Consider the following 53,937-nt stretch of genomic DNA (forward strand, 5'->3'; position numbering starts at 1 on the left):
CTCCTACCTGGCGCGCCACCTCGGCCTGAGCCGCAACACCCTGTACAAGCGCCTGCGTGAACAGGGCGTCAGGCCTTGATCACGCGCCGCACCCAGACAGCCGGCCGCCATCCGCGCTGCATGCCCGCCGCCGCCAGCAGGATGGCCGCGACACCGAACCACTGCAGCGGGCTCAGCCAGTGGTCGAAGGCCAGCCAGTCGACCAGAATCGCCGCCACCGGGTAGATGAATGACAGTGCGCCGGTCACCGCCGTCGGCAGTTTCTGGATCGCGCCATACAGCAGCAGGTACATCAACCCGGTATGCACCAGCCCCAAGGCCAGCAGGCTGGCCCAGGCGACCTCGCCCTGCGGCAGTTCACGCCCCATCAGCGGCGCCAGCAGGATCACCCCGGTCACCAGCTGGATCAGCGCGATCAGGTGCGGCGGCGTGTCGCTGAGGCGTTTGACGATCAATGCGGCGATCGCATAGAGCAGCGCCGCCCCCAGCGCCAACCCGATGCCCATCAGGTAGTTGGCGCCGGCCACGGCACCCCGGCCATGAGCACTGACGATGGCCAGCATGCCGACGAACGCCAGGGCCAGCCAGGCGAGCTTGAGCCAGGTCAGGCGCTCGCCGAGAAACAGCGCCGCCAGCCCCACCAGCATGAACGGCTGAACGTTGTACACCACCGTGCTGACGGCGATGGAGGCCTGCGCGTAGGAGGCGAACAACAGCAGCCAGTTGCCGACGATGGCCACGCCGCTGAGCACGCCCAGCAGCAGCACGCGTCGCCCGAGCAGCTCGGCACGCAACAGACCGAGCGCGGCGCAGACCAGCAGCAACGTGCCGCCACCGATCAGGCAGCGCCAGAACACCACGTCCACCACCGCCTGGCCGGAGAGCAGCACGAACCAGCCGATGGTGCCGGAAATCAGCATGGCGGCGATCATTTCCAGCGAGCCACGCTTGAGCTTGTCGTCCACGGGTCGATCCTCATTGAGATGAGCTGCCATTATGCGAAGGTGCAACTTCTCGCTCCATGGAGAATCTGAGGCAGAATCAAGCCCTCACCTTTTTTACAACGGCAGATTCCGGCTTTTACCTAACGAGGCCTGCAATGACCGATGAAATCGACCAGACCCTGATCGCCGCATTGATGGCCGACTCGCGGCGCTCGCTGAAAGCACTGGCGCAGCTCAGTGGCCTGTCCTCTCCCAGCGTGGCCGAACGCCTGCGCCGCCTGGAGGAGCGCGGCGTGCTGAGGGGCTACACCGTGGAGATCGACCCACGGCATTTCGGCTACCAGTTGCAGGCCATCGTTCGCGTCAGGCCGCTGCCCGGCAAACTGCACGAAGTCGAACGACTGATCCAGGCCACCCCCGAATTCACCGAATGCGACAAGGTCACCGGCGAGGACTGTTTCATCGCGCGCCTGCACGTGCGCTCCATGGAACAGCTGGACGAGGTGCTCGATCGCCTCAACGGCCATGCCGAAACCAACACCGCCATCGTCAAGAAGACCTCGGTCCCGCGCCGATTGCCACCGATGAACTGACAAGGAACGCTCATGCCCTCCTCCCTACGCCCCCTGCTCGCCGCACTCGGCCTCTGCCTGGCCAGCCAGAACGCGCTCGCCGAACTGCGCCCGGCCGTCGATGCCGCCGTGAAGCCCGTGATGCAGGCCTACGCCATCCCCGGCATGGCCATCGCCATCAGCCACAAGGGGCAGCAGCACTTCTTCGACTATGGCGTCGCCTCCCGCGAAAGCGGCCAGGCCGTGGATCGTCACACGCTGTTCGAGCTGGGCTCGATCAGCAAACTGTTCACCGCCACCCTCGGCGCCTACGCGGAGGCGCGTGGCACCCTGAACCTCAGCGACAACGCCAGCCAGTACCTGCCAGCCCTGCAAGGCAGCGCGTTCGACCATATCAGCCTGCTGGACCTGGCGACCTACAGCGCCGGCGGCCTGCCGCTGCAGTTCCCGGACGCGGTAGGCGACGAGCGGCAGATGCTCGACTACTATCGCAACTGGCAGGCCGTCTATCCGGCCGGCACCCGTCGCCTGTATTCCAACCCGAGCATCGGCCTGTTCGGCCACCTGGCGGCGGCCAGCCTGGCCGAACCCTTCCAGCAGGTGATGGAGCAGGACCTGCTGCCACGACTGGGCATGCAGGAAAGCTACGTGCAGATACCGGCCGGGCAGATGCAGCACTACGCCTGGGGCTACCGCGACGACAAGGCCATGCGCGTAGGCCCCGGCGCCCTGGATGGCGAAGCCTACGGGTTGAAATCCAGCGCCACCGACATGCTGCGCTTCATCGAGGTCAACCTGCACCCGGATCGCCTGCCCTCGCCGCTGCACCAGGCCGTCAGCGCCACTCATCGCGGCTACTACCAGGTCGGTGACATGACCCAGGCCCTCGGCTGGGAACGCTACGCCTACCCCATCAGCCTGGAACAGCTGCAGGCTGGCAACTCCGCCGACATGGCCCTGCAGCCGCATCCCGTCGAGCGCTTCGCCGTGGCCAAGCCTGCCGAAGGCGATCTGCTGCTGAACAAGACCGGCTCGACCAATGGCTTCGGCGCCTACATCCTGCTGCTGCCCGCACGGGACACCGGGCTGGTGATACTCGCCAACCGCAACTACCCCAACGCCGAGCGTGTGCGCCTGGCGCTGCAACTGCTCGAGGCCATTGCACCCTAGCCGGCGCAGCTCGTGAGCCAAACACGACGCTGAGGTCAGGCCGAGAAACCACCGTCGATCGTCAGATTGGCGCCGGTGATGTAGGCCGCTTCGGGGCCTGCCAGGTACGCCACGAAACTGGCGATTTCCTCTGCCTTGCCATAACGCGGCAGGGCCATGGTCTGCTTCAGCGACTCGGCGAAATCACCCTGATCGGGGTTCATGTCGGTATCCACCGGGCCAGGCTGAACGTTGTTGACCGTGATGCCGCGCGGCCCCAGGTCACGGGCCAGCCCCTTGGTGAAGCCGGCCACCGCCGCCTTGCTCAAGGCATAGACGGAGCCACCGGCGAACGGCATGCGCTCGGCGTTGGTGCTGCCGATGGTGATGATCCGCCCGCCCTCGCCCATCACCCGGGCAGCCTCCTGGCTGGCGATCACCACGCTGCGCACGTTCACGTCCAGCGTGCGGTCCAGATCCTCGATGCTGAAGGTTTCGATGGGGGCGACGGCCAGCACACCGGCATTGTTCACCAGAATATCGAGGCCACCGAGACTCTCCAGCGTATGGCGGATGGCGGCACGAATCGCCTGTTCGTCACGACTGTCGGCCTGAATCGCGATGGCGCGGCCACCGGCCGCTTCGATCCCGGCCACGACGTCGAGTGCACCCGCAGCAGAGGACACGTAGGTCAGGGCCACTGCAGCGCCTTCCTGCGCCAGGCGCTGGGCGATCGCGGCGCCAATGCCGCGCGAACCACCTTGGATGAATGCGACTTTGCCTTCGAGGGTTTTCTTGATGCTCATGGGAATCTCCTGGAACTGAGGTTTGATTGGGACACGGACTCAGTATTCACCCAGGACTCACAACCAATAAGCCGGCAATTGCTATATTCATTCGATACCAATGGTTTACAGGTGACCCATGGAAACCCTCAGCAGCATCGAATGTTTCGTCCGCACGGCAGAAGCCGGCAGTTTCGCCGAGGCCGCCAGGCGCCTGGGCCTGACCCCCGCCGCTGTCGGCAAGAACGTGGCGCGCCTGGAGTCCAGCCTCGGAGTGCGCCTGTTCCTGCGCAGCACCCGGCGCCTGACGCTGACCGAGGCCGGCGAGCGGTTTCTCGCGCAGGTGAGCGGCGGGCTGGCGAGCATCCAGAGCGCGGTGGCCAATCTCGCCAGCAGCCAGGGCCAGCCCGCTGGCCGGCTCAAGGTGAGCATGGGCGTCGCCTTCGGCCGTGATTACATCCTGCCGCACCTGAGCGACTTCCTCGCCCGCTATCCGGCGATCACCCCAGACTGGCACTTCGACAACCGCGCCGTGGACCTGATCGGAGAAGGCTTCGATGCGGCGATCGGCGGCGGCTTCGAGCTACCGCCCGGTGCGATCGCTCGCCAGTTGGCCCCCGCTCATCGGGTGCTGCTGGCCTCGCCAGGCTATCTCGCCAGGCATGCTGTCATTCGGACGCCGGAGGACCTGGCACGGCATGACGGTATCCTGATCCGCTCGCCGCAGACCGGGCGCGTACGCAGCTGGCCCCTGCGCACGGCGGATGAGCGCCAGGCCACCCTGGAGCTGAACCGGCGCATGACCATGAACGACCCCGAGGCCGCCTGTCATGCCGCCCTGCAGGACCTGGGCATCACCCTGGTCAGCACCGTGCACGCGCTGCCCTACCTGCAGCGCGGTGAGCTGCAACGGGTGCTGCCGGACTGGTACGTGGACACCGGCAGCCTGAGCCTCTACTTCAGTGCGCAGAAGCTGCTGCCGGCCAAGACGCGGGTGTTCATCGACTTCATCGTCGAGCGTTTCCGTGAACACCGCTGGGCGCAGCGTTTCGATGCGCGCAACCCCATGGCCGCCACCACGGAGCCCCCCCGAAAATGACGAAGGCCGCTTCACAGCGGCCTTCGTCGTTCAGCGTCGGGGCTTACTCGGCCAAGCGCCAGGTGGTACCGCCCTTGCCGTCTTCCAGTACCACGCCCATGGCGGTGATCTGGTCACGGATGCGGTCGCTTTCCGCCCAGTTCTTCTCGGCACGCGCCTGCAGGCGCGCGGCGATCAGTGCCTCGACCTCGGCCGCATCGACCTTGCCGGCAGCGCCCGCCTGAAGGAAGGCTTCCGGCTCCAGCTGCAGCACGCCCAGCACGGCGGCCAGCTGCTTGAGCTGGGCGGCCAGGCCGGCAGCGGCCTGCACGTCGGATTCGCGCAGGCGGTTGACCTCACGGATCATCTCGAACAGCACCGCACAGGCTTCCGGCGAGTTGAAGTCATCGTCCATCGCCGCGCCGAAGCGCTCGACGAAGGCTTCGCCACCGGCAGGCGCCAGCTCCGGCAGGCCCTTGAGGCCGTTGTAGAAGCGTTCCAGGGCGCCCTTGGCTTCCTTGAGGCTCTCTTCGGAGTAGTTGATCGGGCTGCGGTAATGGCTGGACACCAGCAGGTAACGCACCACCTCCGGGTGATACTTCTCCAGCACCTCGCGGATGGTGAAGAAATTGCCCAGGCTCTTGGACATCTTCTCGCCATCGACGCGCACCGCCCCGGCATGCATCCAGGCCTTGGCGTACTGCTTGCCGGTCGCCGCCTCGCTCTGCGCGATCTCGTTCTCGTGGTGCGGGAACACCAGGTCCGGGCCACCGCCGTGGATGTCGAAGGTCTCTCCCAGGCAGCAGGTGGACATCACCGAGCACTCGATGTGCCAGCCGGGACGGCCCTTGCCCCACGGCGAGTCCCAGCTCGGCTCACCCGGCTTGGCGCCTTTCCACAGAACGAAGTCCAGCGGATCTTCCTTGATTTCGTCGACTTCGATGCGCGCGCCGATCTTCAGCTCGTCGATCTTGCGCCGCGACAGCTTGCCGTAGGTCTCGAACTTGGTGACGCGGTAGTACACGTCGCCATTGCCCGGCGCATAGGCGAAGCCCTTGTCGATCAGGGTCTGGATCATCTGGTGCATGCCGGCGATATGGCCGGTGGCGCGCGGCTCGATGTCCGGGCGCAGCACGGACAGACGCGCTTCGTCCTCGTGCATCGCGGCGATCATGCGCTCGACCAGCGCCTCGAACGGCTCGCCGTTCTCGTTGGCGCGGCGGATGATCTTGTCGTCGATGTCGGTGATGTTGCGCACGTAGGTCACGTCATAGCCGCGCTGACGCAGCCAGCGGGTGACCACGTCGAAGGCGACCATCACGCGGGCGTGACCGATATGGCAGTAGTCGTACACGGTCATGCCGCACACGTACATGCGCACCTGGTTGCCGATCAGCGGCTGGAAGGCGTCCTTGGTCTTGCTCAGGGTGTTGTAAATGCTCAGCATCTTTCTCTAATTCCTCAAGCACGGCTTGCAAGGCAGCGCGCGATGATCAGGCAACGCGGGGCGAGGTGAGCAAACGCTTTGCCAACCTCGCATCGACGCTGCCCGATCGAGCGCAGCGATTTGCCAGCCGTTATTGCCCCCAGGAGTCGCGCAGGGTCACGGTACGGTTGAACACCAGGGCATCGGCGGTCGAGTCCTTGTCCAGGCAGAAGTAGCCTTCGCGCTCGAACTGGAAGCGATCATCGGCAGTAGCCTGGGCCAGCGACGGCTCGGCACGGCAACCGGTGAGCACCACCAGCGAATCCGGGTTGATGTTGTCGAGGAAGCTGCCGCCCTCTTCCGCTTTCTCCGGGTTGGCCGAACGGAACAGGCGATCGTACAGGCGCACTTCGCAGGCCACGCTCTCGGCCGCCGGCACCCAGTGGATCACGCCCTTGACCTTGCGCCCTTCCGGGTTCTTGCCGAGGGTGTTCTCGTCGTAGGAGCAACGCAGCTCGACGATGTTGCCGGCGGCGTCCTTGACGGCCTCGTCGGCGCGGATCACGTAGCTGCCGCGCAGGCGCACTTCGCCACCGGGGATCAGACGCTTGAAGCCGTCCGGCGGAGTTTCCTCGAAGTCGCTGGCATCGATGTAGATCTCGCGGGAGAACGGCAGCACGCGCACGCCCATGTCCTGCTTCGGGTGGCGCGGCAGCTCGAGGTTCTCGACCTGGCCTTCCGGGTAGTTGGTGATCACCACCTTGAGCGGCTTGAGCACGCACATGGCGCGCGCGGCGTTGGCGTCCAGGTCGTCACGAATGGCGAATTCCAGCATGCCGATATCCACCAGGCCGCCGGCACGGTTGACGCCGATCATGTCGCAGAAGGTGCGGATCGACGCCGGGGTGTAACCGCGACGGCGGTAACCGGACAGCGTCGACATGCGCGGGTCGTCCCAGCCATCGACGTGTTTCTCGTCGACGAGCTGCTTGAGCTTGCGCTTGCTGGTGATGGTGTAGTTCAGGTTCAGGCGGGCGAATTCGTACTGACGCGGCGCCGCCGGCACCGGCAGGTTGGCCAGGAACCATTCGTACAGCGGACGGTGATCCTCGAACTCCAGGGTGCAGATCGAGTGCGTCACGCCCTCGATCGCGTCGGACTGACCGTGGGTGAAGTCGTAGCTCGGGTAGATGCACCACTTGTCGCCCGTCTGGTGGTGATGGGCGTGGCGGATGCGATAGAGGATCGGGTCGCGCAGGTTGATGTTCGGCGAGGCCATGTCGATCTTGGCACGCAGCGAACGGGCGCCGTCCGCGAACTCGCCGGCCTTCATGCGGGCGAACAGGTCCAGGTTCTCCTCCACCGAACGCTCACGGAACGGGCTGTTCTTGCCCGGCTCGGTGAGGTTGCCACGGTATTCGCGCATTTCTTCGGCGTTCAGATCGCAGACGAAGGCCTTGCCCGCCTTGATCAGCTCGATGGCCCAGGCATGCAGCTGGTCGAAGTAGTTGGAGGCGTAGCGCTCCTCGCCCGCCCACTTGAAGCCCAGCCACTCGACGTCGGCCTTGATCGCGTCGATGTATTCCTGGTCTTCCTTGGCCGGGTTGGTGTCGTCGAAACGCAGGTTGCACTGGCCGCCGAACTCTTCGGCCAGGCCGAAGTTCAGACAGATGCTCTTGGCATGACCGATGTGCAGGTAGCCGTTGGGCTCCGGCGGAAAGCGGGTCACGATCTGGGCGTGCTTGCCGCTGTCCAGATCGGCCTGGACGATGGGGCGCAGGAAGTTGGCGGCTTTTTCGACGGTGGGCTTGCTCATGGTGTCCTTAACAATACTGGCGCGGCACAGGGTAGGCCGCCTCGGGCAAAGTCCGTATCATAACCAACCTGTCAAGCCCCTGACAGGGTGCATGCCACCCTGACAAGCGCTGTTCATCCACGAGCCGAGCGCTCGAACCTGCCTCATCACGGATACGATCATGATCAAACTGCACACCAACCACGGCGTCATCACCCTGAACCTGTTCGCCGACAAGGCCCCGGAAACCGTGGCCAACTTCGAGCAATACGTGAAGGAAGGCCACTACGACGGCACCATCTTCCACCGTGTGATCGGCAACTTCATGATCCAGGGCGGCGGTTTCGAGCCGGGCATGAAGCAGAAGCCGACCCGTGCACCGATCAAGAACGAAGCCAACAACGGCGTCGCCAACAAGGTCGGCACCGTCGCCATGGCCCGCACCATGGAGCCGCATTCGGCCAGCGCGCAGTTCTTCATCAACGTCGCCGACAACAGCTTCCTCAACCACAGCGCACCGACCGTTCAGGGCTGGGGCTACGCCGTGTTCGGTGAAGTGGTCGAAGGCATGGACGTGGTCGAGAAGATCAAGGGCGTCTCCACCACCATGAAAGCCGGCCACCAGGACGTACCGGTCGACGACGTGATCATCGAAAAGGCCGAAGTCGTCTGACAGACCGACGAAAAACTACTGCGCTAGGCCATGCGTCGTTGCGGCCGGCCTCGGACTGCTCATTTACAACTCGTAAACTGCGCATCCTCGGCCATCCGCGCCTAGCCTAGCCGTCGCTCGCTACCTTTTTCATCGGCCTGTTGAACGAAATGATCCTGCTGATCTCCGATCTGCACCTCGAAGAGAAACGCCCGGACATCACCCGGGCGTTTCTGCATTTTCTCGCCACGCGCGCGCGCCAGGCCGAGGCGCTGTACATCCTTGGCGACTTCTTCGAGGTCTGGATCGGCGACGACGGCATGTCGCCCTTCCAGCATGAGATCGCCCGCGCCCTGCGCGAGCTGAGCGATGCCGGCACGCGCATCCATCTGATGCACGGCAACCGCGACTTTCTCATCGGCAAGGCATTCTGCCGCGAGGCCGGCTGCACCCTGCTCAGCGATCCCTGCACGGTGCAACTGGGCGGTGAGCGCGTACTGCTGATGCACGGCGACAGCCTGTGCACCCTGGATGTCGGCTACATGAAGCTGCGGCGCTGGCTGCGCAACCCACTATCACTGCTGATCCTGCGCAACCTGCCGCTCGCCACCCGGCAGAAGCTGGCACGCAAGCTGCGCAACGAAAGCCGCGCGCAAACGCGGATGAAGGCCAGCGAGATCGTCGATGTCACGCCGCAGGAAGTGCTCAGGGTCATGGCCGCGCATGGCGTGCGCACGCTGATCCATGGCCACACCCATCGCCCGGCCGTGCATGAGCTGGAAGTGAACGGCCAGCCGGCACGGCGCATCGTGCTGGGCGACTGGGATCGCCAGGGCTGGGCGCTGCAGATCGATGACGAGGGCTTCAACCAGGCGCCGTTCGAGCTTGCTCCCGCAAACGCCTCCGAGCCGTAGCCATACAATCCTGTAGGAGCGGCTTCAGCCGCGAAAACGATGTAGGGCGGGTGAAACCCGCCATCCATCTCCCTCACGGCGGGTCTCACCCGCCCTACCCAGCCAAACGCCTCCAAACCGTAGCCCGTACAAATGCTCAATCTGAGGTCGCCACCGCCGCGGCGGCCTTATGCCGGTACACCACTGTGGAAACGGAACTGCTCGTCCGGCGAGGTGATCAGTTCCTGCTCCACGGCCCGCACCACCTCGATGCGCGCATCGACATCGGCCGCATCGCCGTAAAGGTAAGCGAGCTTGAGATAGCCCCGGTAGTGGCGCCCTTCGCTTTCCAGCAGCCCCGCGTAGAACTTGGCCAGCTCGGCGTCCAGACGCGGCACCAGCGCGGCGAAGCGCTCGCACGAACGCGCCTCGATGAAGGCGCCCACCACCAGCACGTCCACCAGCCGCTCGACTTCGCCATTGCGCAGCAGCGCACGCAGGCCGGCGGCGTAGCGCGAGGCCGATACGTGGCGAATCTCGATACCCCGGCCGCGAATGATCTTGCTCACCTGCTCGAAGTGCACCAGCTCCTCACGGGCCAAACGCGACATTCTCGCGGTCAATTCGGTCTTGGTCAGGTAGCGTCCCATGAGGCTCAGGGCTGTCTGTGCGGCCTTGTACTCCAGATTGCGGTGATCGAGCAGCAGGATTTCCTGCTGACGCAAGGCCTCGTCCAGCCAGGCATCCGGTGTGGCGACGCCGCCAAGAAAGCCGAGAATTTCCTGCAGGATCGACACAGGTTCTTCGCCGTTACTCGGAATATGCTCGGCATTTGACATCATATTTGAAGCGCTCATGGTGCTGGCGAGGTTGAAAATGGCGGGCCATTATACGAGTGACAGGCCCGTCGACCAGCACAGCGTTGATACAGGTCAACGAGCGGCTGAAGCCGGCGCACCTATAGTTGGATAAGCGCTATTCATTCTCAGGGAGACGACCATGCAAGCGATTCGCAGTATTCTGGTGGTGATGGAGCCCCAACACCCGGAAGGCCTGGCACTGAAGCGGGCCAAACTGATAGCTGGAGTCACCCAGTCGCACCTGCACCTGCTGGTGTGCGACAAGAAGGGCGATCACAGCGCCTGGCTCAACGACCTCAGCAGCGGCCTCACCCAGGAGGGCTTCAGCGTCTCCACCCAGCAGTCCTGGCACGACAACCTGCACCAGACCATCATCACCGTGCAGCAGGCCGAAGGCTGCAGCCTGGTGGTCAAGCAGCACCTGCCGGACAACCCCCTGAAGAAAGCCCTGCTCACCCCCGAGGACTGGAAGCTCCTGCGCTACTGTCCGGGACCGGTGCTGATGGTCAAGACCGACCGTCCATGGACCGGCGGCAGCATCCTCGCTGCCGTGGATGTGGGCAATGCCGATGGCGAGCATCGCACCCTGCATGCCGGCATCATCAGCCACGGCTACGATATCGCCGGGCTGGCCAAGGGCACCCTGCACGTCATCACCGCCCACCCGACGCCCATGCTGTCCGCCGTCGATCCGACCTACCAGCTGAAAGAGACCATCGAGGCGCGCTACCGCGAGCAATGCCGCAGCTTCCAGGCCGAGTACGACATCAGCGACGAGCGCCTGCACGTGGTCGAGGGCCCTGCCGACGTGGTGATCCCGCAAATGGCTCACCGCCTCGGCGCCGCCGTCACGGTGATCGGCACGGTGGCGCGCACGGGGCTCTCCGGCGCGCTGATCGGCAACACGGCCGAGGTGGTGCTCGATGCACTGGAAAGCGATGTCCTGGTGCTCAAGCCGGATGAGGTGATCGCCCACCTCGAAGAACTGGTGGCGCAGCGCTGAAGCTGCCCCGGAAATGAAAATGCCGCTCGAGGTCGAGCGGCATTTTTGTATCTGCCGGTGTCGGACTAGACCCTTACTTCCAGGCCTTCGCGCAGGAATTTCGGAGCGATGTAGCGCTCGTAGTGCGCCTCGGACAGGAGGAAGAACTCGCGGTCGATGGCATCGCGCAGCTCGGGCAGGCCCCAGTCGCGAAACTCCGGGAGCAGTACCATGCCGTAAGCCTCCAGCTGATTGATCATGCGCGCGCCGCGCGCGATCAGCTGATACGCCCAGCAATAGGGCGACTGCTGCGGCACGAAGCGGATCTGCCGCTGCTCCAGCTGGCTCCGCAGGCGCTGCTCGTCGAACACCTCCAGCTTGGCCGCCATCACCTGCACCAACAGGACTTCCAGGCGCGTCCAGACGGCGCGCTTCTCCTCGTCGCCGTAGCTGTTCCAGTTGATCACCTCGTGGTGGAAGCGCTTGCAACCGCGGCAGACCACATCGCCATAGACGGTCGAACACAAGCCTACACAAGGCGTCTTGATGCGCTGATTGGACATGGCAAAGCGATATAGACAGCAGAACGGCCGAGCATCTTAGCCCTTTGTCTAATCCAGATCACCCCTACCAATACAGGGACGTCGGCTTAACTTTGTCCGCGCTTTCCAGTAGAATCGGCCCGCCTTTTACGGCGCCAATGTCCGTTGGAAGCTGTTTTCAAAGCGTCACGAGCACAGTCGATCCTGCAGGTACGATGGCGACGCAGCCGCTCGAAGTCCCCCCGAGTGCCTGCGTCAGCCCTCATCAGAACCCGTCCTGCCGGCGTAAAACTTTGAAAGCAGCTTCTACAAGAGACTCATGCAATCTCGGCTGATCGGCTCATAAAGTCGAAAAGCGCCTGATTCGTGAGTATCTGGATCGCGTCCCGGACAACCCTTTGGGACCACTGATGAGGGTAATAACTGTGCTTGAAGCCTATCGCAAACACGTAGCAGAGCGTGCCGCTCAGGGTATCGTGCCCCAGCCGCTGAACGCCGAACAAACCGCAGGCCTGGTCGAGCTGCTGAAAAACCCGCCGGCTGGCGAAGAAGAATTCCTCGTAGACCTGATCACCAACCGCGTGCCGCCAGGCGTGGACGAAGCCGCCTACGTCAAGGCCGGTTTCCTCTCTGCCGTTGCCAAGGGCGAAGCCACTTCCCCGCTGATCAGCAAGCAGCGCGCCGCTGAACTGCTGGGCACCATGCAGGGCGGCTACAACATCGCCACCCTGGTCGACCTGCTGGACGATGCCGCCCTCGGCACCGTTGCCGCCGAGCAGCTCAAGCACACCCTGCTGATGTTCGACGCCTTCCACGATGTCGCCGAGAAAGCCAAGGCCGGCAATGCCAACGCCAAGGCCGTGCTGCAGTCCTGGGCCGATGGCGAGTGGTTCACCAACAAGCCGGCCATCGCCGAGAAATACAGCCTGGCCGTGTTCAAGGTCCCGGGCGAAACCAACACCGACGACCTGTCCCCTGCCCCGGACGCCTGGTCGCGCCCCGACATCCCGCTGCACGCCCTGGCCATGCTGAAAATGGCCCGCGACGGCATCGTGCCGGAGCAGCAAGGCGCCATCGGCCCGCTGAAGCAGATCGAAGAGATCAAGGCCAAGGGCTTCCCGGTCGCCTACGTCGGTGACGTGGTCGGTACCGGTTCGTCCCGCAAGTCCGCCACCAACTCGGTGCTGTGGTTCTTCGGCGACGACATCCCCTACGTTCCGAACAAGCGTGCCGGCGGTTTCTGCTTCGGCACCAAGATCGCTCCGATCTTCTACAACACCATGGAAGATGCCGGCGCCCTGCCGATCGAGTTCGATGTCTCGAACATCAACATGGGCGACGTGATCGATGTCTACCCGTACGCTGGCAAGGTCTGCAAGCACGGCACCGACGACGTCATCACCACCTTCGAACTGAAGACCCCGGTGCTGCTCGACGAAGTCCGCGCTGGCGGCCGTATCCCGCTGATCGTCGGCCGTGGCCTGACCGAGAAGGCGCGTGCCGAGCTGGGCCTGGGCGCTTCCGAGCTGTTCAAGAAGCCGGAGCAACCGGCTGACAGCGGCAAGGGCTTCACCCTGGCGCAGAAGATGGTCGGCAAGGCCTGCGGCGTCGAAGGCGTGCGTCCGGGCACCTACTGCGAACCGAAGATGACCACCGTCGGTTCCCAGGACACCACCGGTCCGATGACCCGCGACGAGCTGAAAGACCTGGCTTGCCTGGGCTTCTCCGCTGACCTGGTGATGCAGTCCTTCTGCCACACTGCGGCCTATCCGAAGCCGATCGACGTCACCACCCACCACACCCTGCCGGATTTCATCCGCACCCGTGGCGGCGTGTCCCTGCGTCCGGGCGACGGCATCATCCACAGCTGGCTGAACCGCATGCTGCTGCCTGACACCGTCGGCACCGGTGGCGATTCGCACACCCGTTTCCCGATCGGCATCAGCTTCCCGGCCGGTTCCGGCCTGGTGGCCTTCGCCGCCGCCACCGGCGTCATGCCGCTGGACATGCCGGAATCCGTTCTGGTGCGCTTCAAGGGCAAGATGCAACCCGGTATCACCCTGCGTGACCTGGTTCATGCGATCCCTTACTACGCCATCCAGAAAGGCCTGCTGACCGTCGAGAAGAAAGGCAAGAAGAACATCTTCTCCGGCCGCATCCTCGAGATCGAAGGCCTGGACAACCTGACCGTCGAGCAGGCGTTCGAGCTGTCCGACGCCTCCGCCGAGCGTTCGGCCGCCGGCTGCACCATCAAACTGCCGGAAGCGGCCATTGCCGAATACCTGCAGTCCAACATCACCCTGCTGCGCTGGATGATCAGCGAAGGCTACGGCGATGCCCGTACCCTGGAGCGTCGTGCCCAGGCGATGGAAGCCTGGCTGGCCAACCCGGTGCTGATGGAAGCCGACAAGGACGCCGAGTACTCGGAAATCATCGAGATCGACCTGGCCGAGCTCAACGAGCCGGTACTGTGCGCCCCGAACGATCCGGACGACGCCCGCCTGCTGTCCACCGTGGCCGGCGACAAGATCGACGAAGTGTTCATCGGTTCGTGCATGACCAACATCGGTCACTTCCGCGCTGCCGGCAAGCTGCTGGACAAGGTCAAGGGCGGCATCCCGACTCGTCTGTGGCTGTCGCCGCCGACCAAGATGGATGCCCACCAGCTGACCGAGGAAGGCTACTACGGCATCTACGGCAAGGCCGGCGCGCGCATGGAAATGCCGGGCTGCTCGCTGTGCATGGGTAACCAGGCTCGCGTCGCTGCCAACTCCACCGTGGTCTCGACCTCCACCCGTAACTTCCCGAACCGTCTGGGCGATGGCGCCAACGTGTACCTGGCCTCTGCCGAACTGGCTGCGGTCGCTTCGATTCTCGGCAAGCTGCCGACCGTCGAGGAGTACATGGCCTACGCGAAGGACATCGACAGCATGGCTGGCGACATCTACCGCTACCTGAGCTTCGACCAGATCGCAGACTTCCGTGAAGCTGCGGCCAACGCCCAGATCCCGGTCGTTCAGGCCTGATCCCAGCGTTGTGACAAGAGCCCCGCCCAGTGCGGGGCTTTTTCATGGGCGCCGGAAAGGACCTTTTGCCGCACTGTCTTGCAGACGTTACGGCAGCAGCTAACGTCATTTGTGGGGATTCCCCCGCAACCTTTCAGGAGCACATCATGAAGCCATGGATCATCGTAGCCCTGTGCCTTTTCGGACTGGTCGGCTGCGCCAGCGAGTACATCATCACGACCACTGACGGCCAGATGCTCACCAGCGATGGCAAGCCCAAGCTTGACTCCGATACCGGCATGCTTCAGTTCACCGATAGTGAAGGCCGCAAGCAACAGATCCCGCAGACCAGCGTGAAGCAGGTTCTGGAGCGCTGAACGCACTGGCATACCCCTTGCTTCAACCCCATGCAAGCAGCCTTTCCAACGACGGATAGGCTCGATCGACAACGGCGTCGTATCTGATCCGGGCATCCGCGCCGGATCGGGTACGACGTTTTTTTTATGGCCAACCATCCCTGCCCACCGTCACTGGTGACGCCATGAGGCGGGCGCGGCGTTCTGATGGACGGCTGCCGTTATTTGCGTGAGCGTTAAGGAAGCGACATGAGCGAACACGACACCCCTCGCGACGACGCCCCGGCCTGGGGCAGCGATGCCCCTGAGAAGAGCGTCCTGAACATCGGCTTCATGGCCCTGAGCGACTCCGCCTCGGTGGTGGTCGCCGCCACTCAGGGCTTCGCCGAGAAGTACGGGCTGAGCCTCAGGCTGCATCGCCAGACGTCCTGGGCCAGCCTGCGCGACCGCCTGCTCAGCGGCGAGCTGGATGCCGCGCACAGCCTGTACGGGTTGATCTACGGGGTGCAGCTGGGCCTCGGTGGCGCCCCCGCCACCGACATGGCCGTGCTGATGGGGCTGAACCAGAACGGCCAGAGCATCAACCTGTCGCACAGCCTGCAGGCGGCCGGCGTGACCAACGGCGAGGCACTCAGGCAACACGTGCACCAGCATGAGGCACGCCTGACCTTCGCCCAGACCTTCCCCACCGGCACCCACGCCATGTGGCTCTACTACTGGCTGGCCAGTCAGGGCATCCATCCGCTGCGCGATGTCGACAGCGTGGTGGTCCCGCCGCCACAGATGATCGAGCACCTCGAAGCGCAGCGCATCGACGGCTTCTGCGTCGGCGAACCCTGGACCGCCAAGGCCGTCGACGAACAGCTGGGCTGCACCGTCACCACCATCCAGGCGATCTGGCCGGACCACCCGGAGAAGGTGCTGGGTTGCACCCGCGCCTTCGTCGAGCAGAACCCCAACACCGCGCGCGCCCTGATCATGGCCGTGCTCGACGCCGCCCGTTTCATCGACGACAACGAAGAGAACAAGCGCAGCACCGCCCAGCTGCTCAGCGGCAGCGAATACGTCAACGCCCCGGTGTCGGCCATCACGCCACGCTTCCTTGGCCAGTATCAGGACGGCCTGGGGCACACCTGGCAGGACGAGCACCCGCTGCGCTTCCACGCGGGCGGCCTGGTCAACCAGCCCTACCTGTCCGATGCCATGTGGTTCATGACCCAGTTCCGCCGCTGGGGCCTGCTGCGCAGCGACCCGGACTACCTCGGCATCGCCCGCCAGGTGCAGCAACTGGCGCTGTATCGCCAGGCCGCCAGCGCGCTGGGCATTGCCGTACCCGCCGAGATGCGCAGCTCCACGCTTCAGGACGGCACCTGCTGGGACGGCAGCGACCCGGCCGCCTATGCCCGCAGCTTCCACCTCCACGCCCTGGCCGACAGCCCGGCTGCCGCCCTGTAACTGCCCGGAGAGCCATCGATGCTGCGTATCCTGCTGATCAACGACACGCCCAAGAAGGTCGGCCGCCTCAAGACCGCGCTGGTCGAGGCCGGCTTCGAGGTGATCGACGAATCAGGGCTGACCATCGACCTGCCCGAGCGCGTCGAGGCGGTGCGCCCCGACGTCATCCTGATCGACACCGAGTCGCCCGGACGCGACGTCATGGAACAGGTGGTCCTGGTCAGCCGCGACCAGCCACGGCCGATCGTCATGTTCACCGACGAGCACGACCCCGGCGTGATGCGCCAGGCGATCCAGAGCGGTGTCAGCGCCTACATCGTCGAGGGCATCCACGCCCAGCGCCTGCAGCCGATCCTCGACGTCGCCATGGCGCGCTTCGAGAGCGACCAGGCCTTGCGCGCGCAGTTGCAGGCCCGCGACGCACAGCTGGCCGAACGCAAGCGCGTGGAGCTGGCCAAGGGCCTGCTGATGAAGATGAAGAGCTGCAACGAAGAGGATGCCTACACCCTGATGCGGCGCCAGGCCATGAGCCGCCAGCAGAAGCTGATCCAGGTCGCCGAACAGATCATCGCCATGCACGACATGCTCGGCGGCTGAGCAACTGTACCGCTGAAACAGTTCACTGTACCGGTACGGACTGTATCAGTCAGGCAACTGTTACAGTCGCCTTCGCCGGCGCCTGTGTATGCCCCGTCCCGCCGGCCTCGGCTAGGGTAGACAACCCCTAGCCGAGGAACCCTTCATGACCGAACACGACCTGCTGGCCGAAGCCGACCGCCGCGCCCTCGCCTACCTGGACGGTACCCCCACGCGCCGGGTCTTCCCCGACGCCCCTGCCATCGCCGCCCTGGCCGCCTTCGACCAGCCACTGCCGGAGCAGGGTCACGCCGCCGAGCAGGTGCTGCGCCAGCTCGATGACATCGGCTCACCCGCGACGGTGGCAAGCAACGGCGGGCGCTACTTCGGCTTCGTCATCGGCGCGACGCTGCCGGCGGCGGCCGCCGCCGAACGCCTGGTGCTGGCCTGGGACCAGTGCGCCTCGTCCTTCAACAACTCGCCGGTGGTCGACCAGCTCGAACGGGTCGCCGGGCGCTGGGTATGCCAGGCCCTGGGACTGCCGGCGCAGAGCGCGGTCGGCTTCGGCACCAGCGCCACCGCCTGCACCCTGACCTGCATCGCCGCCGCTCGGCGCAAGCTGCTCGCCGAGCAGGGCTGGGATTTCGATGGTGATGGCCTGACCGGTGCGCCAGCGCTGCGCGTGGTGCTCTCGGAAACGGCGCACGTCACCGTGAAGAAGGCCCTGCGCGTGCTCGGCTTCGGCATGAATCAGCTGATCTACGCACCGGTCGACGAACGCGGGCGCATCGACCCGGCGCGTCTGCCGCCGCTGGATGCACGCAGCCTGCTGATCCTGCAGGCCGGCGAGGTCAACAGCGGCGAGTTCGACCCGTTCGCCGAACTGATCCCCAGGGCCCGCGCCGCTGGCGCCTGGGTGCATGTCGACGGCGCCTTCGGGCTCTGGGCGCGGGCCTCGTCGTCGGCGCACCTGGCCGCCGGCATCGAGCAGGCCGACAGCTGGACCTGCGATGGGCACAAATGGCTCAACACCCCTTACGACAGTGCCATGGCCATCTGCCGGGACGCCAGCGCCCTGGCTGCGGCGATGAACAGCGACGCCGCCTACGCCATGGCCAGTGCCCACGCGCAGACCAACCTGACCCTGGAGTTCTCCCGCCGGGCGCGCGGCGTGGCGATCTGGGCGGCACTGGCCAACCTCGGCCGCGACGGCCTGCGGCGTATGATCGACCGACACATTCGCCAGGCCCGCCTGCTCGCCGACGCCCTCAGCGCCGGTGGCTACCAGGTGCTCAACCAGGTGCCGCTGAATCAGGTGCTGGTACGCGCCGACTCGGACGCACAGACAGACGCCATCCGCGAGGCGGTCCAGGGCAGTGGCGAGGCCTGGTTCGGCCCGACCCGCTGGCAGGGACGCCCGGCGTTCCGCCTGAGCGTCTCGTCCTGGCGTACCACTGACGAGGACATCCAGGCCCTGGCCGAACTGCTGCTGCGACTCAAGCGCCAGAGCGGCGCATAGCGCGCTGGACAGCCTGGCGGCCACAGGCGTATCGTCGCCGCCAGGTCACAGCAGTGACCAACGTCGCTCGGACGGTTCCGGGCGCTTACGTATCCGAGGAAATCATGGCAGAGAACGCCAAGCGCCGCTTTGCGCGCATCGATCGTCTCCCCCCCTACGTCTTCAACATCACCGCCGAACTGAAGATGGCTGCACGCCGTCGCGGTGAAGACATCATCGACTTCTCCATGGGCAACCCCGACGGTGCGACTCCGCCGCACATCGTCGAGAAGCTCGTGCAGGTCGCCCAGCGCGAAGACACCCACGGATACTCCACCTCCCGCGGTATTCCACGCCTGCGCCGCGCCATCTCGCGCTGGTACAAGGACCGCTACGACGTGGAGATCGATCCGGAAAGCGAAGCCATCGTCACCATCGGCTCCAAGGAAGGCCTGGCGCACCTGATGCTGGCCACCCTGGATCATGGCGACACCGTGCTGGTGCCCAACCCCAGCTACCCGATCCACATCTACGGCGCGGTGATCGCCGGCGCCCAGGTGCGTTCGGTACCGCTGGTGCCGGGCGTGGACTTCTTCGCGGAGCTGGAACGCGCCATCCGCGAGTCGATTCCCAAGCCGAAGATGATGATCCTGGGCTTCCCCTCCAACCCCACCGCGCAGTGCGTGGAGCTGGACTTCTTCGAGCGCGTGGTCGCCCTGGCCAAGCAGTACGACGTACTGGTGGTGCATGACCTGGCCTATGCCGACATCGTCTATGACGGCTGGAAGGCCCCGTCGATCATGCAGGTGCCAGGCGCCAAGGACATCGCGGTGGAGTTCTTCACCCTGTCCAAGAGCTACAACATGGCCGGCTGGCGCATCGGTTTCATGGTCGGCAACCCCGAGCTGGTCAACGCCCTGGCGCGAATCAAGAGCTACCACGACTACGGCACCTTCACGCCCCTGCAGGTGGCCGCCATCGCCGCCCTGGAAGGCGACCAGCAATGCGTGCGCGATATCGCCGAGCAGTACCGCCAGCGTCGCAACCTGCTGGTCAAGGGGCTGCACGAGATCGGCTGGATGGTAGAGAAGCCCAAGGCCTCGATGTACGTCTGGGCCAAGATTCCCGAGGCCTACGCGCATCTGGGCTCGCTGGAGTTCGCCAAGAAGCTGCTGGCCGAAGCCAAGGTCTGCGTGTCGCCCGGTCTGGGCTTCGGTGACTACGGCGACGACCACGTCCGCTTCGCCCTGATCGAGAACCAGGACCGTACGCGCCAGGCGCTGCGCGGGATCAAGGCGATGTTCAGGGCCGACGGCCTGCTGCCGGGCAAGCCCGCCAGAGCCGAGCAGGAACAGTGACAGAGGGCGCCACAAGGCGCCCTTTCTCCATCAGCGGCAAAGCTGACAAGATCTGCGACAATTCATGATGTTTGCCAACCTCAGCTGGTAGTTCCGGGGAATTGCCCGGCAGAGTGAACGCCCGTACACTGCGCGCCCCTTCCCTGACGGTCGTACCTCGATGCTCTTCGTTCTGCGCATGCTGCTGATGGGCGTGCATTTCATCTTCGCCGGGCTGCTCGGCCTGCTGCTCGGCCTGTGCCGCCCCTTCAACCCGGACAACAGCCGCCTCTGCGCACGCCTCTACTCGCTGCCCGCGCTGTGCCTGCTGCGCCTCAAGCTCAAGGCCGACGTCCGCCCGCTGCTGGAACACCAGCGTTCATGCGTGATCATCGCCAACCATCAGTCCAACTTCGACCTGTACGTGCTGGGCCGCGTGGTGCCCAGGCGCACGGTGAGCATCGGCAAGAAGAGCCTCAAATGGGTGCCGTTCTTCGGCCAGCTGTACTGGCTGGCGGGCAACGTGCTGATCGACCGCAGCAACGCCCTGGCTGCCAAGCGCGCCATGCTGACCACCACCGCAACCCTGCGTGATCACGACACCTCGATCTGGGTGTTCCCGGAGGGCACGCGCAATCTCGGCCGTGGCCTGCTGCCATTCAAGAAAGGCGCCTTCCAGATGGCGATCAACGCCGGTGTCCCGATCATTCCGGTGTGCGTGAGCAACTATGCCAGGTCCATGCGTCTCAACCGCTGGAACAGCGGCCGCATCCTGATCCGCTCGCTGCCGGCCATCCCCACTGCCGGCCTGAGCCTGGACGACATGCCGGCGCTGATGGAGCGCTGCCAGCAGGCCATGCGCGAGTGCATCAACAGCATGGACGCGGAACTGGCCAGCGCCTGACTGGCAGGCGGGTTGTCGGTGCGCACCGACAACCCGCGGCAACCATCAAAACGATCGATAGTTACTCTGCTGCACATCCATTATTCAATCGAAATGCCTTGAGCGATTCTGTGCCCACGCCTACCCAAGACCTGGAGCACGGACATGTCACGCCTCGCACAAGCGGCCCGCAACGGCGCCCTCGCAGCCATCGGCCTGTATCTGATCAGCACCTCCACGGTGCTGGTGCTGAGCTATGCCAGCCTGAAGCCAAGCACGCCGACCTTCGAACAGTCGGCGCCGCTGCAGACGCTGATCAGCCAGCTGCCGGCGCTGTTGCGCGCCCTCTCGCCAAGCTGAGGTGCGGCCATGCTCAGAACCCAACGGAGCCGCCTGCTGATGCTTGCCGGCATGGCCCTGCTGACCACCCTGCTGGCCCTGGTCGGCATCGGCAAGGGCTCGGCTGGCGCGGTGGCACGCAACATCGAGTGCAGCCACAAGCTCGCCCATCACCTCGACCTGGCCGAGAGCCTCAAGCGGCAGCGCAGCAGCCCGCCACCCAGCCGCGACGAGCGCTTCTCGCCCTACTTCCTGCCCGTCAGGCAGGCATGAAAAAGCCCGGAAATCCGGGCTTTCTGACTGCGAATCAGGCTCAGACCTTGGCTTTCTTGCCCTGGGCGACGAAACGCATCATCCACTCGCCCACCACACTGCCCTGCTGGGCGTGCTTGAGGCTGTCCACCCCTTGCTGATAGACCTGCTCGCCAAGGTGCTGCTGACGCAGCTCGAGCAGCGCCCGCGAGTAATCGTGGATGAACTCGGGGTGGCCCTGGAAGCACAGCACCTGATCCTCGATGTGGTACGCACCGATCGGGCAGAAGTCGCTGGACGCCAGCAGCGTGGCCTTCTCCGGCAGGCGAGTGACCTGGTCCTGGTGGCTGATCAGCAGTTGCAGCTCGTCCAGCGCCGGGCTCATCCACTCCGGGTTGCCCTGCAGGCGATAGCTGTGCACGCCAACGCCCCAGCCCTGCTCGGCACGCTCGGCCTTGCCGCCCAGCAACAGCGCCAGCAGCTGGTGACCGAAGCAGATGCCCAGCAGCTTGTCGCCACGCTGGTAGCGCTCGAGCAGGTACTGCTTGAGGGTCTGGATCCATGGCTCGCTGCCGAACGAATCCGCCTTGCTGCCGGTCACCAGGTAGGCGTCGAACTGCTCGCTGTCGGGCGGGTAATGCCCCTCCACCACGTTGTAGACACTGAACTCCGCCGCAACCGGTTGCTGAGCGAAAAGCTGCTCGAACATACGGCCATAGCCCTGATACTGGTCGACCAGTTCGGGACGGAGGATGTCAGTTTCCAGGATGCAGATACGCAGTGACATGAGGTTTCCTGTGTGAGCACGAAGGTAGGACGATTTGTGCGTTTTTCTTAACACATGCCCCCACACAAAGAAATAGCCAAGCCTGATTTACACGCATATTCGGCGTTCCGGAGCCCTGTGCAAGGCTGCGAACATTCGTCAATTAAAATTGACATCGCCCTGACGCAATGGCGCTGCACGAGGCGCTATCAGCCGCTTCGATAGTTACCATGCACACCATTCACTTCTGTGATGGCGAGCCTGCGGTGAATATCACTTCACCGGGCAGTCGCCCTCATCACACAGAAGGAAATCGATCATGAGCATTTATGCCGCGCTCGCCAGCTTCGCCGCTGCTTCCGCCTTCCAGACCTCCGCCCCGGCTCGCCCTGCCCCTGCGGCACCGGCAAACCGCGACGTCCGTTCCAGCTGACGACCCGTAAGGAGAGCCGCCATGCACAGCCAACTCAGCCTGGACGCCTATGGCGTCACCTACGTTCACCTGCAAGACGACGGCCTGCAGTTCGAGAGCGAAGCCGCCCTGCAGCTCGATGACGGCAGCATGCTGACCCTGCGCATGCCGACCCGCTACAGCGAGATGCTGGCCATTCACGAAGCGGTGTGCATTCAGCAGGGCTGGTGCCAGGCGGCCTGACGGACGCTCCCCAAAAAAGAAACGGCCCATCGGGCCGTCTCTTTGCACACCAGTCGCCTCAGAAGCACTCGCCCTTGGCCGCCTTCTCCAGCAGCAGCGCCGGCGGCAGGAAGCGCTCGCCATATTGCTCGGCCAGGTACTGCGCGCGGGCGACGAAGTCCTTCACCCCGTACTGATTGATGTACTGCAGCGCACCGCCCGTCCAGGCGGCGAAGCCAATGCCGAAGATCGAGCCGACGTTGGCATCGGCCACCGACTGCAGCACGCCCTCCTCGACGCAACGTACCGTTTCGATGGCCTGGATGAACAGGATCCGGTCGCGGACATCCTGCTGCGGAATCTGCGCATCGGCCTTTTCGAAACGCGCCTTGAGCTCGGGCCACAGGTGCTTCTTGCCAGCGGCCGGGTAGTCGTAGAAGCCCATGCCCGCCGCCTTGCCTGGACGCTTGTACTCGCCCAGCATCATGTCGATGACCGCGAAAGCCGGGTGCTCGGGGATGGATTTGCCCTCTGCCGCCAGGTCCTTGATGGTCTGCTGGCGGATGTGATTCATCAGGCTCATCGACACTTCATCGCTGATCGCCAGCGGGCCGACCGGCATGCCGGCGTTGCGTGCCTCGTTCTCGATCATCGCTGCGCTGACGCCTTCGCCAAGCATGGCCAGGCCTTCGTTGGTGAAGGTGCCGAACACCCGCGAGGTGAAGAAGCCACGGCTGTCGTTGACCACGATGGGGGTCTTCTTGATCTGCATGACGTAGTCGAAACCACGCGCCAGCGTCTCATCGGAGGTCTTCTCGCCGCGGATGATTTCCACCAGCGGCATCTTGTCCACCGGACTGAAGAAATGCAGGCCGATGAAGTTCTCCGGCCTGGCCACGGCAGTCGCCAGGCCGGTGATCGGCAGCGTCGAGGTATTGGAGGCGATCACCGCATCGCCCAGCGCGGCGGCTTCTGCGGCGGCGGTGACCTTGCCCTTGAGCGCACGATCCTCGAATACCGCTTCGATGATCAGGTCGCAGCCGTCGAAGTCCGCCTCGCTGTCGCTCGCCTTGATCAGCCCGAGGAACGCGTCGCGCTGCTCGGCGCTCATGTGCCCCCTGCCGACCTTCTTGTCCAGCAGCCTGGCCGAGTAGCCCTTGCCCTTCTCCGCCGCTTCGACGGACACGTCCTTGAGCACCACCTCGATACCCGCCGCTGCCGATACGTAGGCGATACCCGCACCCATCATGCCCGCGCCGAGCACGCCGACCTTCTTCGTCCGGGTCTTCGGGTAACCCTGCGGGCGCGAACCGCCGGCATTGATCTCATTGAGCTGAAACCAGAAGGTGCCGATCATGTTCTTCGCCACCTGGCCGCAGGTCAGCTCGGTGAAGTAGCGCGCCTCGATGATCTGCGCGGTGTCGAAGTCGACCTGCGCGCCCTCGACCGCCGCGCACATGATTTTCTCCGGCGCGGGGAAGCAGCCCCGGGTCTTGTCGCGCAACACGCTCGGGGCAATGGCCAGCATCTGCGCCACGTTCGGTGAACTCGGCGTCCCCCCCGGAATCTTGTAGCCCTGCACGTCCCAGGGCTGCCGCGCGGTCGGGTTGGCGACGATCCAGGCACGCGCCTTGGCCAGCATCTCCTCGCGGTCGCCGGCCAGCTCATGGATCAGCCCGGCCTTGAGCGCTGCCTCCGGGCGCACCTTCTTGCCTTCGGCCAGGTACGGCAGCGCCTTTTCCAGGCCGAGGATGCGCACCATGCGCACCACGCCGCCGCCACCGGGCAGCAGCCCCAGGGTGACCTCCGGCAGGCCGAGCTGCACATGGGGCTCGTTCAGGGCGATGCGCTGGTGGCAGGCCAGGGCGATCTCCCAGCCGCCACCCAGCGCGGCGCCGTTGATGGCCGCGACCACCGGCTTGCCGAGGGTCTCGAGACGGCGCAGCTGGCCCTTGATCTTGAGGATCATCTCGTAGAAACCCTGGGCGTCGGCCGGGGTGACCTGGATCAGTTCGTTGAGGTCGCCGCCGGCGAAGAAGGTCTTCTTCGCCGAGGTGACGATGATCCCCGCGATGGTGTCCTTTTCCGCCTCCAGGCGGTCGACGATCTCGGCCATGGCCTCGCGGTACACCGCGTTCATGGTGTTGGCACTCTGGCCGGGCATGTCCATGGTCAGGACGACGATAGCGTCCTGGCCTTTTTCGTAGCGGATGGCGTCAGTCATTTTTTCACGTCCCAAATATTCGGGGAGTGCTTCAGGGGCGTCACGCGCGCAGCTCAGGCAAGGCGGAAATCATTGGACTTCCAGCGCCGCGTGGCCGAGCGCAGTCGCCCGTGACAGCTCCTAGATACGTTCGATGATGGTGGCGATACCCATGCCACCGCCCACGCAAAGGGTGGCCAGGCCATAGCGCAGCTGGCGCTTCTCCAGTTCGTCGAGCAGCGTGCCGAGGATCGCGCAGCCAGTGGCGCCCAGCGGGTGGCCCATGGCGATCGCGCCGCCATTGACGTTGACCTTGTCCTCGCTCACGCCCATGTCCTTCATGAACTTCATCACCACCGAGGCGAATGCCTCGTTGACCTCGAACAGATCGATGTCATCCACCGCCAGCCCCGCCTTGGCCAGCGCCTTGCGCGTGGCGGGCGCCGGACCGGTGAGCATGATGGTCGGATCGGTACTGGTCACCGCCGTGGCGACGATGCGCGCACGTGGTTTCAGGCCCAGTTCGCTGCCCTTGGCCGCGGAGCCGATCAGCATCAGCGCGGCGCCGTCGACGATGCCGGAGCTGTTGCCCGGCGTGTGCACATGCTCGATACGCTCGACATGACTGTAGACGCGCAAGGCGGTGGCATCGAAGCCCATCTGCCCCATCATCTCGAAGCTGGGCTTGAGCTTGTTCAGCCCCTCCAGCGTCGAGTCGCCCCGGATGAATTCGTCATGTTCGAGCAGCAGGATGCCGTTCTGGTCGCGGACCGGCACCAGGGACCTGGCGAATGCGCCATTGCCGCTGGCGCGTGCGGCCTTCTGCTGCGAACGCAGGGCGAAGGCATCGACGTCCGCGCGGGTGAACCCTTCCAGCGTCGCGATCAGGTCGGCGCCGATGCCCTGCGGCACGAAATTGGAGTGAATGTTGGTTTCCGGGTCCATCACCCAGGCGCCGCCGTCGGAGCCCATGGGCACGCGTGACATCGACTCGACGCCACCGACCACCACCAGGTCCTCGAAGCCGGAGCGCACCTTCATCGCCCCCATGTTCACCGCCTCCAGCCCCGAGGCACAGAAGCGATTGAGCTGCACGCCCGCCACGCATACGTCCCAGTCGGCCACCATCGCGGCGGTCTTGGCGATGTCGGCGCCCTGGTCGCCTACCGGCGTCACGCAGCCCAGCACGATGTCGTCCACCTGGCTGGTATCCAGATCGTTACGGGCTTGCAGGGCAGTCAGCAGGCCGGCGACCAGCTGGACGGGCTTGACGCTGTACAGCGCGCCGTCCTTCTTGCCCTTGCCACGCGGCGTGCGTACCGCGTCGAAAATATAAGCTTCGGTCATGGCATCCTCGGAAGGTCATGCGGCGCTGGCGATCACGGCGCCGCGCCGGTTCTTGTTTGAGCGTCCCTACCTTAGCGCCACGAGGCCAGCGCTCAATGACCGAAGCGCTCAGCGCCATTGACCACTGAGCTCAGACGAACGGTCGTTTGTTCGTCAACGGGCACATGGGCCCGAGCAACCTGTCTGCCACAAGGCATGCGGCCTGCGCGCCTGGCGCGCGTCATAGCGCGTGTTTCCTAGCAGCCAGCCATTAGCAACCAAGTCATCTAAGAAAGCGCAGACGGCAGCCCTAGAGTTAGTCATGCACCTTGACGAAAACCGGTGCAGGGAACCGTCGCTGGGTCATGCCGGGGCGGTCGATGGAACTACGCCCAGGCAGCAGCTCGCCAGGCAGACCGGCAGGCGTCCGACACGACGCCCATAACAACAAGAGGCATATGGCCATGAACAAGCAGCCGAAATACCGTCAGGCTGGCGTCATTCTCTTCGCCACGGCGGTCATACTGATCCTTCCCAACCTGACCCGTCTGGTCAGCTGACCCAGCAACGACCCCGCTGCTGTGCAGACGCCGTGGTGCGCTTGGCACAGGGCGGGTGCTTTCCCATGACCTGCTGACACCCCGTCTGGACGGCGCGCCCGCATCGGGCAAAGATAGTTCGATCCCTCGCCAGCCCCGGAGCCAGACATGCGCCTCGCCATTCTCTTCCTTACCGGCCTGTTCACCCTTGCCGGCGCCCACGCCGCGGAAGTGGACCAGGCTGCCGCACTCGAGACGCTGCAAGACGAAGACAGCCTGCTGATCGACGTGCGCAGCGCCGAGGAATTCGCCGACGGTGCCCTGCCCGGCGCTATCAACCTCGAACATGATCGGATCGCGGAACGCATCGCCAGCGTGGCCCCCGACAAGGACCGCCCGCTCGTGCTGTACTGCCGCAGCGGGCGGCGCTCCTCATTCGCGCAGGACAAGCTGCAGGCACTGGGCTACAGCCGGGTGATCAACGCAGGCGCGTATGACGACCTGCTGCCGCTCCTGGAGCGCGGCGAATGAGGGGGCTGCTGGTCAGCCTGATGTTTCTTGGCTGTTCCCTCTCGCTGCAGGCCGGCGAGTTCGCCGCACAACTGAACGCTGGCACGCGCAGCTGGAGCAGCAGCGAACTGTTGCACCACCCTCAGGCCCGCGACATCGAGATCGCCGACGACGTCAGCTACAAGCGCCCCATGCGCTACCGTGCGGTCCCGATCCGCGCGCTGCTCGAAGGCGTGACGGCGGGCGATCACCTGCAGGCGGTGGCATCGGACGGCTTCGCCGCCGAGCTTCCGGCCGCCCTGCTGCTGGCCGACGAGGGGGCCAAGGCCTGGCTGGCCATCGAAGACCCGGACGAGCCGTGGCCACCGCTGGCCCAGGGCAAGGCCAGCGCGGGGCCGTTCTACCTGGTCTGGACCGACCCGCACGCCAGCCAGATCAGCCCCGAGCAGTGGCCCTTCCAGGTCGTCAGGATTCGCCAGCTCGCAGCGGTGGAGCAACGCTTCCCCGCCCTGCTCCCGGCCAGTGACGCGAGCAGCGAGGTGCAGGCCGGCTTCGCCCTGTTCCAGAAGAACTGCATGGCCTGCCACCGCCTCAATGGCGCCGGTGATTCCGCGTTCGGCCCCGATCTGAATATCCCCTACAACCCCACCGAGTACTTCACCGGCGACTTCCTGCGCCAGTACATCCGTGACCCGCAAAGCCTGCGGCGCTGGCCGCAGGCACACATGCCCGGCTTCTCCGAACAGGTGCTCGACGCCACGCAGCTGCAGCAGCTGATCGCCTACCTGCAGCACATGGCCACGCGCAAGCTCCCGCCGCCGGGCTAGTGCGGCAGGCTCTCCTCCAGCGCCTCGCGGATCAGGCTCTGCAGCAACTGCACCGGCTCGCTCGGCTGCGTCTCGGCGCGGTGCAGGGCCAGCTCCAGCGTCGGCAGCGGCGGCAACCCGCTGCTGCCGCTCGGCAGGACCTCGACGCCGGCCGGCAGGCACAACGCCGTACGCACGGTGATGCCCAGGCGCGCACGCGCGGCGGCCCACAGTCCCCCCAGGTTGGCGCTGGAAAACGCCACGCGCCAGGGCAAACCGGCACGATCCAGCGCCGCGCACGGCTCGGAACGGAACAGCCAGGCCGGCGTGGCCCGTGCGGGCACGGTGCTGGGCATGGCCAACACCCTGGTGTTCGCCGGCATGTTCCTCACCCCGACGCTGGTCGCCGCCGGCCTGCGCCACGGTGACTGGCCGCTGGTGTGGGGCGTGGCGGCCCTGCTGACGCTGGCAGCCTGGCCGCTGCTGCGCGCGGCGCGCGGCTGAGCGGCCCTACTGCTGGCGCACCTGCAGCAACGGCGCGACCTGCACCTGCGCATGCATCTGCTCGCAACCACCGCCACGGCGCATGCCGCGCACCGGGCAGGCATCGAGGTAGTCCAGGCCGACCGCCAGCTTCAGGTGACGCTCAGGGCGTGCCAGGCAGTTGGTCACGTCGAAGCTGTACCAGGCATCGCCGACCCAGGCCTCGGCCCAGGCATGGCTGGCCAGGTGCTCGGCATCGTCCGTGTAGAGGTAGCCCGACACGTAGCGCGCCGGCACCCCCAGACTGCGAGCACAGGCGAGGAAGGCATGGGTGTGGTCCTGGCAGACACCGCGACGACCGGCGAAGGCCTCGGCGGCGCTGGTATCCACCTCGGTGACGCCCGGCTGATAGACGATATGGGCATTGAGCGCATGCATCAGGTCGATCAGGCCGTTGCGGTCGCTATGCGCCCTGGCGTGCTGCGCGGCGAACTCGCGAATGGCGTCATCCGCCTGGGTCAGGCGGGTGAAGCGCAGGAACGGCAACGCCGACTGCTGCTCGTGCTCGGCCTCGCACGTCTCGTCGATCTCCACCTGGCCCCGGGCGCCGATGACGATGGCCTCGTGCGGCTCGTCCAGGGTCAGCACATGCAGGATGTTGCCGTACGGATCGATCTGCGCATGCACCGGGCGCGGCAGATCGAGCTGCCAGCTGAGCACCTGCTGTCGCTCGCTGTCATGCGGGGTCAGGCGCAGGTACTGGATACTCGCGCGCACCTGATCATCGTAACGGTAGGTGGTGTCATGACTGATCGAAAGTCTCATGCGACCTCCAGATAGGACGTGTGGATGGTGTTGCCCAGCTGGCGCACCAGCAGGATGAAGTCGGTCAGCCAGGCGTGCAGACCTTCGTCGAGCACTTCGTCGATGCTGGTGTAGCGCAGGCGCGCATCCAGTTCGGCGGCCAGGCGTTGCGCGGGGCGACCGTTCTCCCCCGGTAGACCGGCGAGCATCAGGTTGAGTTCTTCCATGCAGGCGCGCAGCGAACGCGGCACGTCCGGACGCAGCAGCAGCAGCTCGGCGACCTTGCGCGTGCGCGGCGAGCCACGGTAGATCTCGGCGAAGGCCTCGAACGAGGACAGCGCACGCAGCAGCGCGCTCCACTGGTAGTAACTGCGCGCCGTGCGCTCCTCCAGTTCGTCGATCTCTTCGCCGAGCATTTCATAGCGCGCATCGAGCAGACGCAGGGTGTTGTCGGCACGCTCGATGAAGGTGCCCAGGCGGATGAAGCGATAGGCCTCGCCACGCATGATGGTGCCGAAGGTGGCGCCACGGAACAGGTGCGAGCGCTCCTTGACCCACTCGCAGAAGCGACTGATGCCGTAACGCCCCAGGCCCTGCTCGGCGATGCCGCGCATTTCCAGCCAGGTGGCGTTGATGTTCTCCCACATGTCGGCGGTGATGCGCCCGCGCACCGCGTGCGCATTGCTGCGCGCCGCCTGCAGGCAGCAGTAGATGCTGCCGGGGTTGCTCGCATCGAGGGCGAAGAAGTGCAGCATGCGCTCGGCATGCAGCGGGCCATGACGCTCCAGGTATTCGTCCAGCGTGCCGGTGATGAGCAGCGGCATGGCCAGTTCGTCGAGGCCGTCGCCACGGCCGTCCTGCGGCATCAGCGACAGCGAGTAGCTGACGTCGAGCATGCGCGCGAGGTTCTCGGCACGCTCCAGGTAGCGCGACATCCAGTACAGATCGGAGGCAGTACGACTGAGCATGATTAGTCCTCCACCACCCAGGTGTCCTTGGTCCCGCCGCCTTGCGACGAGTTGACCACCAGCGAGCCTTCGCGCAGGGCTACGCGCGTCAGGCCGCCAGGCACCAGGCGGGTTTCGCGGCCGGTCAGGACGAACGGACGCAGATCGATATGGCGCGGTGCGATGCCGCGCTCGACGAAGGTCGGGCAGGTCGACAGGCTCAGCGTCGGCTGGGCGATGTAGGCCTCCGGCTTGGCGATCAGGCGGGCACGGAAGGTCTCGATCTCGGCCTTGCTCGCCGCCGGCCCGACCAGCATGCCGTAGCCACCGGAGCCCTGGGTTTCCTTGACCACCAGCTCGGACAGGTTGGCCAGCACGTGGGACAGCTCCTCCGGCTTGCGGCACTGCCAGGTCGGTACGTTCTTGAGAATCGGCTCCTCGTCCAGGTAGAAGCGGATCATGTCGCCGACGAAGGGATAGACCGACTTGTCGTCCGCGACGCCGGTGCCAATGGCGTTGGCCAGCACCACGTTGCGCGAGCGATAGGCCGACAGCAGCCCGGCGACGCCGAGCATCGATTCGGGATTGAAGGCCAGCGGATCGAGGAAGGCGTCGTCGAGACGGCGGTAGATCACGTCGACCTGGCGCGCCCCCGCGGTGGTGCGCATGTAGACCTTGTCGTCACGCACGAACAGGTCCGCCCCCTCCACCAGCTCCACACCCATCTCGCGGGCCAGGAAGGCGTGCTCGAAATAGGCGCTGTTGAAACGCCCCGGGGTCAGCACCACGACCGTGGGGTTGTCCAGCGGGCTGGAGCTCTTCAGCGCATCGAGCAGCAGGTTCGGGTAGTGATCCACCGGCGCCACGCGCTGCGCGGCGAACAACTCGGGGAACAGGCGCATCATCATCTTGCGGTCTTCGAGCATGTAGCTGACGCCGCTCGGCGTGCGCAGGTTGTCCTCGAGCACGTAGTAGCTGCCGTCGCCATCGCGCACCAGGTCCACCCCGGCGATGTGCGCGTAGATGTCGCGATGCAGGTCGAGCCCCTGCATGGCCATCTGGTACCCCTCGTTGGCCAGCACCTGTTCGGCCGGGATGATGCCCGCCTTGATGATGCGCTGGTCATGGTAGAGGTCGGCGAGGAACAGGTTGAGCGCCTGCACCCGCTGGATGCAGCCACGCTCGACGATGCGCCACTCGCTGGCGGGTATGGCGCGTGGAACGATGTCGAAGGGAATCAGCCGCTCGGTGCCCTGATCGTCGCCGTAGAGGGTGAAGGTGATACCCGCGCGGTGGAACAACAGATCGGCTTCGCGCCGGCGCTGGGCCAGCAGCTCGTCCGGCGTTTCCGCCAGCCAGCGGGCGAACTCTCGGTAGTGCGGGCGGACAGCGCCACTCGCGTCGTACATCTCGTCATAAAAGGTGCGGGCCATGCCGTACTCCTTGTCACCCGGACTTGCAGCATCCTCTGCAAGGCCCGAGCCAGCACTATTAATCCTTTAATTTCAACAACCTAGCAAATGATCGAATACTCCACGCACCATCAAGGTGCGGCGCGATGTTGCCGTCACAACCTGTCGCCCCATTAGGTGGCGCAGGAGCGGCGAACGCCTCGCGATGCAGGCAGAGAGCCGGCACCACCCGCTCCACGCCGGACGCGGCCAGCTGTCCGTCACATTGCGTGACCGCCCGGTCAAGTGCAATCGCTTTCGCACGCAGGCGACGGCATGACCTGCCCCCGGCTGAAGCGCCCCCTCACTGCCTGGAGGCAAGAAACTCGGCAACGACCTGCACGGCCGTGTCGAGGTGCTGCTCATGAGTGTAGCCCGACGCCTTCAGCGGCTTGAGGTCGTGGTCGGCGGCAGCCAGCCAGTGCAGGTCGATGGCCGAGGACAGTGCGTAGGCGGCGACCGCCTCACGATTACCCAGCGCATCGCGTTCGCCCTGGACGATCAGCGTCGGCGTGCGCAGCTCGGCCAGGTGGGCAACGCGGGGCTTTTCCGGTTTTCCGGCAGCATAGAAAGGGTAGCCCAGGCAAACCAGGGCAGCCGCCCCCAGTTCGTCTGCCAGCAGACTGGCCATGCGCCCGCCCATGGACTTGCCGCCGATGGCCAGGGGCCCTGCGACGCGTTGGCGCACCTGGGCATGGACGTCACGCCATTGCTGCAGCAGTTGCGCCTGGGGATTGGGGGGGCGCTTGCGCCCATCCACACGGCGCTGGGCCATGTAGGCGAACTCGAAGCGCACCACGCGCACGCCGCACGCGGCGAGCCCCTGCGCCATGCGCTGCATGAACGGACTGTCCATCGCTGCGCCTGCCCCGTGCGCCAGGATCAGAGTGGCCGTTGCCGCCTGCGGCGGTTCGTCCCACAGCCAGGGCAGCCCCTGCTCACATTGATCGGCGTCAATAAACCCAGATGGCCCTTTGCTCATGCTTGCCTCGCGTCGATATCCGTGGTGTTCATGGCCTGCTCATGCCTAGGGGTGCCACGGATGTCGGCCGCTCTGCCATAACCGTGGATGGAAGCCCAGACATGAACACAACAACCCGTTCCGCCTACAACTACAGGGTGGTTCGCCAGTTCGCCATTATGACGGTGGTTTGGGGCATCGTCGGCATGGGACTCGGCGTATTCATCGCCGCCCAGCTGGCCTGGCCCGAACTGAACTTCAACCTACCCTGGACCAGCTTCGGCCGGCTCCGCCCACTGCACACCAATGCGGTGATCTTCGCCTTCGGTGGCTGCGCACTGTTCGCCACCAGTTACTACGCGGTGCAACGCACCAGCCAAACCACGCTGTTCGCACCCAAGCTGGCTGCCTTCACCTTCTGGGGCTGGCAACTGGTGATCGTGCTGGCCGCGATCAGCCTGCCGCTGGGCTGGACCAGCTCCAAGGAATACGCCGAGCTCGAGTGGCCGATCGATATCCTCATCACCATCGTGTGGGTGTCCTACGCCATCGTCTTCTTCGGCACCGTCATGCAACGCAAGGTCAGCCACATCTATGTGGGTAACTGGTTCTTCGGCGGTTTCATTCTCACCGTGGCGATCCTCCACCTGATCAACAACATGGAGATTCCGGTCACCCTGACCAAGTCCTACTCGCTGTACGCGGGTGCGACCGATGCGATGATCCAGTGGTGGTACGGCCACAACGCCGTGGGCTTCTTCCTGACCGCCGGCTTCCTGGGGATGATGTACTACTTCGTGCCCAAGCAGGCAGGTCGTCCGGTCTATTCCTACCGCCTGTCCATCGTCCACTTCTGGGCGCTGATCGCGGTCTACATCTGGGCCGGTCCGCACCATCTGCACTACACCGCGCTACCGGACTGGGCCCAGTCCCTCGGCATGGTGATGTCGCTGATTCTCCTGGCACCGAGCTGGGGCGGCATGATCAACGGCATGATGACCCTCTCCGGCGCCTGGCATAAGCTGCGCACCGACCCGATCCTGCGCTTCCTGGTGGTGTCCCTGGCCTTCTACGGCATGTCCACCTTCGAAGGCCCGATGATGGCCATCAAGACCGTCAACGCCCTGTCCCACTACACCGACTGGACCATCGGCCACGTGCACGCCGGTGCCCTGGGCTGGGTCGCCATGGTGTCGATCGGCTCGCTGTATCACCTGATTCCCAAGGTCTTCGGTCGCGAGCAGATGCACAGCATCGGCCTGATCAACGGCCACTTCTGGCTGGCCACCATCGGCACCGTGCTCTACATCGCCTCGATGTGGGTCAACGGCATCACTCAGGGCCTGATGTGGCGTGCAGTCAACGAAGACGGCACCCTCACCTACTCCTTCGTCGAAGCGCTGGAAGCCAGCCATGTCGGCTTCGTGGTGCGGGTGATCGGTGGCGCCATCTTCTTCAGCGGCATGCTGCTGATGGCCTGGAACGTCTGGCTGACCGTGCGTAGCGCCGAGTCGACCGAGATGGAAGCCGCTGCGCAGTTCTCGGTAGAAGGAGCCCACTGATGAAACACGAGATTCTCGAGAAGAACATCGGCCTGATGGCGCTGGTGATGATCCTGGCGGTCAGCATCGGTGGCCTGACCCAGATCGTTCCTCTGTTCTTCCAGGACGTCACCAACGAGCCGGTCGAAGGCCTCAAGCCTTACAACGCCCTGCAGCTCGAAGGTCGCGACATCTACATCCGCGAGGGCTGCGTCGGCTGCCACTCGCAGATGATCCGCCCGTTCCGCGCCGAGACCGAGCGCTACGGCCACTACTCCGTCGCCGGCGAAAGCGTCTGGGATCACCCCTTCCTGTGGGGCTCCAAGCGTACCGGTCCGGACCTGGCCCGCGTCGGCGGCCGCTACTCGGACGAGTGGCATCGCGCTCACCTGTACAACCCGCGCAACGTCGTGCCCGAGTCGAAGATGCCGGCCTACCCCTGGCTGGTGGAAAGCACCCTCGACGGCCAGGACACCGCCAAGAAGATGAGTGCCCTGCGCACCCTTGGCGTGCCCTACAGTGACGAGGACATCGCCGGGGCCGGTGATGCGGTCAAGGGCAAGAGCGAGATGGACGCGCTGGTCGCCTACCTCCAGGTGCTTGGCACCGCCGTGAAGAACAAGAGGTAAGCGCCATGTTGGAATTCATCGATGTGGGCACGCTGCGCGGGCTGGGTACCGCGCTGGTACTGATCGCCTTCACCGCAGTCACCTTCTGGGCCTATAGCGGCGAGCGCCGCGACGAGTTCAACGCAGCGGCCAACCTGCCGTTCGCCGACGACAAGCCCGATGTCTGGAGTAACGAAGCATGACCGCCTTCTGGAGCCTATACATCACCCTGCTCACCGTGGGCACGCTGATCGCGCTGTTCTGGCTGATCTTCGCCACCCGCAAGAGCGAAGTGCACAAGAACCCGACCGAGCAGACCATGGGTCATGCCTTCGATGGCATCGAGGAGTATGACAACCCGCTACCCAAGTGGTGGTTCATGCTGTTCCTCGGCACCCTGGTGTTCGGCGCGGCTTACCTGCTGCTCTACCCGGGCCTGGGCAACTTCAAGGGCCTGCTGCCGGGTTACAAGGACGGCTGGACCCAGGTCAACCAGTGGCAACGCGAGATGGATCGTGCCGATGAGCTGTACGGGCCGATCTTCGCCAAGTTCGCCGCCATGCCCATCGAGGACGTGGCCAAGGACGAGCAAGCCCTGAAGATGGGTGGCCGCCTGTTCGCCTCCAACTGCTCGGTGTGCCACGGTTCCGACGCCAAGGGCAGCTACGGCTTCCCCAACCTGGCCGACGACAGCTGGCGCTGGGGCGGCGAGCCGGAGACCATCAAGACCACCATCCTCAAGGGGCGTCACGGCATGATGCCGCCGCAGGGTGCGGTGATCGGCGAAGACGGCGTGCGCAACGCTGCCGCCTACGTCCTGACCCAGCTGGCGGGTCGCGAACTGCCGGAAGGTGAAGTCGCCGACGTCGCAGCAGGCGAGAAGATCTTCTCCACCACCTGCTTCGCCTGCCACGGCGCCAGCGGCACGGGCACCCCTGCCCTGGGTGCACCGGACCTGACCCGTCCGAGCGCATTCATCTACGGCAGCAGCTTCGCCCAGTTGCAGCAGACCATCCGCTATGGTCGCAGTGGCAACATGCCGCCTCAGGAAGACTTCCTGGGTAACGACAAGGCCCACCTGCTGGCGGCCTATGTGCTGAAACTGAGCCAGGGCAAGAACGAGTAACTCCCGCTTTGCCGGCGATCATCCCCTGGTCGCCGGCCCCTCCCCGCACCTGTGCGACCCAGTGTCGCACCTGCCGACCAATAGCCCTGCAATTTTCTTGATCTGGGCTAAGCTGCCTTTCAGTCGCCATCTGACACAACTCCAAGGCGATCCCTTCTTAGCGCTGCGCAAACTGGTTGCGCCAAAGCTGCCAGAGCTGTCTCCGGGGCCTGCCCGCAGTCCCCTTGAAAGGCTCTGAAACCCCGTTCGTGTCGGCATGTTGCGTTGCAATGGCTACCTGCTTTCTCCATACTTGCCGCCGATTTTTGCCCCATAAAACTCCATTAACCGTGGAACCCCTAGCATGAGCACAGCAATCAGTCAGACTGCTTATAACTATAAGGTGGTCCGCCAGTTCGCCATTATGACGGTGATCTGGGGGGTCATTGGGATGGGTCTAGGCGTGTTCATCGCCGCACAACTCGTGTGGCCAGAACTCAACCTGGGCCTGCCGTGGACCAGCTTCGGCCGTCTGCGTCCCTTGCATACCAACGCGGTGATCTTCGCTTTCGGCGGATGCGCCCTCTTCGCGACCTCGTACTACGTGGTCCAGCGCACCTGTCAAACGCGTCTGGTCTCCGACGGTCTGGCTGCCTTCACCTTCTGGGGTTGGCAAGCGGTCATCGTCCTGGCGGTGATCACCCTGCCCATGGGCTACACCAGCTCCAAGGAATACGCCGAGCTCGAGTGGCCGATCGACATCCTCCTGGGCGTGGTCTGGGTCACCTACCTGCTGGTGTTCTTCGGCACCATCATGAAGCGCAAGACCAAGCACATCTATGTGGGCAACTGGTTCTTCGGCGCCTTCATCCTGGTCACCGCGATGCTGCACATCGTCAACAGCATGGAAGTACCGGTCACCCTGACCAAGTCCTACTCCATGTATGCCGGTGCCACCGACGCCATGATCCAGTGGTGGTACGGTCACAACGCCGTGGGCTTCTTCCTGACCACCGGCTTCCTGGGCATGATGTATTACTTCGTACCCAAGCAGGCCGAGCGTCCGATCTACTCCTATCGCCTGTCCATCGTGCACTTCTGGGCGCTGATCACCCTGTACATCTGGGCCGGCCCGCACCACCTGCACTACACCGCACTGCCGGACTGGGCCCAGTCCCTCGGCATGGCGATGTCCGTGATCCTGCTGGCGCCGAGCTGGGGTGGCATGATCAACGGCATGATGAGCCTGTCCGGCGCCTGGCATAAGCTGCGCACCGACCCGATCCTGCGCTTCCTGGTGGTATCCCTGGCCTTCTACGGCATGTCCACCTTCGAAGGCCCGATGATGGCCATCAAGACCGTCAACGCCCTGTCCCACTACACCGACTGGACCATCGGCCACGTGCACGCTGGCGCCCTCGGCTGGGTAGCGATGATCTCCATCGGTTCGCTGTATCACCTGATTCCGAAGGTGTTCGGTCGCGAGCAGATGCACAGCATCGGCCTGATCAACGCGCACTTCTGGCTGGCCACCATCGGCACCGTGCTCTACATCGCCTCGATGTGGGTCAACGGCATCACCCAGGGTCTGATGTGGCGCGCGGTCAACGAAGACGGCACCCTCACCTACTCCTTCGTCGAAGCGCTGGAAGCCAGCCATGCGGGCTATGTCGTGCGCATGATCGGTGGTGCCTTCTTCGTCACCGGCATGCTGCTGATGGCCTACAACACCTACCGCACCGTGCGTGCCGCCAAGCCGGCTGAATACGATGCGGCTGCGCAGATTCCCGCCGGAGTAGCTCACTGATGAAACACGAAATCATCGAGAAGAATATCGGCCTGATGGCGCTGCTGATGGTGATTGCCGTCAGCATCGGTGGCCTGACCCAGATCGTCCCGCTGTTCTTCCAGGACGTCACCAACGAGCCGGTCGAAGGCCTCAAGCCCTACACCGCGCTGGAACTGGAAGGCCGTGACATCTACATCGCCAACGGTTGCGTTGGCTGCCACTCGCAGATGATCCGTCCGTTCCGCGCCGAGACCGAGCGCTACGGCCACTACTCCGTCGCCGGTGAAAGCGTCTGGGACCACCCCTTCCTGTGGGGTTCCAAGCGTACCGGTCCGGACCTGGCCCGCGTCGGCGGCCGTTACTCGGACGAGTGGCACCGCGCCCACCTGTACAACCCGCGCAACGTAGTGCCTGAGTCGAAGATGCCGGCCTACCCCTGGCTGGTCGAGAACAAGCTCGATGGCAAGGACACCGCGAAGAAGATGGAAGTCATGCGTGGCTTCGGCATCCCCTACACCGACGAAGATATCGCCGGTGCTCGCGATGCCGTGAAAGGCAAGACCGAAATGGACGCGCTGGTCGCGTACCTGCAGGTTCTCGGCACTTCCATCAAGAACAAACGGTAAGACGCCATGGATATCGGGACTATTCGCGGAATCGGCACGGCGGTGGTGTTCATCGCCTTCATCAGCGTGGTGCTCTGGGCCTACAGCAGCAAGCGCAAGTCGGGCTTCGACGAGGCCGCCAACCTGCCCTTCGCGGATGATCCCGAAACCAAGCGCGACCAAGACTCTTCCAGGAGCAATAACCAATGACCACGTTCTGGAGTTGGTACGTAACCATCCTCTCCCTGGGCACCATCTTCGCCCTGACCTGGCTGATCTTCGGCACCCGCAAGGGCCAGCGCCAGGAAGTGACCGACGAAACCGTCGGCCACAGCTTCGATGGCATCGAGGAGTATGACAACCCGCTGCCGAAGTGGTGGTTCATGCTGTTCGTCGCCACCATCATCTTCGCCCTCGGCTACCTGGCCCTCTACCCGGGCCTGGGCAACTGGAAGGGCCTGCTGCCGGGCTACGACTACGTCGACAGCGAGAGCAAGACCCCCTTCGCTGCCGGCGTACAGATCGCCGACGGTTCCATGCGTCACGCGGGCTGGACCGGCGTGCACCAGTGGGAGAAGGAAATGGCGCGCGCCGACGAGCAATACGGCCCGCTGTTCGCCAAGTACGCCGCCATGCCCATCGAGGAAGTGGCCAAGGACGAGCAAGCCCTGAAAATGGGTGGCCGTCTGTTCGCTTCCAACTGCTCGGTGTGCCACGGTTCCGATGCCAAGGGCAGCTACGGCTTCCCCAACCTGACCGACAACGAATGGCGCTGGGGCGGCGAGCCGGAAACCATCAAGACCACCATCCTCAAGGGTCGCGAAGGCGCCATGACGCCTCAGGGTCCGGTCATCGGCGAAGATGGCGTGCGCAACGTCGCCGCCTACGTCCTGACCCAGCTGGCGGGTCGTGAGCTGCCGGAAGGCACCGAAGCCGACATCGAAGCGGGCCAGAAGGTCTTCGCCGGTACCTGCTTCGCCTGCCACGGCGCCGACGGCAAGGGTACCCCTGCCCTGGGCGCCCCGAACCTGACCAACCCGGCAGCGTTCATCTACGGCAGCAGCTACGCGCAACTGCAGCAGACCATCCGCTACGGTCGTCACGGCAAGATGCCGGCCCAGGAAGAATTCCTCGGCAACGACAAGGTTCACCTGCTGGCCGCTTACGTCTATAGCCTGTCGCACAAGGCGCAGGAGCAGTAAGCGTAGAAGGACTCTTTTGACAAGGGTCAATGAACGCCCGGGTCGCGACTGCTGGTCGCACCCGGGCGTTGTCTTTCAGGCGTACCATATAGCCACCGTGAACTGACCCTGACCGGCACGCATCGGCCCGGGCTGCCAACCAACCGCCGTGGTATGCATTGATGAGCGAACAGATTCCCGTCCAGGACATCACCCCTCCTTCCGCCAAGAATGCCAGCGTCGATCTGTACGCCAGCCGCGAGAAGATCTACACCCGCGCATTCACCGGCCTGTTCCGCAACCTGCGTCGCGCAGGCGGAGCACTGCTGTTCATTCTGTTCTTCGGCACCGTCTGGCTGAACTGGGAAGGCCGTCAGGCCGTCTGGTGGAACCTGCCGGAGCGCAAGTTCCACATCTTCGGCGCCACCTACTGGCCACAGGACTTCATGCTGCTGTCCTGGCTGCTGATCATCTGCGCCTTCGGCCTGTTCTTCATCACCGTGTTCGCAGGCCGTGTCTGGTGCGGCTACACCTGCCCGCAGAGCGTGTTCACCTGGGTGTTCATGTGGGCCGAGAAGGTCACCGAGGGCGACCGCAACCAGCGCATGAAGCTGGACAAGCAGCAGATGAGCGGCCACAAGCTGGCACGCAAGGTGGCCAAGCACGGTATCTGGCTGGGCGTGTCCCTGCTCACCGCGATCACCTTCGTCGGCTACTTCACTCCCATCCGCGATCTGATTCCCGAGCTGCTGACGCTGCAGGCCGGCGGCTGGGCGCTGTTCTGGGTCGGCTTCTTCACCCTGGCCACCTATGGCAACGCCGGCTACCTGCGCGAACAGGTATGTATCTACATGTGTCCCTACGCGCGTTTCCAGAGCGTGATGTTCGACCAGGACACCCTGATCGTCTCCTACGATCCGCGTCGCGGCGAGTCTCGCGGCCCGCGCAAGAAGGACGCCGACTACAAGGCCCAGGGCCTGGGCGACTGCATCGACTGCAAGATGTGCGTGCACGTCTGCCCCACCGGCATCGACATCCGTGACGGCCTGCAGATCGAGTGCATCGGTTGCGCCGCCTGCATCGACGCCTGCGACAGCATCATGGAGAAGATGAACTATCCCAAGGGGCTGATCAGCTACACCACTGAACACAACCTGTCCGGACGCAAGACCCACCTGCTGCGCCCGCGCCTGATCGGGTACGCTGTCGCGCTCGTCGCCATGATCGGCCTGTTCGCCTGGGCCGTGGCCAACCGCCCGCTGGTCGAGCTGGACGTGCTCAAGGACCGTGTGCTGTTCCGCGAGAACGAGCGCGGCCACATCGAGAACGTCTACACCCTGAAGATCATGAACAAGGCGCAGCACGACATGACCTACGTGATCACCGCCGACGGTCTCGACGGCCTGGTCTACGAAGGCAAGCGCGAGGTTCGCGCCCTGGCGGGCGAGGTCTACTCCTTCCCGGTGGAACTCTCCATCGCGCCGGAGAAGCTGCCTTCCAGCGCCAACAACATCGTCTTCCACGTACAATCCGCGGATGACCCCAGTATCAAGAACGACGCCGACAGCCGCTTCATCGGCCCAAGCGTCCGCTGACAACGGAAAGAGCATGACCGAACACGCACCATCGCCAGCAAAACCCTGGTACAAGCAGTTCTGGCCCTGGTTCATCATCGCCCTGCTGGGCTACTCCGTGGTGCAGGGCCTGGCCCTGCTCACGCTGGCCACGCGCAATCCACCCGGGCTGATTTCCGATGACTACTACGACGTCGGCAAGGGCATCAACCAATCGCTGGAGCGCGAGCAACTGGCCGAGCGCCTGCAACTCCACGGCGAGCTGGTGCTCGATGGCGCCACCGGCGTCGCGACCCTGGTGCTGGAGGGCAACAGCCGCCCGCAGCAGATCGTCCTCAACCTGATCTCGCCGACCCAGCCGGAGCGCGATCGTCGCGTCATTCTACAGCCCGGCGCCGATGGCCAGTACCGTGGCCAGATGGTCGACCAGGTCAGCGGCCGGCGCTTCGTCGAACTGCTGGGCCAGGAAGGCAGCCAGAGCTGGCGCCTGTTCGAGGAAGAGAACATTGCCGACGGCAAGGCCATCATGATCGGTGACAATCCCTCCTACTGATCATGCCCGCCCCTACGCCCTGCTATCACTGCGGACTGCCGGTTCCCACCGGCAGCCATTTCCATGCCACGGTCCTCGGCCAGCCCCGTGACCTCTGCTGCCCCGGCTGCCAGGCCGTAGCGGAAGCCATCGTCGCCGGCGGCCTCGAGCACTACTACAGCCACCGCAGCGAAAACGCCGCCAACCCGCAGACCCTGCCCAAGGCCCTGCCCGACGAGCTGGCGCTGTACGACCGCAGTGACGTGCAACAGCCCTTCGTGCAGCACGAGGGCGAGCTGAGCGAAACCCAGCTGCTGATCGAAGGCATCAGCTGCGCCGCCTGCGGCTGGCTGATCGAGAAACACCTGCGTGGCGTACCCGGCGTGGCCGAGGCGCACCTGAACCTGTCCAACCACCGCCTGCAGGTGCGCTGGCAGGATAGCCAGATCCCGCTCAGCCAGTTGCTCGCCGAGCTGCGCCGCATCGGCTATGCCGCTCACCCCTGGCACGCGGACGAGGCCGCCGAGCGGCTGGCGGCGGAGAACCGCAGGCGCATGCGCGAGCTGGGCGTGGCCGGCCTGCTGTGGATGCAGGTGATGATGGCGGCCATGGCCACCTGGCCGGAATTCAACGTCGACCTGACGCCCGAGCTGGACAAGATCCTGCGCTGGACCAGCCTGTTCCTTACCACGCCCATCGTCTTCTACTGCTGCGGGCAGTTCTTCCGCGGCGCCCTGCGCGACCTGCGCACCCGCCACCTGACCATGGACATCTCCGTCTCCCTGGCGATCGGCGGGGCCTACGTCGCGGGCATCTGGTCCACCGTCACCGGAGTCGGCGAGCTGTACTTCGACGCCGTGGGCATGTTCGCCCTGTTCCTCCTCGCCGGACGCTATCTGGAGCGGCGTGCGCGCGAGAGAACCGCTGCGGCGACCGCGCAACTGGTCCAGTTGCTGCCTGCGTCCTGCCTGCGCCTGGCCGATGACGGCCAGAGCCAGCGCATCCTGCTCAGCGAACTGCAGGTCGGCGAACGGGTGCTGGTGCAACCCGGTTCGCTGGTACCTGCCGACGGGCGCATTCTCGCCGGCCAGTCCAGCGTCGACGAATCCCTGCTGACCGGCGAATACCTGCCGCAGGCGCGCGCTATCGGCGACAGCGTCACCGCCGGCACCCTGAACGTCGAAGGCCCGCTGACCGTGGAAGTCCAGGCCCTGGGCGATGCCACGCGGCTGTCCGCCATCGTCCGCCTGCTCGAACGTGCGCAGAGCGAGAAGCCACGCCTGGCGGAGATCGCCGATCGCGTTTCGCAGTGGTTCCTGCTGTTCATCCTGCTGGCCGCCGCCCTGGTCGGTTTCATCTGGTGGGAAATCGACTCCAGTCGCGCCTTCTGGGTCGTGCTCGCCCTGCTGGTCGCCACCTGCCCCTGCGCACTGGCCCTGGCCACACCGACGGCGCTGACCACCGCGACCGGCAGCCTGCACAAGCTGGGCATGCTGCTGACCCGTGGCCATGTCCTCGAAGGGCTCAACCATATCGACACGCTGGTGCTGGACAAGACCGGCACGCTCACCGAGGGACGCCTCACCCTGAGCGCCATCCATCCGCTGCGCGAACTGGATCAGGACAGCTGCCTGGCGCTGGCCGCCGCCCTGGAAAACCGCTCCGAGCACCCCATCGCCCGCGCCTTCGGCCAGGCACCACGGGCCGCCGATGCGGTCGACAGCCATCCGGGCCTGGGCCTGCAGGGCAGCGTCGACGGCCGTCTGCTGCGCATCGGCGAGGCCCGCTTCGTCTGCGCGCTGAGCGGCCAGGAGGTACCGGAGATTGCCGGAGAGCACGGCCAGTGGTTGCTGCTGGGCGACGAACAGGGGCCACTGGCCTGGTTCGTCCTCGACGATCGCCTGCGCGACGACGCTCCCGAGCTGATCGCCGCCGCCCGCGAGCGTGGCTGGCACATCCACCTGCTGTCGGGCGACAGCTCGCCGATGGTCGCCGAGGTGGCGCACCAGCTCGGTATCGAGGACGCCCGTGGCGGCCTGACACCGGACGCCAAGCTGGCAGTGCTCAAGCAGCTGCATGGCGAGGGGCGCCGTGTGCTGATGCTCGGCGATGGCGTCAACGATGTGCCGGTCCTGGCGGCAGCCGATATCAGCGTGGCCATGGGCTCGGCCTCCGACCTGGCCAAGACCAGCGCCGATGCGGTCCTGCTGTCCAACCGCCTGGGTAGCCTGGTACAGGGTCTGGCCATGGCCAGGCGCACGCGACGGATCATCATCGAGAACCTGTGCTGGGCGACGCTGTACAATGGCATGGTCCTGCCCTTCGCCGCGCTCGGCTGGATCACCCCCATCTGGGCGGCGGTCGGCATGTCGTTCAGCTCACTGCTGGTCGTGCTCAATGCCCTGCGCCTGAGCCGCAGCCCGAACAGCTAGGCACGAACCGCGCTCGGCGCTGTGCGTGCCTACCCATACGCCCCACGGAGACCGCATGCCCGCGCTCTACATCCTGATCCCCGTCGCCATCGCCCTGGTCGCCTTCGCCATCTGGCTGTTCTTCTGGGCCGTGGACAGCGGCCAGTACGACGACCTCGACGGCCCCGCGCACAGCATTCTCTTCGATGACGAAGACCCGCTGCACAAGGCGGGCGTGGAACAGGCCGAAGAGCAGAGCAAGCAGGACAAGCCCGATGCTTGAGCTGGCGCCCCTGCTGGTGTCAGCCCTGATTCTCGGCCTGCTCGGCGGCGGCCATTGCCTGGGCATGTGCGGCGGCCTGATGGGTGCCCTGACCCTGGCCATTCCTCCCCAACAACGTGCTCGCCGCCTGCAGCTGCTGCTGGCCTACAACCTCGGGCGCATCCTCAGTTACAGCGCCGCCGGGCTGCTGCTCGGCCTGGCGGGCTGGGCCGTGCGCGGCAGCGCCGCCGAGGTCGTCATGCGCAGCCTCGCGGCCCTGCTGCTGATCGCCATGGGCCTGTACCTGGCCGGCTGGTGGAGTGGCCTGACCCGCATCGAGGCGCTCGGCCGTGGCCTGTGGCGGTATATCCAGCCGCTCACCCGCCGCTTCATGCCGGTCAGCAGCCTGCCGCGCGCGCTGGTGCTCGGCGGCCTGTGGGGCTGGCTGCCCTGCGGCCTGGTCTACAGCACCCTGCTGTGGGCCTCCAGCCAGGGCGATGCCCGCGTCAGTGCCCTGCTGATGCTGGCGTTCGGTTTCGGCACCTGGCCGGTCCTGCTGGCCACCGGCCTCGCCGCCGAACGCATCACCGCCCTGCTGCGCCAGCGCGGCATCCGCATGGCGGGTGGCCTGCTGGTCATCCTGTTCGGCCTCTGGACCCTGCCCGGTCCGCACCAGCACTGGCTGATGGGGCATTGAAGGCGGCTGCAAGCCAGAAGCTGCAAGCTGCAAGCAGATGCACGATAGAAAGTGGCCGGATCGCTTTGGCGCCCGGCAGCGACGACAGCTCGACGCCCCACGCGCCCTTGATTCAGATCAAGCCGCCCGCCCAGCTGCATCCCTAGACTGGCCGCACAGCCTGACCAGGATTATTTCCCATGCTCGAAGCCATCCAGTGGGACGCCGATCTGATCCGCCGCTACGATCTCGCCGGCCCACGCTACACCTCCTACCCGACTGCCGTGCAGTTCCACGACGACATCGGTCCGTTCGACCTGCTGCACGCCCTGCGTGACAGCCGCAAGGCCGGCCGCCCGCTGTCGCTGTACGTGCACATCCCGTTCTGCGCGCACATCTGCTACTACTGCGCCTGCAACAAGGTGATCACCAAGGACCGTGGCCGCGCCCTGCCCTACCTGGAGAAGCTCGAGCGCGAGATCGAGATGGTCAGCCGCTACATCGGCAAGGAGCAGGTCATCGAGCAGCTGCACTTCGGCGGCGGCACGCCCACCTTTCTCAACCACGACGAGCTGCGCCGGCTGATGCAGCACCTGCGTCAGCACTTCAACCTGCTGGATGACGATTCAGGCGACTACAGCATCGAGATCGACCCCCGCGAAGCGGACTGGTCGACCATGGGCCTGCTGCGCGAGCTGGGCTTCAATCGCGTCAGCCTGGGCGTGCAGGATCTCGACCCGGAGGTGCAGCGTGCGGTCAATCGCCTGCAGACGCTGGAAGAAACCCGCGCCATCATCGAGGCCGCGCGCACCCTGCAGTTCCGCTCGGTGAACATCGACCTGATCTACGGCCTGCCCAAGCAGACGCCGGAGCGCTTCGCCCGTACCGTCGCGGAGGTGATCGCCCTGCAACCGGACCGCCTCTCGGTGTTCAACTACGCCCACCTGCCCGAGCGCTTCATGCCGCAGCGGCGCATCAACAGCGAGGACCTGCCAGCGGCAGCCGACAAGCTGGCGATGCTCCAGGCCAGCATCGAGCAGCTGGCCAACGCGGGCTACCGCTACATCGGCATGGACCACTTCGCCCTGCCGGATGACGAACTGGCGATTGCCCAGGAAGAAGGCACCCTGCAGCGCAACTTCCAGGGCTACACCACCCACGGCCATTGCGACCTGATCGGCCTGGGCGTGTCGGCCATCAGCCAGGTCGGCGACCTCTACAGCCAGAACGACAGCGACATCGCCAGCTACCAGCAAAGCCTCGGCAACGGCCAGCTGGCCACCCGTCGCGGCCTGCACTGCAACGCCGACGACCGCCTGCGCCGCGCGGTGATCCAGCAGCTGATCTGTCATTTCGAACTGGATTTCCGCGGTATCGAGCACGCCTACGCCATCGACTTCCGCGACTATTTCGCGGCTCTCTGGCCAGACCTGCAACGCCTGCATGACGACGGCCTGATCGAACTGGGCGAACACGGCATCCGCGTGCGCCCTGCCGGACGCCTGCTGGTGCGCTCGCTGTGCATGCTGTTCGACCGCTACCTGAACGACCAGGTGCGCCAACGCTTCTCACGGGTGATCTGAAGCGCCGAGCGCCAGCGCTGCCTGAGCGCTGGCAGGCGAGTCAGGCCACGGACAGGCTCGCCACCGTCTGCATCTGCTGCTCGGTGAGGTTGCTCTCACGGATCAGCTTGATCAGATTGGCATTGGCCGAGGTCAGGGCGCCGTTGAGTGACGCCAGCTCACTTTGCAGCCCTTCCAGTTGCTGGCGCTTCGCCTCCGGATCGAGGCTCTGATCGCTCATCAGCGCCTCGATCTGTGCCTGTTTCTCGGCGATCTGCGCGCGCAGCTCACGGATCATCTTCAGCAGGTCCTTGATCGCCCTGGGCAGGTCGCTGTCATCGATGTCCTTGTTCTTCTCGGCACTCGCCGACATGCTCTTGCCCAGGTTGGAAAGGCTCACGCGAAGCCCTTCGCGCACCTCCTCCGGGCTCCGTTCCACTGCGGTATTTTGTCGCTGAACACCCTGGACGAGATTGCCCAGCGGGCCGCCGATATCGATACGCATCACGCTGCTCCCTGCCTTGGACGATAGTGCTACAGTCTGCATCGGCCGCCGCAGGGCAAACTTGAGCATCCGGTCAGGCCTCAGATGGCTAGCCCCTGCCTGCCCCGCTGCGGTACCCTTACAAGCATTGCGTGTATATCGGGAAGCCCAACGATGTCCGAGAGCATCAAGTTGCGTACGCAACATCAAGCCCATTGCAAGGATTGCAGCCTGGCTGCCCTGTGCCTGCCCATTTCGCTGAACATGGAGGACATGGACGCGCTGGACGACATCGTCAAGCGTGGCCGTCCGCTGAAGAAAGGCGAGTTCCTGTTCCGCCAGGGCGATGCCTTCGGCTCCGTTTTCGCGGTGCGTTCCGGCGCCCTGAAGACCTTCGGCCTGAGCGATGGCGGCGAGGAGCAGATCACCGGCTTCCACCTGCCCAGTGAACTGGTCGGCCTGTCCGGCGTCGATGGCGAGCGCTACCCGGTCTCCGCCCAGGCCCTGGAAACCACCTCCGTGTGCGAGATTCCCTTCGAGCGCCTGGACGACCTGGCCCTGCAACTGCCGCAACTGCGCCGCCAGCTGATGCGCATCATGAGCCGCGAGATTCGTGACGATCAGCAGATGATGCTGCTGCTCTCGAAGAAGACCGCCGACGAACGCATCGCGACGTTCCTGGTCAACCTCTCGGCCCGTTTCCGCGCACGCGGTTTCTCGGCCAACCAGTTCCGCCTGGCCATGTCGCGCAACGAAATTGGTAACTATTTGGGCCTTGCGGTCGAGACGGTGTCTCGCGTATTTACCCGCTTTCAGCAGAACAAGCTGCTCGAAGCCGAGGGCAAGGAAGTGCACATTCTCGATCCCATCGAGCTGTGCGCCCTGGCCGGCGGCAATCTAGACGTTTGAGTTCGCACGATTCTCGCGGGCTCAACGCATTCAGGACCCCACGATGATTTTCGACGAATTCAGCATCAAGACCCTGATCCGCCCGGTACCGGACTTTCCCAAGCCGGGCGTGATCTTCCGCGACATTACTCCGCTGTTCCAGTCGCCACGCGCGCTGCGTCTGGTGGCCGACAGCTTCATCCAGCGCTACGTCGAAGCCGAATTCAGCCATATCGGCGCCATGGATGCACGTGGCTTCCTGATCGGCTCGATCATCGCCTATGAGCTGAACAAGCCGCTGGTGCTGTTCCGCAAGCAGGGCAAGCTGCCGGCGGATGTCCTCAGCGAGGGCTACCAGACCGAGTACGGCGAAGCCTTCCTCGAAGTGCATGCCGACAGCCTCTGCGAGGGCGACTCGGTGCTGGTCTTCGATGACCTGATCGCCACTGGCGGTACCCTGATCGCCGCCGCCAACCTGGTGCGGCGCATGGGCGCCGATGTGTTCGAGGCCGCCGCCATCATCGATCTGCCCGAGCTGGGCGGTTCGCAGAAACTCCAGGATGCCGGCATCGCCACCTTCACCCTGACCGCCTTCGCTCTCGACGACCATTGAGCCTCCGGGCCCGCCCTCTCGCGGCGGGTCACGCTCGGGTACCCATCGACCCTTCTCGCTGAAATGACCATGCAAGCATTCGAACTCGACCAATCACCCGACTGGCGCAAGCGCCTGGGTGCCCGGATGGACAGCCTGACCACGCAACGCGTGGTCACCCTGCTGATCATCATCAACGCCGCCATTCTCGGTCTGCAGACCTCGCCGTCGCTCATGGCGGACTGGGGCAAGCCACTGCTGATCCTCGACAGCCTGATCCTCGCCTGCTTCGTGATCGAGCTGGCGCTGCGCTTCGCGGCCCACGGCGTCGCCCTGCTGCGCAATCCCTGGGCGGTATTCGACTGCGTGGTGGTGGCCATCGCCCTGGTGCCCGCCAGCGGCCCCTTCGCCGTATTGCGCGCCCTGCGCGTACTGCGGGTGCTGCGTCTGGTCTCGATCAACCCGAGCATGCGCAAGGTGGTACAGGCCCTGCTCGCCTCGCTGCCCGGCATGGGCAGCATCGTCATGCTGATGGGGCTGGTGTTCTACGTCGCGGCGGTGATGGCCACGCAGCTGTTCGGCGCGAGCTTCCCTGAGTGGTTCGGTAACATCGGCGCCAGCCTGTACACCCTGTTCCAGGTGATGACCCTGGAAAGCTGGTCGATGGGCATCGTGCGCCCGATCATGGAACAGCACCCGTTGGCCTGGCTGTTCTTTGTGCCCTACATCCTCGTCGCCACCTTCATGATGCTCAACCTGTTCATCGCGGTGATCGTCAACGCCATGCAGAGCACTCACGAGCCGAGCGCCGAGGAGCTGGCCGCCGCCGCACGTGAACAGGCCATTCTCGATGAACTGCGCGCCCTGCGCAGTGAAGTGGCCGAACTGCGCCGCAATACGCCCTGATCCGCGCTACCGCGCGCCCGGCGTCTCGCGTCGGGTCGCGCCCCTCCCCAGGCAGCCTGGCAGCACACCCGCCTTAAGTTGGCGGCGCCAGGCGCCGCCACACCCGATAGTTACATCGTTCAATGACACAGTTGGCCTGTCGAGGTCCCGGCACCTCGACCCGAATGCTGTCACCCGGAGCCGCACGATAACCGGGAGCGCCAACTCCCCTTAAGAGGACACGAACGATGAGCGCCAGCGCCACCCTGCCCCAAACGAAATCCAGCTTCCCGGTTCGCCGCATGGATTTCAGCTTCAGCGAGACACCGAAATACTGGTTCTACGACGACCCTTTCATGAGCCAGTTCATGAACAACCTGTCGTCGCTTTTTCCCTACGGCGAGAAGTTCTTCGTCGACAGCGTACGGGCGGTCCGCGACCAGGTCAGCGAGCCGCAGCTGAAGAAGGACATCAGTGCCTTCATCGGCCAGGAGGCCATGCACTCCAAGGAGCACGCGGCGTACAACGACTACGCCAATGCCCACGATATCGATCTGGAGCGCCTGGAGCTGCGCATCAAGGTGCTGCTGGAATGGGTCACCCGCTTCAGCACCAAGAAGCATCGTCTGGCCGCCACCTGCGCCCTGGAACACTTCACCGCGACCATGGCCGAGCAACTGCTCAAGCGCGAAGACCTCACCACGCAGATGAACGACCCCAAGCTCTATCAGCTGTGGATGTGGCACGCGATCGAGGAGAACGAGCACAAGGCGGTCTGCTACGACGTCTACCAGAAGGTCTACGGCGGCTACTTCACCCGGACCCTGGTAATGCTGCTGACCACCGTGATCTTCTTCGGCGTGATCGGCTGGTTCCAGATCCACCTGCTGCGCAAGGATGGTCAGCTGTTCAACTGGCGCAGCTGGGGCTTCGGCCTGAAGAAGCTGTTCGGCCCGCGCAACGGCTTCTTCACCAAGCTGATCGGCCCGTACCTGGACTACTACCGCCCGGGCTTCCATCCGAAGGATCACGACACCGAGAAGCTGGAGAACCGCTGGCGCGAGCGCCTCGGCTTCAACAGCTGATACCCCTGCAGGGCGGCCCAGGCCGCCCTTTTTCATGCAAGTGCGCAGCCGCGAAAGGCATCGCGGCTGAAGCCGCTCCTGCAAAAGTCTTCCATGCCCTGCACATCTCACCGCAGCCGGCGTCCCTCAGCCCAGCCGCAGCTGCCCCATGCTCTGCAGCACGCTGGCGCCGGTGAACAGCATGACGATCTGCTCCTCGGCCAATGCACAGATCGCCTCGCGCCGATGCGGCTGGCCGATGTAGTCCAGCGACTGCTCGAACAGACTGCGGCTGATCAGCCCCGAAACCTGGCGCACGGCCGCCGCACTGACGATCCCCGGCAGCAGCTTGAACTCGACGATGTCCGCGGCCATGTCGTCGGCGAAATCATCCATCACCCGGCGCAGGGCCTCGCGCAGCACCGGTGAGGCGCCATGCAGTTCGCGGACACCGATGATGAAGGCCTCCGGGTGCGCGGCGACGAAGTCGAAGAACAGCTGCACCGTCTCGTGACAGACGCGCCGCCCACGCCCCAGGTCGATCCCCAGCAGCCTGGGCAGTGCCGGCCCCTGCTCCTTGACCGCGCGCTGTGCCGCCTCGCGGCGCAGGTCACGCAACGGCTGGCGCAACAAGCGGGTGATCTCGCCGATCACGTTCAGGCCGAGATCGTCGACATCACGAAAGTGCCGGTAGAAGGTATTGGGGTTGAGGCCCGCCTCGCGGGCCAGTTCGCGCAGCCCCAGGCTGCTGAGGCTGCGGCTGGTTGAGGTGAGGCGTAACGCCGCCTCCATCAGCAGGCGCTTGCCGGGCGCCTCGCTGGCCTTGTCACGCACCTGAGCTTCGTCGTCGTGCATCCCTTCCCCTATCTAAAGTTGGCTTGCTGGCCCGATGCCTTGCCGCCGAGTATACACATGTCTACCTTGGTATACAGATGTAGACACCAACAAGAACGACAAGCAGGAGTCCGGCCATGAATGCGCCCGTGTCACCCCCTACCGCTGCCCGCCATTGCAAGATCGCCATCCTCGGCAGCGGCTTTTCCGGCCTCGGCATGGCCATCCGCCTCAGGCAGCAGGGCGAGCAGGACTTCCTGCTGTTCGAAAAGGAGGCCGGCGTCGGCGGTACCTGGCGCGTGAACAATTACCCAGGCTGCGGCTGCGACGTGCAATCGCACCTGTACTCCTTCTCCTTCGAACCGAATCCGAACTGGACGCGCATGTTCGCCAAACAGCCGGAAATCAGGGCCTACCTGGAAGGCTGCTGGGAGAAATATCGCCTGCAGGACAAGACCCGGCTCGGCACCGAGGTGGTGGAGATCCGCTGGGACGAGCAGGCCGAGCTGTGGCACCTGCAGGATCGCGCAGGCAACCGCTACAGCGCGCAGTTCGTGGTGTCGGGGATGGGCGCCTTGTCCACGCCATCGATTCCCGCGCTCAAGGGCCTGGAGAACTTCAGTGGCGAGGTGTTCCACTCGCAGCAGTGGAACCACGACTACGACCTCTCCGGCAAACGCGTGGCGGTGATCGGCACCGGTGCCTCGGCCATCCAGTTCGTGCCGCAGATCCAGAAGCAGGTCGAGCACCTCGACCTCTACCAGCGCACCGCTCCGTGGATCATGCCCAAGCCGGATCGCGCCATCCGCGACAACGAGCGCAGCCGCTTCAAGCGCTTCCCGCTGGCGCAGAAACTCTGGCGCGGCGCCCTCTACGGCATCCTCGAGAGCCGGGTGATCGCCTTCGCCTTTGCCCCGCGCCTGCTGCGCATGGCCCAGGGAATCGCCAAGCTGTACATCAAGAAGCAGATCAAGGACCCGGTGCTGCGCGCCAAGGTCACCCCGGACTACACCATGGGCTGCAAGCGGGTACTGATCTCCAATGACTACTACCCGGCGCTGACCCAGGCCAATGTCGACGTGATCACCGATGGCATCGCCGAAATCCTGCCACATGGCGTGCGCACCAGCGACGGCCAGGAACGCGCCGTCGACGCGATCATCTTCGGCACCGGCTTCACCCCCAGCGATCCGTTGCCACGCGGCACGGTGTTCGGCCGTGGCGGCGTCGACCTGCTCGACACCTGGCCGGAAGGCCCGGAAGCCTACAAGGGCACCATGACCGCCGGCTTCCCCAACCTGTTCTTCCTGATGGGACCGAACACCGGCCTGGGCCACAACTCCATGGTCTACATGATCGAGTCGCAGATCACCTACGTGCTCGGTGCGCTGCGTCAGATCGACGACGGGCGCCTGCAGAGCCTGGAGCCCAAGCGCGAAGCGCAGGATGCCTTCAACAGGAAGATCCAGGGCACCCTCGGCGCCACGGTGTGGAACGCCGGCGGCTGCATGAGCTGGTACCTGCATCCGGTCAGCGGACGCAACTGCACGGTATGGCCCGGCTTCACCTGGCGCTATCGCATGCTGACCCGCCACTTCGACCCGCATGCCTACCACTTCAGCCGCAAGCAGGCCGCCCACCCGGCGCAAAGCAACGCCATCACCCTCGATGCCCAGGAGGTCAGCGCATGAAATCCTTCGAAAACAAGGTAGCCGCCATCACCGGCGCCGGCTCCGGCATCGGCCGCGCCCTCGCCTGGCACCTGGCTCGCCAGGGCTGCCACCTGGCGCTCTCCGACGTCAACGTCGAGGGCCTCAGGGAAACCGCCGAGCAGGCGCGCAAGCTGGGCGTCACCGTCAGCGAACAGCGCGTCGACGTTGCCGACCGCGCCGCCGTCGAAGCCTGGGCGGAGCAGATCGTCGTCGAGTTCGGCCGGGTCAACGCCATCTTCAACAATGCCGGCGTCGCCCAGGGCGGCACGGTGGAAGGCAACGACCACGCCGACTACGAGTGGATCATGAACATCAACTTCTGGGGCGTGGTCAACGGCACCAAGGCCTTCCTGCCCTATCTCAAGAATGCCGGCCAGGGCCATGTGATCAACGTTTCCAGCGTCTTCGGGCTGTTCTCGCAGCCCGGCATGAGCGCCTACAACGCCAGCAAGTTCGCCGTGCGCGGCTTCACCGAGTCGCTGCGTCAGGAGCTGGACATGGCCAACTGCGGGGTTTCCGCCAGCTGCGTCCACCCCGGCGGCATCCGCACCAACATCGCCAAGACCGCCCGCATGAACGACAGCCTGGCCAAGGTCACCGGCCAGGCCGCCGAGCAGGCACGCCAGCAGTTCAACGACCAGTTGCTGCGCACCACGCCGGAGCAGGCGGCCAAGGTCATCGTCAACGGCGTGCTGGCCAACAAGCGGCGCATCCTCATCGGTGCCGACGCCCATGTGCTGGACTGGATGCAGCGCAGCATGCCGGCGCTGTATCAGCGCCTGGTCACCCTGTCGATGCGCCTGGCCGCACGCTTCGCTCCGAG

The 53,937-nt window shown here is 65.0% G+C and carries 57 protein-coding genes (2 of these 57 only partly in view); 41 read left to right on the forward strand and 16 right to left on the reverse strand.

Annotated elements, in window-relative coordinates:
• Positions 1–79 carry the 3' portion of a sigma-54-dependent Fis family transcriptional regulator gene (locus tag EPK82_RS05355; RefSeq protein WP_134675969.1) on the forward strand. Its footprint begins 1,757 nt before the window's first position, so only the last 79 of its 1,836 coding nucleotides appear in the window; the start codon falls outside the window, past its left edge; the stop codon is at positions 77–79.
• On the opposite strand, the gene EPK82_RS05360 is transcribed toward EPK82_RS05355, so the two are convergent.
• Positions 69–965 carry a DMT family transporter gene (locus tag EPK82_RS05360; protein WP_037053062.1) on the reverse strand — a complete coding sequence of 299 codons (897 nt, stop codon included), beginning with the start codon at positions 963–965 and terminating at the stop codon, positions 69–71. The genes EPK82_RS05355 and EPK82_RS05360 overlap by 11 nt on opposite strands.
• A 134-nt stretch (positions 966–1,099) precedes the next feature.
• Here EPK82_RS05360 and EPK82_RS05365 point away from each other — a divergent pair, with 134 nt between their 5' ends.
• Both EPK82_RS05365 and ampC read left to right on the forward strand, forming a co-directional pair.
• Positions 1,100–1,537, forward strand: coding sequence for an Lrp/AsnC family transcriptional regulator (locus EPK82_RS05365; protein WP_037053063.1), 438 nt, complete (start codon positions 1,100–1,102; stop codon positions 1,535–1,537).
• 12 nt (positions 1,538–1,549) lie between these two features.
• Complete coding sequence (gene ampC, locus EPK82_RS05370) at positions 1,550–2,686, forward strand: class C beta-lactamase (RefSeq protein WP_134675970.1); 1,137 nt, start codon at positions 1,550–1,552, stop codon at positions 2,684–2,686.
• A 35-nt stretch (positions 2,687–2,721) separates the two neighbouring features.
• Here ampC and EPK82_RS05375 read toward each other — a convergent pair whose 3' ends face one another.
• Positions 2,722–3,471, reverse strand: a complete 750-nt coding sequence (locus EPK82_RS05375; RefSeq protein ID WP_037053065.1) for a 3-oxoacyl-ACP reductase family protein — start codon at positions 3,469–3,471, stop codon at positions 2,722–2,724.
• Between the two features lie 118 nt (positions 3,472–3,589).
• Between EPK82_RS05375 and EPK82_RS05380 the strand changes: the two genes are divergently transcribed.
• Positions 3,590–4,549, forward strand: coding sequence for a LysR family transcriptional regulator (locus EPK82_RS05380; protein ID WP_134675971.1), 960 nt, complete (start codon positions 3,590–3,592; stop codon positions 4,547–4,549).
• A 43-nt stretch (positions 4,550–4,592) separates the two neighbouring features.
• Here the strand turns inward: EPK82_RS05380 and cysS are convergent, their stop codons facing one another.
• Positions 4,593–5,975 (reverse strand): cysteine--tRNA ligase, encoded by a 1,383-nt coding sequence (gene cysS, locus EPK82_RS05385; protein ID WP_037053069.1) that lies wholly within the window; start codon positions 5,973–5,975, stop codon positions 4,593–4,595.
• A gap of 130 nt (positions 5,976–6,105) precedes the next feature.
• Positions 6,106–7,770 carry a glutamine--tRNA ligase/YqeY domain fusion protein gene (locus EPK82_RS05390; RefSeq protein ID WP_037053072.1) on the reverse strand — a complete coding sequence of 555 codons (1,665 nt, stop codon included), beginning with the start codon at positions 7,768–7,770 and terminating at the stop codon, positions 6,106–6,108.
• Positions 7,771–7,930: 160 nt separating this feature from the next.
• On the opposite strand from EPK82_RS05390, the gene EPK82_RS05395 reads away from it, so the two are divergent.
• Both EPK82_RS05395 and lpxH read left to right on the forward strand, forming a co-directional pair.
• Positions 7,931–8,422, forward strand: a complete 492-nt coding sequence (locus EPK82_RS05395) for a peptidylprolyl isomerase (protein WP_047587412.1) — start codon at positions 7,931–7,933, stop codon at positions 8,420–8,422.
• Positions 8,423–8,571: 149 nt separating this feature from the next.
• Entirely contained in the window at positions 8,572–9,315 is a 744-nt protein-coding gene (gene lpxH, locus EPK82_RS05400) for a UDP-2,3-diacylglucosamine diphosphatase (RefSeq protein ID WP_134675972.1), read from the forward strand.
• Between the two features lie 167 nt (positions 9,316–9,482).
• On the opposite strand, the gene miaE is transcribed toward lpxH, so the two are convergent.
• Positions 9,483–10,136 carry a tRNA-(ms[2]io[6]A)-hydroxylase gene (miaE, locus tag EPK82_RS05405; protein ID WP_134675973.1) on the reverse strand — a complete coding sequence of 218 codons (654 nt, stop codon included), beginning with the start codon at positions 10,134–10,136 and terminating at the stop codon, positions 9,483–9,485.
• A 157-nt stretch (positions 10,137–10,293) separates the two neighbouring features.
• Between miaE and EPK82_RS05410 the strand changes: the two genes are divergently transcribed.
• Entirely contained in the window at positions 10,294–11,157 is an 864-nt protein-coding gene (locus EPK82_RS05410) for a universal stress protein (protein WP_134675974.1), read from the forward strand.
• Between the two features lie 65 nt (positions 11,158–11,222).
• Here the strand turns inward: EPK82_RS05410 and EPK82_RS05415 are convergent, their stop codons facing one another.
• Positions 11,223–11,699: a DUF1289 domain-containing protein gene (locus EPK82_RS05415; RefSeq protein WP_037053082.1), complete on the reverse strand. Its 477-nt coding sequence runs from the start codon at positions 11,697–11,699 to the stop codon at positions 11,223–11,225.
• A gap of 404 nt (positions 11,700–12,103) precedes the next feature.
• Here EPK82_RS05415 and acnB point away from each other — a divergent pair, with 404 nt between their 5' ends.
• The 9 genes from acnB (at position 12,104) to EPK82_RS05460 (ending at position 21,400) form a co-directional block, all read left to right on the forward strand.
• Positions 12,104–14,704, forward strand: a complete 2,601-nt coding sequence (acnB, locus tag EPK82_RS05420) for a bifunctional aconitate hydratase 2/2-methylisocitrate dehydratase (protein ID WP_134675997.1) — start codon at positions 12,104–12,106, stop codon at positions 14,702–14,704.
• A 146-nt stretch (positions 14,705–14,850) separates the two neighbouring features.
• Positions 14,851–15,060 (forward strand): YgdI/YgdR family lipoprotein, encoded by a 210-nt coding sequence (locus EPK82_RS05425; RefSeq protein ID WP_037053086.1) that lies wholly within the window; start codon positions 14,851–14,853, stop codon positions 15,058–15,060.
• 228 nt (positions 15,061–15,288) lie between these two features.
• On the forward strand, positions 15,289–16,494 hold the full coding sequence (locus EPK82_RS05430) for a CmpA/NrtA family ABC transporter substrate-binding protein (protein WP_134675975.1): 1,206 nt from the start codon (positions 15,289–15,291) through the stop codon (positions 16,492–16,494).
• An 18-nt stretch (positions 16,495–16,512) separates the two neighbouring features.
• Entirely contained in the window at positions 16,513–17,091 is a 579-nt protein-coding gene (locus tag EPK82_RS05435; protein ID WP_037053090.1) for an ANTAR domain-containing response regulator, read from the forward strand.
• A 145-nt stretch (positions 17,092–17,236) separates the two neighbouring features.
• Positions 17,237–18,589 carry a pyridoxal phosphate-dependent decarboxylase family protein gene (locus EPK82_RS05440; RefSeq protein ID WP_037053091.1) on the forward strand — a complete coding sequence of 451 codons (1,353 nt, stop codon included), beginning with the start codon at positions 17,237–17,239 and terminating at the stop codon, positions 18,587–18,589.
• 104 nt (positions 18,590–18,693) lie between these two features.
• Positions 18,694–19,926 carry an alanine transaminase gene (gene alaC / locus EPK82_RS05445; protein ID WP_037053093.1) on the forward strand — a complete coding sequence of 411 codons (1,233 nt, stop codon included), beginning with the start codon at positions 18,694–18,696 and terminating at the stop codon, positions 19,924–19,926.
• A gap of 160 nt (positions 19,927–20,086) precedes the next feature.
• On the forward strand, positions 20,087–20,809 hold the full coding sequence (locus EPK82_RS05450; RefSeq protein WP_134675976.1) for a lysophospholipid acyltransferase family protein: 723 nt from the start codon (positions 20,087–20,089) through the stop codon (positions 20,807–20,809).
• Between the two features lie 144 nt (positions 20,810–20,953).
• Positions 20,954–21,148 (forward strand): hypothetical protein, encoded by a 195-nt coding sequence (locus EPK82_RS05455; RefSeq protein WP_134675977.1) that lies wholly within the window; start codon positions 20,954–20,956, stop codon positions 21,146–21,148.
• A 9-nt stretch (positions 21,149–21,157) separates the two neighbouring features.
• Positions 21,158–21,400: a hypothetical protein gene (locus EPK82_RS05460; protein WP_047588484.1), complete on the forward strand. Its 243-nt coding sequence runs from the start codon at positions 21,158–21,160 to the stop codon at positions 21,398–21,400.
• 40 nt (positions 21,401–21,440) lie between these two features.
• Here the strand turns inward: EPK82_RS05460 and EPK82_RS05465 are convergent, their stop codons facing one another.
• Positions 21,441–22,166: an amidotransferase gene (locus EPK82_RS05465; RefSeq protein WP_134675978.1), complete on the reverse strand. Its 726-nt coding sequence runs from the start codon at positions 22,164–22,166 to the stop codon at positions 21,441–21,443.
• Positions 22,167–22,464: 298 nt separating this feature from the next.
• Here EPK82_RS05465 and EPK82_RS25110 point away from each other — a divergent pair, with 298 nt between their 5' ends.
• Both EPK82_RS25110 and ptrC read left to right on the forward strand, forming a co-directional pair.
• Entirely contained in the window at positions 22,465–22,578 is a 114-nt protein-coding gene (locus EPK82_RS25110) for a PA2485 family small membrane protein (RefSeq protein ID WP_277700522.1), read from the forward strand.
• Positions 22,579–22,599: 21 nt separating this feature from the next.
• Positions 22,600–22,800 carry a type III secretion system co-regulatory protein PtrC gene (gene ptrC, locus EPK82_RS05470; RefSeq protein WP_037053098.1) on the forward strand — a complete coding sequence of 67 codons (201 nt, stop codon included), beginning with the start codon at positions 22,600–22,602 and terminating at the stop codon, positions 22,798–22,800.
• A gap of 58 nt (positions 22,801–22,858) precedes the next feature.
• On the opposite strand, the gene EPK82_RS05475 is transcribed toward ptrC, so the two are convergent.
• Both EPK82_RS05475 and EPK82_RS05480 read right to left on the reverse strand, forming a co-directional pair.
• The gene (locus EPK82_RS05475) at positions 22,859–25,003 is read right to left on the reverse strand and encodes a 3-hydroxyacyl-CoA dehydrogenase NAD-binding domain-containing protein (protein ID WP_134675979.1); all 2,145 of its coding nucleotides are present in this window, start codon (positions 25,001–25,003) and stop codon (positions 22,859–22,861) included.
• A 120-nt stretch (positions 25,004–25,123) separates the two neighbouring features.
• Positions 25,124–26,329, reverse strand: a complete 1,206-nt coding sequence (locus tag EPK82_RS05480) for an acetyl-CoA C-acetyltransferase (protein ID WP_037053104.1) — start codon at positions 26,327–26,329, stop codon at positions 25,124–25,126.
• Positions 26,330–27,015: 686 nt separating this feature from the next.
• Between EPK82_RS05480 and EPK82_RS05485 the strand changes: the two genes are divergently transcribed.
• Together EPK82_RS05485 and EPK82_RS05490 are read left to right on the forward strand one after the other, a co-directional pair.
• Complete coding sequence (locus EPK82_RS05485) at positions 27,016–27,378, forward strand: rhodanese-like domain-containing protein (RefSeq protein WP_037053105.1); 363 nt, start codon at positions 27,016–27,018, stop codon at positions 27,376–27,378.
• Complete coding sequence (locus EPK82_RS05490) at positions 27,375–28,184, forward strand: c-type cytochrome (protein ID WP_134675980.1); 810 nt, start codon at positions 27,375–27,377, stop codon at positions 28,182–28,184. The genes EPK82_RS05485 and EPK82_RS05490 overlap by 4 nt, the downstream gene beginning before the upstream one ends.
• Here the strand turns inward: EPK82_RS05490 and EPK82_RS05495 are convergent.
• Positions 28,181–28,519, reverse strand: coding sequence for a type 2 periplasmic-binding domain-containing protein (locus EPK82_RS05495; protein ID WP_134675981.1), 339 nt, complete (start codon positions 28,517–28,519; stop codon positions 28,181–28,183). The genes EPK82_RS05490 and EPK82_RS05495 overlap by 4 nt on opposite strands.
• On the opposite strand from EPK82_RS05495, the gene EPK82_RS24745 reads away from it, so the two are divergent.
• The gene (locus EPK82_RS24745) at positions 28,518–28,667 is read left to right on the forward strand and encodes a hypothetical protein (protein ID WP_167494326.1); all 150 of its coding nucleotides are present in this window, start codon (positions 28,518–28,520) and stop codon (positions 28,665–28,667) included. The two genes, EPK82_RS05495 and EPK82_RS24745, sit on opposite strands and share 2 nt — an antisense overlap.
• A 6-nt stretch (positions 28,668–28,673) precedes the next feature.
• On the opposite strand, the gene EPK82_RS05500 is transcribed toward EPK82_RS24745, so the two are convergent.
• The 4 genes from EPK82_RS05500 to EPK82_RS05515 all read right to left on the reverse strand — a co-directional run bounded on the left by EPK82_RS05500 (position 28,674) and on the right by EPK82_RS05515 (position 32,830).
• A complete protein-coding gene (locus EPK82_RS05500) occupies positions 28,674–29,471 on the reverse strand; it encodes a transglutaminase family protein (RefSeq protein ID WP_047590582.1) in 798 nt (265 codons plus the stop codon).
• Positions 29,468–30,418: an alpha-E domain-containing protein gene (locus EPK82_RS05505; RefSeq protein ID WP_037053110.1), complete on the reverse strand. Its 951-nt coding sequence runs from the start codon at positions 30,416–30,418 to the stop codon at positions 29,468–29,470. The genes EPK82_RS05500 and EPK82_RS05505 overlap by 4 nt, the downstream gene beginning before the upstream one ends.
• Positions 30,419–30,420: 2 nt before the next feature.
• Entirely contained in the window at positions 30,421–31,830 is a 1,410-nt protein-coding gene (locus EPK82_RS05510; RefSeq protein WP_037053112.1) for a circularly permuted type 2 ATP-grasp protein, read from the reverse strand.
• Between the two features lie 322 nt (positions 31,831–32,152).
• Positions 32,153–32,830: an alpha/beta family hydrolase gene (locus EPK82_RS05515; protein WP_341870002.1), complete on the reverse strand. Its 678-nt coding sequence runs from the start codon at positions 32,828–32,830 to the stop codon at positions 32,153–32,155.
• Positions 32,831–32,931: 101 nt separating this feature from the next.
• On the opposite strand from EPK82_RS05515, the gene ccoN (EPK82_RS05520) reads away from it, so the two are divergent.
• The 14 genes from ccoN (EPK82_RS05520) (at position 32,932) to hemN (ending at position 46,676) form a co-directional block, all read left to right on the forward strand.
• On the forward strand, positions 32,932–34,371 hold the full coding sequence (ccoN, locus tag EPK82_RS05520) for a cytochrome-c oxidase, cbb3-type subunit I (RefSeq protein WP_134675982.1): 1,440 nt from the start codon (positions 32,932–32,934) through the stop codon (positions 34,369–34,371).
• Positions 34,371–34,979 (forward strand): cytochrome-c oxidase, cbb3-type subunit II, encoded by a 609-nt coding sequence (ccoO, locus tag EPK82_RS05525; protein WP_134675983.1) that lies wholly within the window; start codon positions 34,371–34,373, stop codon positions 34,977–34,979. The genes ccoN (EPK82_RS05520) and ccoO (EPK82_RS05525) overlap by 1 nt, the downstream gene beginning before the upstream one ends.
• Before the next feature lie 5 nt (positions 34,980–34,984).
• Positions 34,985–35,161, forward strand: a complete 177-nt coding sequence (locus EPK82_RS05530; protein ID WP_037057539.1) for a cbb3-type cytochrome oxidase subunit 3 — start codon at positions 34,985–34,987, stop codon at positions 35,159–35,161.
• On the forward strand, positions 35,158–36,084 hold the full coding sequence (gene ccoP / locus EPK82_RS05535; RefSeq protein ID WP_047589881.1) for a cytochrome-c oxidase, cbb3-type subunit III: 927 nt from the start codon (positions 35,158–35,160) through the stop codon (positions 36,082–36,084). The genes EPK82_RS05530 and ccoP (EPK82_RS05535) overlap by 4 nt, the downstream gene beginning before the upstream one ends.
• A gap of 343 nt (positions 36,085–36,427) precedes the next feature.
• Positions 36,428–37,870 (forward strand): cytochrome-c oxidase, cbb3-type subunit I, encoded by a 1,443-nt coding sequence (gene ccoN / locus EPK82_RS05540; protein ID WP_134675984.1) that lies wholly within the window; start codon positions 36,428–36,430, stop codon positions 37,868–37,870.
• Positions 37,870–38,478: a cytochrome-c oxidase, cbb3-type subunit II gene (ccoO, locus tag EPK82_RS05545; RefSeq protein WP_134675985.1), complete on the forward strand. Its 609-nt coding sequence runs from the start codon at positions 37,870–37,872 to the stop codon at positions 38,476–38,478. The genes ccoN (EPK82_RS05540) and ccoO (EPK82_RS05545) overlap by 1 nt, the downstream gene beginning before the upstream one ends.
• A 6-nt stretch (positions 38,479–38,484) precedes the next feature.
• The gene (locus EPK82_RS05550; RefSeq protein ID WP_037057020.1) at positions 38,485–38,667 is read left to right on the forward strand and encodes a CcoQ/FixQ family Cbb3-type cytochrome c oxidase assembly chaperone; all 183 of its coding nucleotides are present in this window, start codon (positions 38,485–38,487) and stop codon (positions 38,665–38,667) included.
• Positions 38,664–39,659 carry a cytochrome-c oxidase, cbb3-type subunit III gene (gene ccoP, locus EPK82_RS05555; protein WP_037057022.1) on the forward strand — a complete coding sequence of 332 codons (996 nt, stop codon included), beginning with the start codon at positions 38,664–38,666 and terminating at the stop codon, positions 39,657–39,659. The genes EPK82_RS05550 and ccoP (EPK82_RS05555) overlap by 4 nt, the downstream gene beginning before the upstream one ends.
• Positions 39,660–39,820: 161 nt before the next feature.
• The gene (ccoG, locus tag EPK82_RS05560) at positions 39,821–41,233 is read left to right on the forward strand and encodes a cytochrome c oxidase accessory protein CcoG (protein ID WP_037057029.1); all 1,413 of its coding nucleotides are present in this window, start codon (positions 39,821–39,823) and stop codon (positions 41,231–41,233) included.
• Between the two features lie 13 nt (positions 41,234–41,246).
• Positions 41,247–41,765 carry a FixH family protein gene (locus tag EPK82_RS05565; protein WP_037057032.1) on the forward strand — a complete coding sequence of 173 codons (519 nt, stop codon included), beginning with the start codon at positions 41,247–41,249 and terminating at the stop codon, positions 41,763–41,765.
• Between the two features lie 2 nt (positions 41,766–41,767).
• A complete protein-coding gene (locus EPK82_RS05570; RefSeq protein WP_047590551.1) occupies positions 41,768–44,176 on the forward strand; it encodes a heavy metal translocating P-type ATPase in 2,409 nt (802 codons plus the stop codon).
• Positions 44,177–44,231: 55 nt separating this feature from the next.
• Positions 44,232–44,438 carry a cbb3-type cytochrome oxidase assembly protein CcoS gene (gene ccoS / locus EPK82_RS05575; protein ID WP_037057038.1) on the forward strand — a complete coding sequence of 69 codons (207 nt, stop codon included), beginning with the start codon at positions 44,232–44,234 and terminating at the stop codon, positions 44,436–44,438.
• Positions 44,431–45,114, forward strand: coding sequence for a sulfite exporter TauE/SafE family protein (locus tag EPK82_RS05580; RefSeq protein ID WP_134675986.1), 684 nt, complete (start codon positions 44,431–44,433; stop codon positions 45,112–45,114). The genes ccoS and EPK82_RS05580 overlap by 8 nt, the downstream gene beginning before the upstream one ends.
• 179 nt (positions 45,115–45,293) lie before the next feature.
• Entirely contained in the window at positions 45,294–46,676 is a 1,383-nt protein-coding gene (gene hemN / locus EPK82_RS05585; RefSeq protein ID WP_047587448.1) for an oxygen-independent coproporphyrinogen III oxidase, read from the forward strand.
• Positions 46,677–46,716: 40 nt separating this feature from the next.
• Here the strand turns inward: hemN and EPK82_RS05590 are convergent, their stop codons facing one another.
• On the reverse strand, positions 46,717–47,160 hold the full coding sequence (locus tag EPK82_RS05590; protein ID WP_037057048.1) for a DUF1931 family protein: 444 nt from the start codon (positions 47,158–47,160) through the stop codon (positions 46,717–46,719).
• Between the two features lie 153 nt (positions 47,161–47,313).
• Here EPK82_RS05590 and fnr point away from each other — a divergent pair, with 153 nt between their 5' ends.
• The 4 genes from fnr (at position 47,314) to EPK82_RS05610 (ending at position 50,589) form a co-directional block, all read left to right on the forward strand.
• Positions 47,314–48,048: a fumarate/nitrate reduction transcriptional regulator Fnr gene (gene fnr, locus EPK82_RS05595; RefSeq protein WP_037057050.1), complete on the forward strand. Its 735-nt coding sequence runs from the start codon at positions 47,314–47,316 to the stop codon at positions 48,046–48,048.
• A 43-nt stretch (positions 48,049–48,091) separates the two neighbouring features.
• Positions 48,092–48,640, forward strand: a complete 549-nt coding sequence (locus tag EPK82_RS05600; RefSeq protein WP_037057052.1) for an adenine phosphoribosyltransferase — start codon at positions 48,092–48,094, stop codon at positions 48,638–48,640.
• Between the two features lie 69 nt (positions 48,641–48,709).
• Positions 48,710–49,525 carry an ion transporter gene (locus tag EPK82_RS05605; protein ID WP_037057066.1) on the forward strand — a complete coding sequence of 272 codons (816 nt, stop codon included), beginning with the start codon at positions 48,710–48,712 and terminating at the stop codon, positions 49,523–49,525.
• A 227-nt stretch (positions 49,526–49,752) separates the two neighbouring features.
• On the forward strand, positions 49,753–50,589 hold the full coding sequence (locus EPK82_RS05610; RefSeq protein ID WP_134675987.1) for a metal-dependent hydrolase: 837 nt from the start codon (positions 49,753–49,755) through the stop codon (positions 50,587–50,589).
• Between the two features lie 126 nt (positions 50,590–50,715).
• Here the strand turns inward: EPK82_RS05610 and EPK82_RS05615 are convergent, their stop codons facing one another.
• Positions 50,716–51,423, reverse strand: coding sequence for a TetR family transcriptional regulator (locus tag EPK82_RS05615; protein WP_047587452.1), 708 nt, complete (start codon positions 51,421–51,423; stop codon positions 50,716–50,718).
• A gap of 116 nt (positions 51,424–51,539) precedes the next feature.
• Between EPK82_RS05615 and EPK82_RS05620 the strand changes: the two genes are divergently transcribed.
• A complete protein-coding gene (locus EPK82_RS05620) occupies positions 51,540–53,093 on the forward strand; it encodes a flavin-containing monooxygenase (protein WP_134675988.1) in 1,554 nt (517 codons plus the stop codon).
• Positions 53,090–53,937: the 5' portion of an SDR family NAD(P)-dependent oxidoreductase gene (locus EPK82_RS05625; RefSeq protein WP_037057057.1), read on the forward strand. 40 nt of this gene lie beyond the right edge of the window; 848 of the gene's 888 nt are visible here — the first part of the coding sequence; it begins with the start codon at positions 53,090–53,092; the stop codon falls past the right edge of the window. The genes EPK82_RS05620 and EPK82_RS05625 overlap by 4 nt, the downstream gene beginning before the upstream one ends.

Origin of the sequence: Ectopseudomonas khazarica (assembly GCF_004521985.1) — a bacterium.
GTDB lineage: Bacteria > Pseudomonadota > Gammaproteobacteria > Pseudomonadales > Pseudomonadaceae > Aquipseudomonas > Aquipseudomonas khazarica.

What these genes read in the sequence shown, in the direction of transcription:
- EPK82_RS05365 (WP_037053063.1), top strand. Translation starts at nt 1,100, where the DNA reads ATGACCGATGAAATCGACCAGACCCTGATCGCCGCATTGATGGCCGAC.
- ampC (WP_134675970.1), top strand. Translation starts at nt 1,550, where the DNA reads ATGCCCTCCTCCCTACGCCCCCTGCTCGCCGCACTCGGCCTCTGCCTG.
- EPK82_RS05375 (WP_037053065.1), bottom strand. Translation starts at nt 3,471, where the DNA reads ATGAGCATCAAGAAAACCCTCGAAGGCAAAGTCGCATTCATCCAAGGT.
- EPK82_RS05380 (WP_134675971.1), top strand. Translation starts at nt 3,590, where the DNA reads ATGGAAACCCTCAGCAGCATCGAATGTTTCGTCCGCACGGCAGAAGCC.
- cysS (WP_037053069.1), bottom strand. Translation starts at nt 5,975, where the DNA reads ATGCTGAGCATTTACAACACCCTGAGCAAGACCAAGGACGCCTTCCAG.
- EPK82_RS05390 (WP_037053072.1), bottom strand. Translation starts at nt 7,770, where the DNA reads ATGAGCAAGCCCACCGTCGAAAAAGCCGCCAACTTCCTGCGCCCCATC.
- EPK82_RS05395 (WP_047587412.1), top strand. Translation starts at nt 7,931, where the DNA reads ATGATCAAACTGCACACCAACCACGGCGTCATCACCCTGAACCTGTTC.
- lpxH (WP_134675972.1), top strand. Translation starts at nt 8,572, where the DNA reads ATGATCCTGCTGATCTCCGATCTGCACCTCGAAGAGAAACGCCCGGAC.
- miaE (WP_134675973.1), bottom strand. Translation starts at nt 10,136, where the DNA reads ATGATGTCAAATGCCGAGCATATTCCGAGTAACGGCGAAGAACCTGTG.
- EPK82_RS05410 (WP_134675974.1), top strand. Translation starts at nt 10,294, where the DNA reads ATGCAAGCGATTCGCAGTATTCTGGTGGTGATGGAGCCCCAACACCCG.
- EPK82_RS05415 (WP_037053082.1), bottom strand. Translation starts at nt 11,699, where the DNA reads ATGTCCAATCAGCGCATCAAGACGCCTTGTGTAGGCTTGTGTTCGACC.
- EPK82_RS05425 (WP_037053086.1), top strand. Translation starts at nt 14,851, where the DNA reads ATGAAGCCATGGATCATCGTAGCCCTGTGCCTTTTCGGACTGGTCGGC.
- EPK82_RS05430 (WP_134675975.1), top strand. Translation starts at nt 15,289, where the DNA reads ATGAGCGAACACGACACCCCTCGCGACGACGCCCCGGCCTGGGGCAGC.
- EPK82_RS05435 (WP_037053090.1), top strand. Translation starts at nt 16,513, where the DNA reads ATGCTGCGTATCCTGCTGATCAACGACACGCCCAAGAAGGTCGGCCGC.
- EPK82_RS05440 (WP_037053091.1), top strand. Translation starts at nt 17,237, where the DNA reads ATGACCGAACACGACCTGCTGGCCGAAGCCGACCGCCGCGCCCTCGCC.
- alaC (WP_037053093.1), top strand. Translation starts at nt 18,694, where the DNA reads ATGGCAGAGAACGCCAAGCGCCGCTTTGCGCGCATCGATCGTCTCCCC.
- EPK82_RS05450 (WP_134675976.1), top strand. Translation starts at nt 20,087, where the DNA reads ATGCTCTTCGTTCTGCGCATGCTGCTGATGGGCGTGCATTTCATCTTC.
- EPK82_RS05455 (WP_134675977.1), top strand. Translation starts at nt 20,954, where the DNA reads ATGTCACGCCTCGCACAAGCGGCCCGCAACGGCGCCCTCGCAGCCATC.
- EPK82_RS05460 (WP_047588484.1), top strand. Translation starts at nt 21,158, where the DNA reads ATGCTCAGAACCCAACGGAGCCGCCTGCTGATGCTTGCCGGCATGGCC.
- EPK82_RS05465 (WP_134675978.1), bottom strand. Translation starts at nt 22,166, where the DNA reads ATGTCACTGCGTATCTGCATCCTGGAAACTGACATCCTCCGTCCCGAA.
- EPK82_RS25110 (WP_277700522.1), top strand. Translation starts at nt 22,465, where the DNA reads ATGAGCATTTATGCCGCGCTCGCCAGCTTCGCCGCTGCTTCCGCCTTC.
- ptrC (WP_037053098.1), top strand. Translation starts at nt 22,600, where the DNA reads ATGCACAGCCAACTCAGCCTGGACGCCTATGGCGTCACCTACGTTCAC.
- EPK82_RS05475 (WP_134675979.1), bottom strand. Translation starts at nt 25,003, where the DNA reads ATGACTGACGCCATCCGCTACGAAAAAGGCCAGGACGCTATCGTCGTC.
- EPK82_RS05480 (WP_037053104.1), bottom strand. Translation starts at nt 26,329, where the DNA reads ATGACCGAAGCTTATATTTTCGACGCGGTACGCACGCCGCGTGGCAAG.
- EPK82_RS05485 (WP_037053105.1), top strand. Translation starts at nt 27,016, where the DNA reads ATGCGCCTCGCCATTCTCTTCCTTACCGGCCTGTTCACCCTTGCCGGC.
- EPK82_RS05490 (WP_134675980.1), top strand. Translation starts at nt 27,375, where the DNA reads ATGAGGGGGCTGCTGGTCAGCCTGATGTTTCTTGGCTGTTCCCTCTCG.
- EPK82_RS24745 (WP_167494326.1), top strand. Translation starts at nt 28,518, where the DNA reads ATGGCCAACACCCTGGTGTTCGCCGGCATGTTCCTCACCCCGACGCTG.
- EPK82_RS05495 (WP_134675981.1), bottom strand. Translation starts at nt 28,519, where the DNA reads ATGCCCAGCACCGTGCCCGCACGGGCCACGCCGGCCTGGCTGTTCCGT.
- EPK82_RS05500 (WP_047590582.1), bottom strand. Translation starts at nt 29,471, where the DNA reads ATGAGACTTTCGATCAGTCATGACACCACCTACCGTTACGATGATCAG.
- EPK82_RS05505 (WP_037053110.1), bottom strand. Translation starts at nt 30,418, where the DNA reads ATGCTCAGTCGTACTGCCTCCGATCTGTACTGGATGTCGCGCTACCTG.
- EPK82_RS05510 (WP_037053112.1), bottom strand. Translation starts at nt 31,830, where the DNA reads ATGGCCCGCACCTTTTATGACGAGATGTACGACGCGAGTGGCGCTGTC.
- EPK82_RS05515 (WP_341870002.1), bottom strand. Translation starts at nt 32,830, where the DNA reads ATGAGCAAAGGGCCATCTGGGTTTATTGACGCCGATCAATGTGAGCAG.
- ccoN (WP_134675982.1), top strand. Translation starts at nt 32,932, where the DNA reads ATGAACACAACAACCCGTTCCGCCTACAACTACAGGGTGGTTCGCCAG.
- ccoO (WP_134675983.1), top strand. Translation starts at nt 34,371, where the DNA reads ATGAAACACGAGATTCTCGAGAAGAACATCGGCCTGATGGCGCTGGTG.
- EPK82_RS05530 (WP_037057539.1), top strand. Translation starts at nt 34,985, where the DNA reads ATGTTGGAATTCATCGATGTGGGCACGCTGCGCGGGCTGGGTACCGCG.
- ccoP (WP_047589881.1), top strand. Translation starts at nt 35,158, where the DNA reads ATGACCGCCTTCTGGAGCCTATACATCACCCTGCTCACCGTGGGCACG.
- ccoN (WP_134675984.1), top strand. Translation starts at nt 36,428, where the DNA reads ATGAGCACAGCAATCAGTCAGACTGCTTATAACTATAAGGTGGTCCGC.
- ccoO (WP_134675985.1), top strand. Translation starts at nt 37,870, where the DNA reads ATGAAACACGAAATCATCGAGAAGAATATCGGCCTGATGGCGCTGCTG.
- EPK82_RS05550 (WP_037057020.1), top strand. Translation starts at nt 38,485, where the DNA reads ATGGATATCGGGACTATTCGCGGAATCGGCACGGCGGTGGTGTTCATC.
- ccoP (WP_037057022.1), top strand. Translation starts at nt 38,664, where the DNA reads ATGACCACGTTCTGGAGTTGGTACGTAACCATCCTCTCCCTGGGCACC.
- ccoG (WP_037057029.1), top strand. Translation starts at nt 39,821, where the DNA reads ATGAGCGAACAGATTCCCGTCCAGGACATCACCCCTCCTTCCGCCAAG.
- EPK82_RS05565 (WP_037057032.1), top strand. Translation starts at nt 41,247, where the DNA reads ATGACCGAACACGCACCATCGCCAGCAAAACCCTGGTACAAGCAGTTC.
- EPK82_RS05570 (WP_047590551.1), top strand. Translation starts at nt 41,768, where the DNA reads ATGCCCGCCCCTACGCCCTGCTATCACTGCGGACTGCCGGTTCCCACC.
- ccoS (WP_037057038.1), top strand. Translation starts at nt 44,232, where the DNA reads ATGCCCGCGCTCTACATCCTGATCCCCGTCGCCATCGCCCTGGTCGCC.
- EPK82_RS05580 (WP_134675986.1), top strand. Translation starts at nt 44,431, where the DNA reads ATGCTTGAGCTGGCGCCCCTGCTGGTGTCAGCCCTGATTCTCGGCCTG.
- hemN (WP_047587448.1), top strand. Translation starts at nt 45,294, where the DNA reads ATGCTCGAAGCCATCCAGTGGGACGCCGATCTGATCCGCCGCTACGAT.
- EPK82_RS05590 (WP_037057048.1), bottom strand. Translation starts at nt 47,160, where the DNA reads ATGCGTATCGATATCGGCGGCCCGCTGGGCAATCTCGTCCAGGGTGTT.
- fnr (WP_037057050.1), top strand. Translation starts at nt 47,314, where the DNA reads ATGTCCGAGAGCATCAAGTTGCGTACGCAACATCAAGCCCATTGCAAG.
- EPK82_RS05600 (WP_037057052.1), top strand. Translation starts at nt 48,092, where the DNA reads ATGATTTTCGACGAATTCAGCATCAAGACCCTGATCCGCCCGGTACCG.
- EPK82_RS05605 (WP_037057066.1), top strand. Translation starts at nt 48,710, where the DNA reads ATGCAAGCATTCGAACTCGACCAATCACCCGACTGGCGCAAGCGCCTG.
- EPK82_RS05610 (WP_134675987.1), top strand. Translation starts at nt 49,753, where the DNA reads ATGAGCGCCAGCGCCACCCTGCCCCAAACGAAATCCAGCTTCCCGGTT.
- EPK82_RS05615 (WP_047587452.1), bottom strand. Translation starts at nt 51,423, where the DNA reads ATGCACGACGACGAAGCTCAGGTGCGTGACAAGGCCAGCGAGGCGCCC.
- EPK82_RS05620 (WP_134675988.1), top strand. Translation starts at nt 51,540, where the DNA reads ATGAATGCGCCCGTGTCACCCCCTACCGCTGCCCGCCATTGCAAGATC.